The sequence below is a fragment of the Aestuariibius violaceus genome, assembly GCF_040779325.2.
GTDB lineage: Bacteria > Pseudomonadota > Alphaproteobacteria > Rhodobacterales > Rhodobacteraceae > Aestuariibius > Aestuariibius violaceus.
Genome location: NZ_JBFONT020000004.1, coordinates 1 through 53,917, shown reverse-complemented (window position 1 = coordinate 53,917; position 53,917 = coordinate 1). Strand labels below are relative to the sequence as shown.

Here is a 53,917-nt window from a genome sequence, read left to right as displayed (position 1 = left end):
AACCTCAAGGACCCGTCGCGAAACATCGATCGCAGGAGGCACGAATATACCGGGTGTTTTACGGGGCGGGGCAGGAAACTGCAGCTAACTCAAAAACTCGATCCTCGGGCCCGAGGGTAAGTCGCTGATCAACCGGCACGGTGACAGTGGTCGGCCCGTTCCTGGGGTAAGCTGAAAGGTCAATGCGCAGACCGTCGGCGATCGGGGCCGCGAAAATTGGCTGATCTCCACAGGTTTCTCCTGTGCCACAATAGCCTTCCTGCGTGCAGCAACCGTAGATAACGTACCCATCAGGTTGTCCCGACAGGCCTAGGCCCAACTCGAAAGTAAAACCTTCGCCGGCAGATGTTCCATTGGGGCTTTCAACGCTCTTTGTCAGCGCAAAAACCAAGTCTGCTATGGTTGTCTGGAGCCCGTCGGGCTCTGCGGTCGCGGCAAAGCAGGCCGATTGCTCATCTTCCAGCCCGGCGTAGAGCTTCGACAGGTCGTCATTGCCTCCCGCTCCGGCACCAGTGGCGAGGAAGGGCACCAGTATCAAAGCCTGTGGTTTCAAAACTCATCCTCCGATGTGCCGTGACGCGTCCAACTGGGCGTTTGCCGACCGTGCTCGTAATTCTCCACAAGAAGATAGACTGTTTCGAAGCCCATGGTCACCGTGGGATAGACGATGTTGTAAAACGGAATGATCTGCCTGTAGCCGACCACGATACACCCTGCCGATCCATTCGCGTTTGCGTCTTCGTGAAAAACGAAACCCGATCGTCCACCGAGACCTGTAGGCAGATGGATATTGGTGATTGCCCAGCCACCTGAGCCATAGTCCGCTGTCTCGTTCCAGTTATTGACGGCCACCCGATCACGATCGGCGAGATCTCTGTTATGGTGGGTGAACTTGCCACGACTGTCATACTCGACACGTCCGTCGTTGGGATCCGGATCTGAGGCGCGCCAATGATTGAAATCCAGCCGCCAGGATCCGTGAGGTGTGGGCCCGCGATTTGACGTATGTTCGTATTCTCGCGAATTATGATTGGGGATCCCAGCCATCGCATCCTCAGACAGGCGAAGCGTCACTTCTGTTGACGTCTTATTCCCGTTAATCCAGTTTAGAAACGTCGTATAATTTGCTGCCGCCGCCTCCAATGCAGGCCAGAGCTTTGGATTCACTTCGTAAAGCCGGATCACACTGCCATCGAAATGCAAGAAAACCGGACCTTGGCAGTTACAAGTTTGGTCTGGCGGTATGTCTTCTGCATTCGCCTCGGCCTCGGCCGCAGCTGATCCATCTTCCGGCCGCTGAATGACCTGTCCTTCACGGATCATGCCGGGATCCGTAATCTGCGGATTGGCTTCAAGTATATCGGCTAACGGCACGCTCCATTCGCGGGCCAGTGCACCCAGGCTGTCGCCTGCTTCGATCGTGTAATTGCTCATGAAACCAGGGCTCCGGCAGGGCCGCTAAAGGCTGCTTCAAACTGTTCTTCTATCAAACTCACTTTGCGGCTGTCGCGCAGGTCGGACCGCAGGATGCGGGCGACATGCCCATCTGGTCCGAAATCCTCGACATGCCGCCCCAGGAGAAGCTCCCAACGAACAAGACGGGCGACATCGGGGCCAGACGTCACACCATAGGCGCGCAGTTTCCGGATCGTTCCGATAGCTTGCTGAATAGCGTCTTCGGGGTCACGTCCAGCCAACGCGTCTGGATTGCGCGTGTGAAGCCCCCAAACCACATAGGACGCCCGGTCACGCAGGATTCCTTCATAAAGCGCATCCTTGTCACGACTGGAAAGGGGTGTCTGGGCGCGCGCTTTGACTGGGCTCCCCGACAGCGACTGTTCTGAAGCCAGGCAATGGTAAGCGTAACCGTAGACAGGCAGCAAATACTCGATGCGCTCGCCGCTTGCTGTCTGGAACCAGGTATGAGCTGCTTGTTTCGGATCTGCGACCCAGCGGAAGTATTCGAGCATGGGAGCAGCTTCCCAAAAACGAAGGAAGAATGCCTTGCCATCGTCATCCTTCCACCGGCTCAGTTTTCGGAAATGCGTTCGCATTTCGTCAAAGGACACTGGCCCGGTGACGTAAATCCCTGGCTTGCGATTCCAGAAATGCCAAGGTGCCTCTTTGCCCGGCACGTGAGTCCAAAGGTTGCGGGTCAGGGAGCTTCCGGGAAGAAGTTGGACGATCCAGGGCGCAACATCTGCCAGATTTCTTCCAACCTGTCCTTGAAACAGGCAAACCGCACGAAGCCCCTCGGCATCGCATAGGTCAGGAAGAGTGCCGTTGAACCGTCCATTGTCCAGTATGGCATAAGTTCCAATGGACTCGTCAGAAAAAAGGATCGGTTCTAACGGGATCGGCACCGATGCATCAGCGACAGCGTCGTTAAGTGGTGGCACAGGCCCGACTTGACGAAGCTCCAGCCCGGTGCTCTGCAGATTGACTAATGACATATCATGATGACTTCAACGAAAGCGACGTTCAGCTTGGATCAAAAATCGCCGGTCTGCAACGGTTTTGCTTGGCTGAAGCGAGGTAAGCGGAAAATAGTGTCCTCAGATTAAGCAGTCCATTTTGTACGTGTTTCGAACAATGATTTCCCTGAGATCCTCATTGATTCCGCCCGTTGCGGCCGCAATTCACCGCACGCCCCATTAACCCGGGTCAGTTGCGCCCGCCCCTCCGACGTGATGCCGACCAGATACCGACCGAATGCCGCATCCCCGTTTTCCCTCGTTAACCAGCAAATCCAGCCCGATTCGCCGCTCACGGCCGTTGCCGTCGAAAACCCCGCCGTCCGCACCGCTCAGACCCCGTTTACCTCTGTGGCGCTGCTGACAGGTCCGGTCAGCAGCCTGCGGCGTATTACCGGCATAATCTATGGAAATGGGGTGAAAACGCCCCATATGTGAGCTCCGCGACAGGGGGGAGAGGGACGGCCATGAACCTGCACACAACGGATTTCGACCGCGAGCCCACCCGGGAAGAGGCCGCGAATGCCCTTGCGCTGTTGCGCCACTGGGCCGGTGGCGTCACCCCGGAAGAGGTCGCGACGCTCGACCCCATGGTCTCCCGCCTGCTGCCGGGCCGGGAGGTGTCGAATTATCCAGCCCTCGCAAGAGCTTACCCCGACGCCTTCGTGGTTGATGAGGACTACAAGGCCTCCATGCCCGACCTGCAGAACGGCCCTGCGTCGCTGATCCGCGGCGCCAGGCAGCAGATCCAGCATGTCGGCATCTCGAACTTCCGCCTCCCCATCCGGTTCCACACCCGCGACAACGGCGACCTGACGCTCGAGACCTCCGTCACCGGCACCGTATCTTTGGATGCCGAGACGAAGGGCATCAACATGTCGCGTATCATGCGGACCTTCTACCGCCGCGCGGAAGAGACGTTCTCTTTCGAGGTGATCGAGGCGGCACTCGACGACTACAAGGCCGATCTCGAAAGCTTCGATGCCCGCATCCAGATGGCGTTTTCCTTCCCGATGAAGGTGCAAAGCCTCCGCTCCGGCCTTGAGGGCTACCAGTATTACAACATCGCGCTCGAGGTCGTGGATCGCGACGGAATTCGCAAGAAAATCATCCATTTGGACTATGTCTATTCCTCGACCTGCCCCTGTTCGCTCGAGCTTTCCGAACATGCCCGTCAGGTCCGCGGCCAGCTCGCCACCCCCCATTCGCAGCGGTCAGTCGCGCGCATCTCTGTCGAACTCGATCACGACGCGACCTGCCTCTGGTTCGAGGACCTCATCGAGCTCTACCGCCGCGCCGTTCCGACCGAGACCCAGGTGATGGTCAAGCGCGAGGACGAACAGGCCTTCGCTGAACTCAACGCCGCCAACCCGATCTTCGTCGAGGACGCGGCCCGGTCGTTCTGCGAACAGCTCCTCGCCGAGCCGCGCATCGGCGACTTCCGCGTGGTGGCGAGCCATCAGGAAAGTCTGCATTCCCACGACGCCGTTAGCGTCCTGACCGAAGGCGACACGTTCGATGCGGAAAGCCTCGATCCGAAGCTCTTCGACACGCTGATCCATCGGGGTTGACGCCGAGGCGTGGGGCTTCGTCCAGGTTAGTTTCGCAAAAACAAAGCGTTGCCAAGCGGACGCACCGTCATACTTGGCCAGCATGACGGATTATCTTCCGCTTTGGACGAAGGGCTATAGCGCAAAGTCTTTCGGTAGCGACGCGCTGGCGGGTGCGATCCTTGCGATCCTGCTGATCCCGCAGGCGATGGCCTATGCGCTGCTGGCGGGCCTGCCGCCGCAGATGGGCCTTTACACGGCAATCATCCCGCCACTCCTCTACGCGCTTCTGGGGCAAAGCGCCTTCGTCTCGGTCGGACCGGTCGCGCTCGCTTCGCTTCTCGTCGCCGACGCGATCGGGCAAAGCGATTTGCCCCCGCCCGAGGCCGCAGCGATCATCGCGATCGAAGTCGGTATCGTCCTGCTTCTGCTCGGTATTTTTCGCCTCGGGCGTCTGGTCAACTTCGTGAGCGAACCGGCGCTGCTGGGCTTCACCGCTGGCGCCGCGATCCTGATCGCGGTCAGCCAGATCCCCCCGTTTCTGGGCCTTGACGTCCCCCGTTCCGGAACCCTGCCGGGCGCCGTCCAGGCGCTCTGGTCGGCGGGCGCGATCCATCTGCCGACTGTCTTGATCGGGGCGGCCGTCCTCGCCTCTCTGCTGCTGGCAGACCGCTACTGCGCGGCGGGCCTTTGGCGCCTCGGCATCCGGCCTCCCTTCCGGCTCGCCCTCGTCAAGAGCGTCCCGCTTCTGGTCATCTCGGTTGCCGCCTTCGCCGCGCTCTATGCGCCCGACGTCGCGACGGTCGATGCGCCGGAAGGTCAGGTCTTCACGCTCACGCTCCCGCCCCTTGACCCTGCACCCTGGCTTTCCCTTCTGGGGTCGAGCGCGGTCATCGCCGTCATCGTATTCGTCACTGGAACGGCGGTCGCCAAGTCGCTCTCAAGCCGCCGCCGCAGACCGCTGGATACCGACAGAGAGGCGCTTGCCGTCGGCGCGGCCAACGTCGCCGCGGGCTTCACTGGCGGCTATGCCGCGGGCGTCAGCCTCAGCCGCTCGGCGCTCGTTTTCGATACCGGCGCCCGCTCGCCGCTCGCCACAGCCGTTGCGGGAGCCATCGTCGTCCCGGTCATGCTTTTCGGGGGACCGGCCCTTTCCATGCTGCCTGCAACGGCACTCGCTGCCCTTGTCATCAGTGCGGTCTTCGGCCTCGTGAAGGTGACCGAGATCAAGGCCGTCTGGCAGCACCGCAAGGTCGAGGGCGGGGTGATTGCGGTGGCGTTCCTCGCGACGATCCTGCTTGGCGTGCAATGGGGCCTCGTCGCAGGCGCGGCGGCCGGGGTCCTGACCTTCCTCTGGTTTTCCAGCCTGCCCCGCGTCACTCGCGTGGGCGCCGCCGATGGGGAGGATGACGTCTTCCGCTCGACCGATCGCGACGAGGTGACGGAGGATACGACGCCGGTCATCGTCATCCGCATCGACCGCTCGATCTATTTCGGCAATGTGGGCCACTGCGAAACGCAAATTCTGGATATCCTCGCGCAGGCGAAGGATGCCGAGTGTCTGGTCCTCGATATGCGCGCGGTCAACGAAGTCGATGCCAGCGGCGTTCGGATGATTAACCGTCTCTTCAACAATCTCGAGGAAAAGGACCTCAAGGTTGGGTTCGCGGCGTTGCACGAACCGGTCAAGGACGCGATCTGCAGTTCTGCCAAAGCGCGCATGGCCCCGCACTTCACGACCGTGAAGGAGGGGCTGGAGGAGATGCGCGCGCTTTGCGGCGCCGATCAGAGGTCGGGATAGATCGGGAACTTGGCGCAGAGCGCTTCGACCTCGGCTTTCACCTTGGCTTCGACTGTGCCGTTGCCGTCCGGGCCATTTGCGGCGAGGCCGTCGGTGACCTCGACGATCCAGCGGGCGATCTGGCGGAACTCGTCTTCCGCGAAGCCGCGGGTCGTCCCGGCGGGCGAGCCGAGGCGGATGCCCGATGTGACCATAGGCTTCTCTGGGTCGAAGGGGATGCCGTTCTTGTTGCAGGTGATGTTGGCGCGGCCCAGAGCCTCTTCCGTCGCGTTGCCCTTCACCCCCTTCGGGCGAAGGTCGACAAGCATCACATGGCAATCCGTGCCGCCCGTGACGATGTCCAGGCCGCCCTTCATCAGTTCTTCGGCCAACGCCTGGGCATTCTTGACCACCTGTTCCTGATAGAGCTTGAAGTTCGGCTGCAGCGCCTCACGAAAGGCCACGGCCTTGGCGGCGATGACATGCATCAGGGGACCGCCCTGGATGCCGGGGAAGATCGCCGAATTCACCTTTTTCGCGATTGCTTCGTCATCGGTCAGGATCATCCCGCCACGCGGGCCGCGCAGGGTTTTATGGGTCGTGGTCGTGACGACGTGGGCGTGCGGGAAGGGCGACGGATAGACGCCCGCGGCGATCAAACCCGCAAAATGTGCAACATCTGCAAGGAGATAGGCGCCAACCGTATCGGCAATCTCACGGATCCGCGCAAAGTCGATATGGCGCGGGATGGCCGAGCCCCCCGCGATGATCATCTTCGGCTGATGCTCCGCCGTCAGCGCGGCGATCTGATCGTAGTCGATCTGCGCATCCTCGCGCCGCACGCCATACTGGACTGCATTGAACCACTTGCCCGACTGGTTCGGCTTGGCGCCATGGGTCAGATGCCCGCCCGCATCGAGGCTCATCCCCAGGATCGTGTCGCCCGGCTGGAGCAGCGCCGTGAACACCCCCTGGTTCGCCTGGCTGCCCGAATTGGGCTGAACATTGGCGAAACCACACGCGAACAGCTCTTTCGCCCGCTCGATGGCCAGCGTCTCGGCAATGTCGACATAGTCACAACCGCCATAGTAGCGGCGGCCCGGATAGCCCTCCGCATACTTGTTGGTCATTACACCGCCCTGCGCCTCCATCACCGCGGCAGAGACGATGTTTTCCGAGGCGATCAGCTCGATCTCGGTCTGCTGGCGGTGCAGCTCCTTCTCCATTGCCTCGGCGATCTCGGGGTCGCGGGTGGCGAGTTTCTCGGAAAAGAAGCGGTCGTCGCGGTGCGGGGCGTTCATGGCAGCTCTCCTTCGGGCGCAAGGGATGGGGGTCTTTACGCCAGCGAGCGCGTCGGGAAAAGGCGGCAAAGCGCCGTTTTCCAGATGCTTGCGTTTCCGAAAGGCGCGGGCGACAGTCCATGGGAACCGACCCGTGACGAAAGGCGCCCATGGCCAGGAAGAAGATCGCGTTTCTGGCCAGCGAGGTCGACATCGCGCAAAAGGCGCGCCGCGAGCTGGCGGACCGCTATGGCGACGTCGACCTGGAAGATGCTGATGTGGTCGTTGCGCTGGGCGGGGATGGGTTCATGTTGCAAACACTGCACGGCACCCAGCATCTGGATATACCGACCTACGGGATGAACCGCGGGACGGTCGGTTTCCTGATGAACGAATATGCCGAAGATGATCTGCTCGACCGCCTTGCCGAGGCGGAAGAGGCCGTCATCCACCCCCTGCGGATGGTGGCCGAGACGGTAGGCGGCGAGCGCTGCGAGGCTCTTTCGATCAACGAGGTCAGCTTGCTGCGGTCCGGCCCACAGGCGGCCAAGCTGCGCATTCTCATCGACGGGAAGGAGCGGATGCCGGAGCTTGTCTGCGACGGTGCATTGGTGGCGACGCCTGCAGGATCTACCGCCTACAACTACTCCGCCCACGGTCCGATCTTGCCGATCGGTGCCGACGTGCTGGCCCTGACGGCGATGGCCGCCTTCAGACCCCGGCGATGGCGCGGAGCCTTGCTACCCATGGGCGCCGTCGTGCGGCTGGAGGTTTTGTCGCCCCGGAAACGCCCCGTCATGGCTGATGCTGACAGCAAGCGCTCCGTCCGCGACGTTGCATGGGCCGAGATCCGCAGCGAGCCTGCGATCACCCACCGCCTGCTTTTCGACCCGGGCCATGGCCTGGAAGAGCGGCTGATCCGGGAACAGTTCGTCTAGGGCCGGGTCGGTTCGTCAAAGACAGCGGCGACAGGGCGCCGAGCCTGCCAACACCCCTTGTCCGACCGCCCGGTATTTCCCATTTCGGTGGACGGCGCGGTCTCTCGGCTCTCGGACGGCCCTCGGCAACCAGAGCCGTCGGAGATCCGCGTGGATATCATCCTCATAGTTATCGGTTTCGCCGGCCTGATGCTTGGCGGCGACTGGCTGGTCTCTGGTGCGGTGGGCCTGGCCCGGCGTTGGGGCGTGTCGCCGATGGTGATCGGGCTGACCGTCGTCGGTTTCGGCACCTCGATGCCCGAACTCGTGACGTCGGTCCAGGCGGCCTTGGCTGGTTCACCTGGGATTGCGGTCGGCAACGTGGTGGGGTCGAATATCGCGAACATCCTACTGATCCTCGGCGCCGCCGCGGCTCTTGCGCCCGTCGCCGCGCCATGGCGGGGGATCCGGTGGGACGGCCTTGTCATGCTGGCGGTTTCAATTGGTGCCGCAGCGCTCATCCTGACCGAAGGGCTGGGGCGGCTCGCCGGATTGGGACTTGTGGCCACGCTCGCCGTCTATCTCTTCGCCACGGCCCGCCGAACGGATGGAAGTGTCGGAATCGCCTCCGAACCTTCGGCACCGGTCTGGAAGCTGGCTGCTGGATTTGTGCTTCTGATCGCCGGTGCGCGGGCCCTCGTGATCGGTGCGGTCGGTCTCGCGGGATCGCTGGGCGTGCCAGAGGCGGTGATCGGTCTGACGATCGTTGCGATCGGCACGTCGCTGCCCGAACTCACCGCCTCGATCATCGCCGCGCGGCGCGGTGCGGCTGACATGGCGATTGGCAACGTCGTCGGCTCGAACATCTTCAACATCCTGGGCGTCCTCGGCATCACCGCGCTGATCGCCCCGGTGGGCGGCGGTGGAGCGGTCGGTCTGCGCGACATAGCCGTCATGCTGGCCGCCGCAGGGGCGCTGCTGGCCCTGTCGGCTATGGTGGGCCGCATCAGCCGGGGTGCAGGAATAGCGATGATGGTGCTATATGCAGGCTATCTGGGCTGGCTCGCCGTCGCGGTATGATGCCGCGACCGCGTTGACCCCGCCGCGCTTGCGGCCTAGGACGCAAGGGAGGCAAGCGGAGAGGCATCATGGAAGAGTTGCTGCGGGATTATCTGCCGATCATGATTTTCCTGGGTCTGGCCATCGCGCTGGGACTGGTGCTGATCCTGGCAGCCGTCGTCCTCGCCGTGCGCAATCCGGACCCCGAAAAGGTCTCGGCCTACGAATGCGGCTTCAACGCCTTCGACGACGCGCGGATGAAGTTCGACGTGCGCTTCTACCTCGTCTCGATCCTCTTCATCATCTTCGACCTCGAGGTCGCGTTCCTCTTCCCCTGGGCGGCGGCGTTCGGCGACATCTCGATGGTCGCGTTCTGGTCGATGATGGTCTTCCTCGCGGTTCTGACGATCGGCTTCGCTTATGAGTGGAAGAAAGGCGCGCTCGAGTGGGAGTGATGGGGGAGGCCGCGCGGGCCTATCCCTGAAGCTATTTTTCTCATCTGCGAGACGTTTCTGTCAGGACTTTGCACCTAAGCCCGATGGCATCACGCCAAAATCAGATGTCCGACAGATAGTCGGCGGAGACGTAGCCCTTTATTTGCGGTGCGTCAGCAACCGATACTCGGCACCATAGTTGCCCGATCTCGGTCACGCAGTCGCGCACGTTAAGCTCCGTTCCGTCGGGCAGCCCCATGATGATGCGATATCCAAGACCGGGACCTGCCCGCAGCTTCAGCAACTCGTCCGGTCCCGTTCGCTCGACGACTGTGCGGCTGCCGATACCGGCGTCGCAGTTGGCGAGAAACAGGAAGGACGAAAGGATGCAAAGGGTCCTGCGCGACATCGTTTGACCTCGTTCGTTTTTCTTTCGGGGATAGACCGGGAACGGGGCAAAACCTAGGGGGCTGTCGATTGTGGACCGGAGGCCGTGGCAGGGTGGCTACGCAGCACTGCCTCGCCCTCATTCGGGACATGACCGGTGCAAGCTTCAAAGGAGGTTCTTTACTGCGCGCCGAGAGTGGACAGAATATGTGGTCCGAGCGGGGTCTCCGTTTCTCGTGCCAGCCAGAAAAGTGTCCATACCGCTGAGGCCATTGCGACGGCTTGCTGGCCGGCGTCGTCAAGGCTTTCCGGCCTTTCCCGGCCTTGCAGGTCCTCTATCTTCGCCAGCAGCTCCGACCGCCGTTCGGGGTATCCGTGACCGAAGAAACCTTTCGCTTCGACGTTCTGCGGGAGGTCTGCGACGGCCACTTGCAGGAAGTCGACGCTTCGTCGGACTTCGAAGTGAATGCAATCGATCGCTTGTGACGGCAGGGTGCGTGTGCTGCGTCCCACGCAGAGGTTTCCCATGCGTTCGAGACAGGTGGACTGAAGCGTGTTCCGGAACTGGTCGTCGGCATCCTCGACCGCATACATGCAAGCCACGTAGTTCGCGCTGCCCGTCTGGGATACGGTTCCGGGTGGCGTGGTGTCTTGTGCGTGAACGGGTAAAGCCGCCGCAGTGAAGGCCAGAATGAAGGCAATGCCGTTGTTCATGAGCCTTGTTTCTAACCTATGACTTCCAACCATCAATGGTGCGGTCCCCATTTTCGATCCAAGGCTGACGCGACCGGGCGACACGTTGACCCTTTTCGCGCACAGCATTAGGTGAGGCAGGTGGCCATCGAAAGGGTGCAGTATGAGCGTTATGACCGGGCCGAACACTGCCGGGTTCGATCGCGAGGTTTCGACGCAGACCTTGAACAAGGAGCTGCAGGACAAGGGGTTCCTGCTGACCTCGACCGAGGATGTGATCAACTGGGCGCGGACAGGGTCTCTGCACTGGATGACCTTCGGGCTGGCCTGTTGCGCGGTCGAGATGATGCATACCTCCATGCCGCGCTATGACCTTGAGCGGTTCGGGACGGCGCCCCGCGCTTCCCCCCGGCAATCGGACTTGATGATCGTGGCGGGCACGCTGACCAACAAGATGGCGCCCGCCCTACGTAAGGTCTACGATCAGATGCCCGAGCCGCGCTACGTGATCTCGATGGGGTCCTGCGCCAATGGTGGCGGCTATTACCATTACAGCTATTCCGTCGTGCGCGGCTGCGATCGGATCGTACCGGTCGATATCTACGTGCCCGGATGCCCGCCGACGGCGGAGGCACTATTGTACGGGATCCTGCAATTGCAGCGGAAGATCCGCCGAACCGGCACGATCGTTCGCTAGGGGAGAGATGAGTATGGCCGACGAGGTGATAGAAGCGCTGGAAGAGCTTGGCGCGCATATCGAGGTGAAGCGGCCCGATTGCGTGCTTTCGTGGGGCGTGTCCCATGGCGAGCTAACGGTCGATGTGGCGCTGTCCTCCCTACGCGGGCTGGTGGAGTTTCTGAAGACCGACAGCGCCTGCCAGTTCTCGACGCTGATCGACATCACGGCGGTCGACTATCCTGCGCGGGCCAAGCGGTTCGACGTGATCTATCATTTCCTGAGCATGTACCAGAACCAGCGTATCCGCCTGCGGGTGCAAGTGCGCGAGGAGGACATGGTGCCCTCGATCATCGAGGTGCATCCGTCGGCCAACTGGTTCGAACGCGAGGTCTTCGACATGTTCGGCCTGATATTTTCGGGCCATCCGGATCTGCGGCGGATCCTCACTGATTACGGTTTCCGCGGCTATCCGTTGCGCAAGGATTTCCCGACAACGGGCTATACCGAGGTCCGCTATGACGAGGGGCTCAAGCGCGTGGTCTATGAGCCGGTGAAACTGGTGCAGGAATACCGGCAGTTCGACTTCATGAGCCCATGGGAGGGTGCCGAATACATCCTGCCGGGCGACGAGAAGTCGGAGGCCAAGGGCTAGGCTCATTGTCTGGGCCGGTTCTTCTTTACGGGGTCGGAGCTGCGAAAGCGGGGACGTCCTGGCTCTACCGCTACCTTCATGACCGCGAAGATTGCTGCCTGCCGGCGATCAAGGAGCTTCATTACTGGAATACGTTCGATGCGAAGCCTCAGGCGAGGCAGGTCAAGACGTTCCGCCGCCAGATCGCACAGTTTCACGTACGGCGAGCCGATGCTCTGGCGGGGGGGCGGCCCTGGCAGGTCGCCAATCTCGACCGTCAGATCGACGAGATGGGGGAATTGATCGCGGTTCTCGAGGATCGTCGGTCGGATCACGGCCCCTACCGCGATTTCCTTATGGCGCAGTCGGGGGAGGCCAAGGTGGTCGCCGATATCACGCCAGCCTATGGCCTCTTACCGTCCGAAGGCTTGAAGGAGATGGCGCAGTCCGCCTCGGACGTGCGGTTCCTTTTGCTGCTTCGCGATCCTGTCGCGCGGCTCTGGAGCCATGCCCGGATGCTCGCCGAACGGCGCGGCGGCGACGAGCCATTGGAGGAGCGGGCAGAGCGCATCCTTAATCGGGTCATGCGCGGGGGAGAAACCCATATCGCAAACCGCGGTAACTACGCCGCGATCACCGCTCGGCTCGAAGCTGTCGTTCCGGAAGGGCGGCGACTGATCGTCTTTACCGAGGACATCTGGGATGGTCCGGGACGGGCTGCGATCTGCACCTTTCTGGGCCTGCCAGACCAGCCGGGACCGGACCGTCAGATCAACGTAGGACCTGCAGTCGAGATCCCCTCCGACAGACGCCGGGCGGTAGCGACTTTCCTCGCGCCACATTACAGGTGGGCCGAAGAGCGCTTCGGGCGGCTACCGGACGCATGGGCGCGGCATATGGAGATGGTGTAATGCTACTCTATCTGGTGATTTACGCGGTCCTTGTGATTCCGCCCTTCTGGATATTGCTGCCGCGCCACGGTATTCCACCCTACGCGGCAATCATGGCGATCTTTCCGATCCTCGCGGTCGGGTTGCTCTGGCTGATGGCGTTTTCGGACCGGTTGAACCTGAAAGGTAAGTGACGATGATGGATGGGGCGAAATTCGACGACGCGCTGACAGGCGAGCAGCAGATCCGGAATTTCAACATCAATTTCGGCCCGCAGCACCCGGCGGCCCACGGTGTGCTGCGTCTGGTGCTGGAACTCGATGGCGAGATCGTGGAGCGCTGCGATCCGCATATCGGCCTGCTTCACCGCGGGACTGAGAAGCTAATGGAGAGCCGGACCTATCTCCAGAACCTCCCTTATCTCGACCGACTCGATTACGTCGCGCCGATGAACCAGGAGCATGCCTTCTGCCTGGCGATCGAGCGGCTGACAGAAACCGAAGTGCCGCGCCGCGCGCAGCTTATCCGGGTCCTCTTCTGCGAGATCGGGCGTGTTTTGAGCCACATCCTGAACGTCACGACGCAGGCGATGGATGTAGGCGCGCTGACCCCGCCTCTGTGGGGGTTCGAAGAGCGCGAGAAGCTGATGGTCTTCTACGAGCGGGCCTGCGGCGCGCGGCTCCACGCGAATTACTTCCGCCCGGGCGGCGTTCATCAGGATCTGCCGCCCGAGCTGGTCGAGGATATCGACCAATGGGCCGACGAATTTCCGCAGGTGCTCGATGATATCGAGGGGCTTCTGACCGAGAATCGGATCTTCAAGCAGCGCAACGCCGATATCGGGATCGTGTCCGAGGAAGAGATCCTTGATTGGGGGTTCTCAGGCGTGATGGTGCGCGGCAGTGGCCTGGCCTGGGATCTGCGGCGGGCGCAGCCCTATGAGTGTTACGACGAGTTCGACTTCCAGATACCGGTCGGTAAGAACGGTGACTGCTACGATCGCTACCTTGTTCGGATGGCCGAGATGCGGGAATCTATCAAGATCATCAAGCAGGCCTGCGCCAAATTGCGCGAAACACCCGGCGATGTTCTGGCGCGTGGCAAGATGACCCCGCCGAAACGGGCCGAGATGAAGACGTCGATGGAAGCCCTGATCCATCACTTCAAGCTCTATACCGAAGGCTTCCGCGTGCCCGAGGGCGAGGTTTACGCCGCCGTCGAAGCACCGAAGGGAGAGTTTGGCGTGTTCCTTGTCGCTGACGGGACGAACCAGCCCTACCGCGTGAAGCTGCGGGCGCCCGGGTATCTGCACCTGCAGGCGATGGATCACATGTGCAAGGGGCACCAGTTGGCGGATGTCTCGGCCATCATTGGAACGCTCGACATCGTGTTCGGCGAAATCGATCGCTAGTTCGGGGTGACTATCACAATTGACCTTTGGATCGTGTTGGTTGGCGCGATCGCCGGGGCTGCCGCGGCTTGGGGCGCGCGCGGGAGGAACAAGCTCGTCAAGGCAGCCGCGATCGGGGCTATTGTAGCCCTTGTACTGGTCTTCATGCGGCGTTTCTTCTGAGCGATGAACAGGGTGGCAGTCCTCGTACTGTTGCTGACGGCGTGGTCCGGCATAGCCCTTGCGCAGGGCTTGCCCGAGACCGGGACGCGCACCGTCGGAGATCTGATTGCCCAAGGCGGCGTCGTCGAGGCAACCGGTGCGATGCAAGGATCGCCACTAATCTATATCCGGCTCGAGGGGGAAGCGCCGCAATTGTGGATCTGTCGCTTCGTCTATACCGACTTTGATGCCTTTGCCGATCCTTTGAGGTCTATCCCACCCTCCAATACCGGCACCGTTTGCACGGTCCTTCGTTAGTGGCTCGATGCGGACCGATCCCGCCTTTCTGTATCTATCGATGTTTGCCGAAGAGTTCCGCTATCTCGGGCTGCTGGTCTGATTCGTGCTGATGGGCTTGGTGTCAGGCGGCCTGATGCGCGTCATCCCGCAAGCCTGGCTTGGCGGAGTGCTTGCCATCGTCGCGGTCTCTGCGGTCTTTAATCTGACCTTGCTGATCCTCTTCGGATTTGCGGATACAGTCGCGGCATGGCGCGGCCTTTTGCATTGACGCAGAGGCACGATCGTAGCTTAGGGTGCGGCGTAATTATCTCTTTGGAAAGGCTCATTTAATGAAACGATTTGTTCTTGTACTGCCACTTCTGACCATCCCTGCAGTCACTCAGGCAGCGCCCAGCGAGAACGAGGTAATTGCCGCCGTCGATGCCGGTCTCAGAAAGACAGGTTGCTCGATCGATATCTCGGATCAGTCCGCCTCGGAACGGCGCCTGGCCGAGCTTATCGCCGCTGAGATCGGCGGCACGGCGGATAACTACCTCGATCGAAGCGGTCCGCTTCATGACATGGTGGATAACGCGGTCGAGACGATGATGGAAACGGGGCGTCTGACAGTAGATCTTGCGGCGGGCACGGCACGGTTGAGCGATTGCTGAGCGCTGAGAGCGCCATCACCTGTGCTTCCGTTGGTGAGCCTCTGACTTCGTTGTCCTTAGGTTGAGAACGCGCTTTGCGGGCGATGCCGATATCGTTCTGAACGGGGCCAGCGATAACCTCCAAGGATGTGATGCAACGGCGGAGCGGCTAATGCTGGAAACTCCTGCTCAGGCGGCTTAGGAGAGGGCGAAAGCGCCCTCTATCGGAAAGACCTGTGCCATGTTGCGACGCCTGCATCCCGAACAGCCGGAGAGTTTTGCCTTTACCGAGGCGAACCAGAAGTGGGCCGAGGCGCAGATCACCAAGTATCCGGAAGGGCGGCAAGCAAGCGCTGTGATCCCGCTTTTGTGGCGCGCGCAAGAGCAAGAGGGGTGGTTGACCCGGCCGGCGATGGAACACATCGCCGAGATGCTCGACATGGCCTACATGCGCGTGCTTGAGGTCGCGACTTTCTATTTCATGTTCCAGCTTCAGCCGGTGGGGTCGGTCGCACATATTCAAATCTGCGGCACGACATCCTGCATGATCTGCGGGGCTGAGGATCTGGTCGCGACCTGCAAGGATAAGATCGCGAAGCGGCCGCATCAACTGTCGGCGGATGGCAAGTTTTCGTGGGAAGAGGTCGAGTGCTTGGGGGCCTGCGCGAATGCGCCAATGGCGCAGATTGGTAAGGACTACTACGAGGATCTGACCGCTGAACGGCTGGGCGAGATCCTCGACCGAATGGCAGCGGGTGAGGTGCCGGTACCAGGGCCTCAGAATGGCCGCTTCACCTCGGAGCCTGCGGGCGGGCTGACCTCGCTTGAGGTGGCCGAGGGTGAGCGCGAGGCACGTAACGGATCGGTCGCGCTAGCGGTCGAGATCGGCGATACGATCAAGCGTATCGACGGGACCGAAGTACCCTTGGTGACGCCATGGACGCGAGGTGGCAGTGCGACCAAGTCACCGCCGCCTGTTCGGCGTCCTGAGCCGGAGGAGACGCCAGGCCCGAAGGTTGCGAAGGGCAAGGCCTCCGATGCGACAGGCGTGACGAAGCAGGCGGCAGAGGCGGCCAGTCAGGCCAAGCCTGAAGGCAAGTCGAACCCGGCGGGTCAGGCGGCCGATGACGAGACCCGTGCTGCGGCTGAGCGAGAACCAGAGCGACTGGACACTCCGCCGGGCGAGGCCGACGATTTGACGCGGATCAATGGTATCGGGCCGAAGCTAGCCGATTTGTTGAACGAGATGGGCTTTTACCATTATCGCCAGATCGCGGCTTGGGGCGATGAGGAGATCGCTTGGGTTGACGCAAGGTTAAAGTTCAAGGGCCGGATCACACGCGACGACTGGGTCGAGCAGGCCAAGGCCCTGAGCGAAACGTAACGCCCTTCTATCCGATCTTCGGAATGCCTGCCTGGCTCTCCAACGCCATGGACCTGTCCAAAAGTTAGTTTAGTGTTATGACGTGGGGGGCTGCCAAGAGCTGCGCGGGGTGCGCGGCCGGAAGACAAGGGAGGTCGGCACATGTCCGTTCAGACCGGAAAGCTGAGATGCCTGGCGGGATGCTGGGCTGTGGGGGGATTAATCGGTTTGGTCGCCATGGTTCTGCTGTTTATGCTGGGGGGGTTCTCCTCAGCGCAGGCTATCTTTACGGGCGGACTCTTGGCGATCGCCGTGGGATTGCTGTTGCAGTTGACGGTGTGTCGATCGATGCCGGAACCCGGCAACGTGATGATTCCGGGGACGCAGAGCACGGTTGCAGGCACCCATGCCGCGCCGGCTGCACCGGTCGCCGAAGCGCAGGCGGAGAGGCATCACCACGATGAGGTCGCCGTGTCGGAGGCTGAACAGCCTAGAGCAGAGGCGGTGGTCGAGGAGCCTCAGCATGAAGTCGCTGACGAGACAATTGTCGAGCCAGAGCCGGCCGTGGCTGACGTCGCGCCCGAGCCCGTGGTCGAGGAGGTTTCGCCTGCCGCTGCTGAGTCTCCGGCCAGTGCGTCCGCTGCAGCGAGCGCCGCGGCGAAGCCCCAAATGATGGAAGCCCCGCGTGACGGCGGGCCTGACGATCTGAAGAAGATCAAGGGGATTGGGCCGAAACTCGAAAAGATGCTGCATGGGATGGGAATCTATCACTTCGACCAGATCGCGGGCTGGCAGACGAACGAGCTTGCCTGGGTGGACGAAAACCTGGAGGGCTTCAAAGGCCGTGCGAGCCGGGACAATTGGGTCAGTCAGGCTGAGACCTTGGCCAGTGGTGGCGAGACCGCCTTCTCTGAGAAGGTCGACAAAGGCGACGTCTACTAGGGCTTGTGCATGACCTCGGACGGATCGGAAGGACGGCGCGCCGCATTGACAATCGCGGGCGTCGCGATTTTGTGGATCCTGATCACAATGACGGGCGGCTGGCTCGGCTGGAGCAACCGTGTCCGCGCTCTTTTCGATCTGTTTGCCCTAGCCGGTATGGGCTATGGACTATGGCTGACATGGCGCGCGACTCAGGCGCGGCGCAAGGATAGGGACTGAGGCATGCTCAAGGACGAGGACCGGATTTTCACCAATATCTATGGGATGAAGGACCGGTCGCTGAGGGGCGCGCAGGCCCGCGGGCATTGGGACGGCACGGCGGGCCTCATCGAGAGGGGCCGGGACTGGATCATCGAGGAGATGAAGTCGTCCGGCCTGAGGGGGCGCGGTGGCGCGGGGTTCCCAACAGGCCTGAAGTGGTCGTTCATGCCGAAGGAGTCCGATGGCCGGCCGGCCTACCTCGTAGTGAATGCCGACGAATCCGAACCCGGAACCTGTAAAGACCGGGAGATCATGCGCCATGATCCCCATACGCTGATCGAGGGCTGCCTCATCGCGTCCTTCGCGATGAACGCCCATGCCTGCTATATCTATATTCGTGGCGAGTATATCCGCGAGCGCGAAGCGCTGCAGATCGCCATCGACGAAGCCTACGATGCGGGGCTCGTCGGACCGAACGCGGCTGGTTCAGGCTGGGATTTTGACCTCTATCTCGTGCACGGAGCCGGGGCCTATATCTGCGGCGAGGAGACGGCACTGCTGGAGAGCCTCGAAGGCAAAAAAGGGATGCCGCGGATGAAACCGCCCTTTCCGGCAGGGGCGGGGCTCTATGGCTGCCCGACGACGGTGAATAACGTGGAGTCGATCGCCGTTGTGCCGACGATCCTGCGGCGCGGCGGGTCGTGGTTTGCGGGCTTCGGGCGGCCGAACAATGCGGGGACCAAGCTCTTCGCGATCTCGGGCCACGTGAACAATCCGTGTGTGGTCGAGGAGGAGATGTCGATCCCATTTCGGGAACTGATCGACAAGCATTGCGGCGGAATCCGCGGCGGTTGGGAGAACCTCAAGGCCGTGATCCCTGGAGGATCATCGGTACCTTTGCTGCCAGCCTCGACCATGGATGAGGCGATCATGGATTTCGACTGGCTGCGCGAGCATCAGTCGGGCCTTGGGACGGCAGCAGTTATCGTGATGGATCAGTCGACGGACATCATCAAGGCGATCTGGCGGCTCTCGGCCTTCTACAAGCACGAAAGCTGTGGTCAGTGCACGCCGTGCCGTGAAGGCGCCGGCTGGATGATGCGGGTCATGGACCGCCTGGTGAAGGGCGATGCAGCGGTCGAGGAGATCGACATGCTGCTGGAGGTCACCAAGCAGGTCGAGGGGCATACGATCTGCGCGCTCGGCGATGCGGCGGCTTGGCCGATCCAGGGCCTGATCCGGCATTTCCGGGACGAAATCGAAGACCGGATCCGCACGAAGCGGGTGCCCGTCGCCGCCGAGTAGACCAGACGCTAAGGCCCCTCCAAGAAGTCAGGACTATCGCATCCTTCGTTGTGATCCGACCGATCGGTCGGGCCGTACTCTCTATGAAGGCGTTTCAGAGACTGTAATTGGACGCACTAGCGAAACTAAACAAACCATTTCACTTTTTGCTCGACAAATGAACCGAACGGTTTAGTTTTATCCTTGTGGCGATATGAGGAGAATGGCAATGCGACTTGGACATGTCTTGGCATGGCTGGCGATGGGGCTGGCACCGATGGCAGCTCATGCGGAACGCGATCCGGGGCGCGCGATTGCAGAACTCTTCGCGACTCAGATGGATGCGGACCGGGACGGTGTGCTTGAGGATGGGGAGGTTATCGCCTTCAGCGAAGCGGTTTTTTCGTCGATGGACATTGATGGTAGCGGCGGCCTGACCTTCGAGGAGATGCGCGACTGGGAGCACGGGATGGCCGATCTCGCCACCTTCCGCCACCGCGAAGAGGCGTTCGATGCGTCGATCGGCATGGCTTTCGCCCTGTTCGATCGTGACCGTGACGGCCTGATTTCCCCGGCCGAATACAAGGCTGGCGTGAGGATCGCCGCCGGACTTGCAGACGGCGATAAGAACGGGACGTTGACGGTGAATGAGTATCTCGACGGTTTCATCTTCAACGTCGCCATGCGGACCGCGCTGGCGGGTTAGAGCCCAAGCTCGACAGGTAGCGGGGGTGTCTTAGTTCTCCTCCCCGGGGACGCGCGAAGGAGGATCGAAGATGGCTCTGAAACACTTGATAGCAGCCTTTTTGTCTATGTCGCTCGCGGTCCCCGCTGCGGCTCAGCCGGATGCCGGGCGGGCAGCGGCTGAGATTTTTGCACAAGAGATCGATGCCGATGGAGATGGCGTGATCTCGGACACGGAGTTGCAGGGGTTTGGCGACAGCGTCTTCGCCTCGATCGATCTCGATGGCGACGGCGCGATGTCGGAGGAAGAAATGCGGGACTGGCGCTTCGGGATGTCGGATTTGGCTGAGTTTCGGGAGCGAACACAGGCTTACGACACCGCTGTTGCGATGGCATTCGATATCTTCGATCGGGACAACGACTCGGCAGTTTCGCCGGATGAACATGCCGCGGCTATCCAGGCCTCTGCAGATTATGCGGATCTGGATGGCGACGGCGCGTTGTCAATCCCAGAGTATCTGGATGGCTTCATCTTCAACGTGGCCATGCGAAGCGCGCTTGTGCCATAAGAGCATTTTGTCGCTTTGGCCTGCGGAGATGCTTGCTGTGGGTCCGATGAGGAGCATTTGCGATGAAACAGCCTGACGGACATCACTTGGCCGAACTGAATGTCGGGCGGTTGATCGCCGATACCGACGATCCACGTGTGGCGGAGTTCATGGCCGCGCTGGACCGAGTCAATGGGCTCGGCAAGCGGATGCCGGGCTTTGTCTGGATGATGGAAGGCTCAGGCGAACCAGGGACGGGCAATACAGAGGCCAAGATCGGGGGCGACCCGCGCCATGTCGCCAATCTGACTGTCTGGGAAGATGTCGAAACGCTGGAGCAGTTCGTCTGGAACACGGTCCATCGCCAGTTCTACGAGCGGCGCCAGGAATGGTTCGAGGTTCTGGGTGAGATGCATTTCGTGATGTGGTGGGTGCCCGTCGGGCATCGGCCGACGCTCGATGAAGCGCTGGAACGCCTGGAAAGGCGCCGTTTGGACGGCGACAGCGACGAGGCTTTCGGTTGGGATTGGTTGCACGCTGCGCGGCTGCATCTGGTGCGGTCTTGCCGGGAAGCCGCCGAGTGATCGGCCCTGTTATTGAATAGCCGGACCGTTTCGCCCACCTCAGGGACTGTTTCGAGCAGCGAAGAGGGCTTTGGCATGCGATGGATCTGGGTGGCGCTTGTGGCTTTGATGGCGGCGCCGGTTGCGGCGAAACCACCGTTGAAGGACGTGGCGGAGGTGCGCGAGGGCATCATTGCCGTCGGCATCGCCTATGAGATCAGCGAGCGTTGTGACGACATCGATGCACGGCTGTTTCGCGGGATCTCTTACCTCAATCAACTGAAATCACGGGCGCGAGCCCTGGGTTACAGCGACGCGGAGATCGACGCCTATACTGATGACGAGGCTGAGAAAGACCGCTTGGAAGGTATCGCGCGGGCCCGCCTGGCCGAGCGCGGGGCGTCGCGGGACGACGAGGCAGGGCATTGCCGGGTCGGTCGGGATGAAATCGCTGCTAACACCGCGGTGGGTCAGCTTCTGCGGGCCCGCTAGGGCCACCCTGACGCGGCAAGAGGCCGCCGGTTTTGCGATGGAAATCCGCCATGCACGGGGTTAGGTAACGTTCGATACCGCAATCGACGGACGGAGGCCCCCTTGGCCGAGCTGCGCACCATCAACATCGACGGGCAGGATATCGAGGTCGATCCGGCCCTGACACTCATCCAAGCTTGTGAACTGGCGGGGGTCGAGATCCCGCGGTTCTGCTATCATGAACGGCTGTCAATCGCCGGGAACTGCCGGATGTGTCTGGTCGAGGTAGTGGGTGGCCCGCCGAAGCCAGCAGCCTCCTGCGCGATGCAGGTGCGCGACCTGCGGCCGGGGCCAGAAAGGCAGCCGCCGGTCATCAAGACCAACTCTCCCATGGTCAAGAAGGCGCGAGAGGGGGTGATGGAGTTTCTACTCATTAACCACCCTCTCGACTGCCCGATCTGCGATCAGGGCGGCGAATGTGATCTGCAGGATCAGGCGATGGCCTATGGCGTGGATTTCTCGCGCTACCGCGAGCCCAAGCGGGCGGCGGTGGACCTGGATCTTGGACCTCTCGTCGAAACGCACATGACGCGTTGCATCTCTTGCACCCGCTGCGTTCGGTTCACGACTGAGGTCGCCGGGATCACGCAGATGGGCCAGACGGGGCGTGGCGAGGACAGCGAAATCACATCCTATCTGGGCCAGACGCTCGACAGCGAGTTACAGGGGAACATCATCGACCTGTGCCCGGTGGGAGCGCTGGTGTCGAAGCCCTATGCGTTTACGGCGCGGCCCTGGGAGCTGACGAAGACCGAGTCGATCGATGTGATGGACGCTTTGGGCTCGTCTGTTCGGGTGGATACAAAGGGGCGCGAGGTCATGCGGTTCCTGCCGCGCAACCATGACGGCGTGAACGAGGAATGGATCAGCGACAAGACGCGGTTCGTCTGGGACGGGCTGCGGCGGCAGCGGCTCGACAAGCCGTACATCCGCGAGAACGGCAAGCTGCGGCCTGCGGGCTGGGGCGAGGTGTTGGCGCTGGCGACGGATAAGATCAAAGGTGCTGGAAAGCTCTCGGGACTGGTCGGGGATCTGGCGCCCGTTGAGGCCGCTTTCGCGTTGAAAGAGCTGATCGAAGAACAGGGCGGTGTTGTCGAGTGCCGGACGGATGGAGCAAAGCTGCCTGCCGGAAACCGGTCGGGGTATGTCGGGACGGCGCGGATCGAGGACGTCGATGATGCGCAGATGATCCTGCTGATCGGGACCAACCCCCGCGTTGAGGCGCCAGTCCTGAACGCGCGGATACGGAAGGCCTGGCTTAAGGGTGCGAAGGTCGCACTGATCGGCGAGGCGGTGGACCTGACTTACGATTACACCCATCTTGGCACGGGGCGAGAGGCGCTCGCCGAGCTCGCTGGCATGGATCATTCGGACAAGCATGATGTGCCAGGTGTGATGATTGTCGGCCAAGGAGCGTTGACCAGTGACGACGGGGCTGCTGTGCTTGCGACTGCTATGCGGGCGGCAGAGGCCGGGCAGTCAAAGTTCCTGACGCTCCACACCGCTGCTGCGCGTGTCGGCGCGATGGATATCGGCGCTGTCTGCGAAAGCGGGATCGATCAAGCGCTTGAGGCGGACGTAATCTACAACCTCGGCGCGGACGAGATTGATGTGCCCGAAGGGGCTTTCGTGATCTATCAGGGCAGCCATGGGGACCGGGGGGCGCATCGAGCGGATGTGATCCTGCCGGGGGCGGCCTATACGGAGGAGAACGGGCTCTTCGTGAACACCGAAGGGAGGCCTCAACTGGCTTTACGCGCATCGTTCCCACCTGGGGAGGCCAAGGAGAACTGGGCGATCCTGCGGGCGCTGTCGGGCGAGATGGGCGCGACCTTGCCTTACGATACGATGGCGCAGTTGCGACAGGCGCTAGTCAAGGCAGTGCCGCATCTGAAGATGGTCGATCAGGTGCCGGAGAATGAGTGGGTCGCTCTTGACGGCGGCACGATGGGCGATGGGGATTTCTTCCAAGCCATTTCGGACCACTACCTGACAAACCCGATCGCCCGTGCGTCGAAACTGATGGCCGAGCTAAGCCAGTCGGCGAAGGCGCGGCGGGAGGCCGCGCCGATCGCGGCGGAATAGGCCCGCGGCACATGTGCCGGAGTGGCCGGAAGAGGCTGGCATACGGCGGGAAGATGCTGTTTACAGCGACGTGCCGGGCGCACTCTCCGGCATGGGAACGACACGGGGTGTTCGCCGCACCGCCGCCAGAGCCCGCAAACGATATCGCGGGCAAGGGGAAAGACGTATGAGCGAGTTTTTCAGCACCAATGCGGGGATCGCCCTAATCATCTTGGGGCAGTGCCTGCTGCTGACGGTGCTTCTTCTGATGTCGCTTGCCGTGCTGCTGTACGCCGATCGCAAGATCTGGGCCGCGGTGCAGATGCGGAAGGGCCCGAACGTGGTGGGCGCCTTTGGGCTTCTGCAGAGCTTTGCCGATTTCTTCAAATACGCCCTGAAAGAGATCGTAGTGCCCGCGGGTGCGGACAAGACGGTGTTCTTTCTTGCGCCCATGATCGCCTTCACCCTGCCGCTGATCGCGTGGGCGGTGATCCCGTTCAACGATGGCTGGGCGATTGCCGACGTGAACGTGGCGATCCTTTATATCTTCGCGGTCTCCTCGCTGGAGGTCTATGGCGTGATCATGGGGGGATGGGCCTCGAATTCGAAGTATCCGTTCCTTGGGAGCCTCAGGTCCGCGGCGCAGATGATCTCCTACGAGGTGTCGATCGGGTTGATCCTGGTTGGTGTCATCATCTCAACCGGGTCACTGAACCTGACCGAGATCGTGCGGGCGCAGGATGGGGATTGGGGCCTTCTGAGCTGGTACTGGCTGCCGCACCTGCCGATGTTGTTCCTGTTCTTCATCTCGGCCTTGGCTGAGACGAACCGGCCGCCCTTCGACCTGCCGGAGGCCGAATCCGAACTCGTCGCGGGCTATCAGGTGGAGTACTCGTCGACGCCGTTCCTGCTCTTCATGATCGGGGAATACGCCACGATCGTGCTGATGACGGCGCTGATTACGCTGATCTTCTTCGGCGGCTGGCTGTCGCCGGTGCCTTTCCTGCCGGACGGCGTGTTCTGGATGGTCGCGAAGATGTTCGTGATCTTCTTCCTGATCTCGATGGTGAAGGCCATCGTGCCCCGCTACCGCTACGACCAACTGATGCGGCTGGGATGGAAGGTGTTCCTGCCGTTCTCATTGGCGTGGGTCGTGCTGGTGGCGTTCTTGGCGAAGTTCGAGCTGTTTGGCGGGGCCTATGCCCGCTGGGCGGTAGGTGGCTAATGGTGAGGGCGGGCGCACTTTCCCTGACCGGGCTACTGACCGTTCTAGCGCTCCCAACAAGCGCTCAACTGGGCGTTTATCGGCTTGAGGACTGTGGCTTTTACCAGATCGGAACCGAGTTTTGCAGCCCTGAGCAGGCGAGCGCGGCACTCGAGTGGATTGAACCGTCATGGGGCCTCCAGTTTTCGGAGAACGATCCGTTCGCGATCGTCACGATCCTTGGCTATCTCAAGCAGGGGATCGACAGCCGAATCGAGACGGGGCTTTGTGAGCCCGGCGAAGACTTGGCCTATGCGGTTACCGAAATCTGGGCGATGTATGTCGGCGACCTGCCCGAAGATGCGCCGACCAGCTATGAGATGGACTTTCTCATCGTGGATCGGTTCGTCAACAATGCGGTCGAGTATTTAGATAATGGCGACTGCGATAGGCCTTAGCGGAGACTGGATATGACGCAGATCGACTATACGCGTGCGGCCAAGTATTTTCTCTTGGCTGACTTTTTCTCGGCGATGAAGCTGGGGATGAAGTACTTCTTCCGCCCCAAGGCGACGGTGAACTACCCTCATGAAAAGGGGCCTTTGTCGCCGCGGTTCCGCGGTGAACATGCGCTACGGCGCTACCCGAATGGGGAAGAACGTTGCATCGCCTGCAAGCTCTGCGAGGCGATCTGCCCGGCGCAGGCGATCACGATCGATGCTGAGGCGCGGGAGGACGGGTCGCGGCGGACCACACGCTATGACATCGACATGACGAAGTGCATCTATTGCGGCTATTGCCAGGAGGCCTGCCCGGTCGATGCCATCGTCGAGGGGCCGAACTTCGAATACGCCACCGAGACGCGGGAAGAGCTGTTCTACGATAAGCAGAAGCTTCTCGAAAACGGTGAGCGGTGGGAGGCCGAGATCGCCCGCAACCTGGAAATCGACGCGCCGTATAGATGACTGATGAAGCACAACATGTCGCCGCGGGGCGGTCGCTTTCGGATACGGTCAATCCGGGTCTGAAAGACGTTCTGGCCGAACGGTATGACCATCTTGTCCCGGGATTTTCCGACTACGTGGTTGGGACAGCCTATGGGCAGATCTACAACCGGCCCGGGCTCGACCTGAAGACGCGGCAGCTGGCGACCGTTGCGGCGCTTGCGGCGATCGGCGGGCAGACAAGACCGCAACTTAAGGTGCATGTGGGCGCCTCTTTGAAAGCCGGCGCGACACGGACGGAGGTGACCGAGGTCATCCTACAGATGTCGCTCTATGGTGGCTTCCCGGCGATGGTGAACGCATTGAATGCGGCTATGGAGGTTTTCGCGGAGGAAGACGCGGTATGACCGACAATCCCTTCGAAGTCATGATGCGGATGGGTCAGGATTGGGCGAAGCAGTTCAATCCGGCCCTTGAGTCCTTCACGCCGAAGGGGTTCGAGGCGCTGTGGCCGACCATGCCCAAGGAGCTCATGGAGACGTTCATGGGCAAGACCTTCAATCCGGAGGGGCTTGACGCCAAGACGCGGCTGCTGTTGACCCTCGGCGCGTTGACGATGCTCGGGGCACAGGCCGAGGCGCAGATCCGGATGACGGTGCGCCACGCGATCGAGGCGGGCGCAACACGCCAGGAAGTGGCCGAAACTATCGCCCAGATGGGTGCATTCGGCGGCATCCCGGCGATGACCAAGGCCATGGAACTGGCGCAAGAGGCGATGGAGGACGGAGAGAGCGAATGACACCAGCCGTGATCGCCTTTTACTGCTTCGCCATCTCGACCATTGCGGGCGGACTTTTCACCGTCATCTCGCGCAACCCGGTCCATTCGGTGTTGTGGCTGATCCTCGCATTTCTCTCGTCGGCGGGCCTCTTCGTGCTGCTCGGGGCCGAGTTCGTCGCGATGCTGCTGATCATCGTCTATGTAGGCGCGGTGGCGGTGCTGTTCCTTTTCGTCGTCATGATGCTGGACGTGGATTTCGCCGAGCTGAAGGCGGAGATGGCGAAGTATCTGCCGCTGGGGCTGTTGATCGGGGTGATCGTGCTGATGCAGTTGGCGATCGCTTTGGGGGCCTGGCAGTTTTCCGAAGGAGCGGAGGATCGCGTCGTGGCGCCTGCGCTTGAGGCGCCGGACAATGTCGCAGGGATCGGTCTGATCCTGTATGACCGCTACATCCTGGCATTCCAGCTCTCGGGGCTGATCCTGCTGGTCGCGATGGTCGGGGCGATCGTGCTGACCCTGCGCCACCGTCAGGACATCAAGCGTCAGGACGTGCTGGCCCAGATGTACCGCGACCCGGAGAAGGCGCTGGAGATGAAAGACGTGAAGCCGGGGCAGGGCCTGTGAGAACTCTCCTCGGCTTCCTCGCATTCTTGTTCCTAGCGGATGTCCTGGCTGGAGGCTGGAGTTTGCCACATGGTGCAATGCCCTATTCATTCGGCACCAGCATTCACGGCATCCACTTTATAACCTGCGAAGGACGGCAAGCGGCTAGCGAAGGGATGGTTTTCTGTTGATCGGCCTTGAACACTACCTCACCGTCGCGGCGGCGTTGTTCGTCATCGGGATCTTCGGGCTCTTTCTGAACCGGAAGAACGTGATCATCCTGCTGATGTCGATCGAGCTGATGTTGCTCGCCGTGAATATCAACTTCGTGGCGTTCTCGGCGGCACTGAACGATCTGGTGGGGCAGGTCTTTACCTTGTTCGTTCTGACGGTCGCGGCGGCGGAGGCGGCCATCGGGCTTGCCATTCTCGTCTGTTTCTTCCGGAACCGCGGGACCATCGACGTCGAAGACGTCAACGTGATGAAGGGCTGATTTCATGGAGACGATCATCCTTTTCGCGCCTCTCGTGGGCGCGCTCATCGCGGGGTTCGGCTGGCGCCTGATTGGGGAAACGGCGGCGCAGTGGACGGCGACGCTATTGTTGTTCCTGGCCGCGCTGCTCAGCTGGATCGTCTTCTTCACCTTCGATGGCACAACCCAGCAGATCCAAATTATGCGCTGGATCGAAAGCGGGACGCTGGCGACGGACTGGGCCATCCGGCTGGACCGGTTGACGGCGATCATGCTGATCGTGATCACGACGGTCTCGGCGCTCGTCCACCTCTATTCCTTCGGCTACATGGCCCATGACGACAACTTCCGCGAAGGCGAGCACTATAAGGCGCGCTTCTTTGCCTACCTGTCGTTCTTCACCTTCGCGATGCTGATGCTGGTGACGGCAGACAACCTCGTCCAGATGTTCTTCGGCTGGGAGGGCGTGGGCCTCGCCTCCTACCTCTTGATCGGGTTCTACTATCGAAAGCCAAGCGCCAATGCGGCCGCGATCAAGGCCTTCGTCGTCAACCGGGTTGGCGATTTCGGCTTCATGCTGGGGATCCTCGCGCTGTTCTTCCTGGTGGACTCGATCCGCTTCGACGACATCTTCGCCGCAGCGCCTGAAATCGCCGAGACGCAGATGACCTTCCTCTGGCGGCAGTGGAATGCGGCCGAGGTTGTGGCCCTTCTGCTGTTCATCGGCGCGATGGGGAAATCGGCGCAGCTGTTCCTTCACACCTGGCTGCCGGACGCGATGGAAGGGCCGACGCCCGTTTCTGCCTTGATCCATGCGGCAACGATGGTGACGGCGGGCGTGTTCCTCGTCTGCCGGATGTCGCCGATCATGGAATTCGCGCCCTACGCCACGGGCTTCATCGTTTTCATCGGCGCAATGACCGCATTTTTCGCGGCGACGGTGGGCCTTGTCCAGAACGACATCAAGCGCGTGATCGCATATTCGACATGTTCGCAGCTTGGCTACATGTTCGTGGCTGCGGGTGTCGGTGTCTATTCAGTCGCAATGTTCCACCTGTTCACCCATGCCTTCTTCAAGGCGATGCTGTTCCTTGGTGCGGGGTCTGTCATCCACGGGATGCATCACGAACAGGATATGCGGAATTATGGTGGGCTGCGAAAGAAGCTGCCCTATACGTTCTGGGCGATGATGATCGGAACGCTGGCGATCACCGGCGTGGGCATTCCGCTGACCCATATCGGCTTCGCCGGGTTCCTGTCGAAGGATGCGGTGATCGAAAGTGCGTGGGCGGGCAGTGACGGGTTCGCCTTCTGGGCGCTGGTGATCGCTGCGGCATTCACGAGCTTTTACTCCTGGCGGCTGATGTTCCTGACCTTCTGGGGCGAACCGCGGGGCGATCGGCATACCCATGAGCACGCCCATGAAAGCCCGATGACGATGATCGCGCCTCTAGGCATCCTGTCGCTTGGTGCCGTGTTTGCCGGAATGATCTGGTATGACAGCTTCTTTGGCGAGACGGGTGATGTAGCCGAGTTCTTTGCCATCCCTGTCGCTGAAGCATCCGCGGAGGGATACGGAGACGACAGCCACGGCGATGAAGGCCACAGCGACGACACGGCGGTTCATAGCGATGACAGCCACGGCGAAGAGGGGGCATACGGCGACGATCATCATGTGACCCTAGCGGGCGTGCCAGGACAGGGGGCGATCTACGTGGCCCCGGAGAACACAGTGCTCGACGATGCTCATTATGCGCCGACCTGGGTGAAGGTCTCGCCGTTTGTCGCGATGTTGCTGGGGCTCGGGCTTGCCTGGCTGATGTATATCCGCCGTCCTGAGCTGCCTGGAAAGGTGGCCGAGGCCAACGGGATCCTCTACCGGTTCCTGTTGAATAAGTGGTACTTCGATGAGATCTACGACGCGATCTTCGTGCGACCCGCGCTTGGCATCGGGCGGAGCTTCTGGAAGGGCGGGGACGGCCGCGTGATCGATGGCGGGATCAACGGCCTTGCCATGGGCATTGTGCCGTTCTTCACCCGCCTCGCGAACCGAGGGCAATCGGGATACCTTTTCCACTATGCCTTCGCGATGGTGCTGGGGCTGGCTGTCCTGCTGACCTGGGTCAGCCTGACGGGAGGCAACTGATGGACAACCTCCTGTCGCTTATCACCTTCATGCCGCTGATCGCGGCAATGATCCTCGCGCTGTTCCTGCGCGGCGACGATGCCGAGGCGCAGCGGAATGCCAAGTGGGTGGCGATGGCCGTGACGGTGGCCACATTCCTTGTCTCGCTCTTCGTTATCTTCCAGTTCGATCCCAACAATACCGGCTTCCAGATGGTGGAGGAGGCCGAGTGGGTCTTTGGCCTCACCTACAAGATGGGCGTCGACGGGATCAGCGTCCTGTTCGTGATGCTGACGACGTTCCTGATGCCGCTCGTCATCTGGTCTGCCTGGGACGTCACGCACCGGACGAAGGAGTACATGATCGCCTTCCTCGTGCTCGAGACGCTGATGCTGGGCGTCTTTTGTGCGCTTGATCTGGTGCTGTTCTACCTGTTCTTCGAGGCCGGGTTGATCCCGATGTTCCTGATAATCGGGATCTGGGGCGGGAAGGACCGCATCTATGCGTCCTTCAAGTTCTTCCTCTACACCTTCCTCGGGTCGGTCCTGATGCTGGTCGCAATGATCGCGATGTACGCTCAGGCGGGGACAACGGATATCCCGACGCTTCTGTCGCACGAGTTCTCGTCCGATCCGATGCGGATCCTCGGCTTCACGGTGATCGGTGGGGCGCAGACGCTGATGTGGATCGCCTTCTTCGCGTCCTTCGCGGTGAAGATGCCAATGTGGCCGGTCCATACCTGGTTGCCGGATGCCCACGTGCAGGCGCCAACGGCGGGGTCGGTGGTGCTGGCTGCGATCCTTCTGAAGATGGGAGGCTATGGCTTCCTTCGGTTCTCTCTGCCGATGTTCCCGGTGGCCAGCGACCTGATGGCGCCGTTCGTCCTGTGGATCAGCGCAATTGCGATCGTCTACACCTCGCTTGTGGCGCTGGTGCAGGAGGATATGAAAAAGCTGATCGCCTATTCCTCGGTCGCCCATATGGGGTTCGTGACGATGGGGATCTTCGCGGCGAACCAGCAGGGGATCGACGGGGCGATCTTTCAGATGCTGAGCCACGGCTTCATCTCTGGCGCGCTCTTCCTCTGTGTTGGTGTGATTTACGACCGGATGCATACGCGCGATATCGATGCCTATGGGGGCCTCGTGAACCGGATGCCGGCCTATGCGCTGATCTTCATGCTGTTCACGATGGCCAATGTCGGCCTGCCGGGAACGAGCGGGTTCGTGGGTGAGTTCCTGACCCTCATCGGTGTATTCCAGGTGAATACCTGGGTCGCGCTTGTTGCGGCGACCGGCGTGATCTTTTCGGCGGCTTATGCGCTATGGCTATACCGGAGGGTCGTCCTGGGCGATCTGATCAAGGAGAGCCTGCGGTCGATCACTGACATGACGAGGCGGGAGAAGTTCATCTTCGCGCCGCTGGTCGTGATGACGCTGCTGTTGGGGGTCTATCCGGCGCTGGTAACGGATATCATCGGGCCGAGCGTTGAGGCCCTGGTGGGCAACTACGAGGAAGCTGTGCTGCGGTTCGAGACCGCCACGCAGTTCGCCGAGAGCGGGAGTGTGTCGCAATGATCGGTGAAGATATCCAGATCGTTCTGCCAGAGCTCTTGCTGGCCTGTTTTGCCATGCTCGGGCTGATCGTGTGCGTCTATGGCGGCAAGGATCGATGGGCGCCGATGATGCTGTGGGCAACCTGTGCGGTCTTCGCGATCATGGCGTTCTGGATTGCCTCGATGGGCGGGCCCCCGCGGGAGGCGTTCTTCGGCAGTTTCATCGATGACAGCTTTGCGCGCTTTGCCAAGGTCGTGATCCTGCTCAGTGCGGCGGCGGTGCTGCTGATGAGCGAAGGATACATGGCGCGCAGGGATCTCTTGCGGTTTGAGTATCCGCTGCTGGTCGCGCTAGCCGCTGTCGGCATGATGGTCATGGTTTCGGCAAACGACCTGATCACGCTCTATATGGGGCTTGAGCTGCAGTCGCTGTCGCTCTACGTCGTCGCCGCCTTGCGACGGGACAGCGTGAAGTCGACCGAAGCCGGGCTGAAATACTTTGTCCTCGGCGCATTGTCGTCGGGCCTGCTGCTCTACGGCGCGTCGCTGACCTACGGCTATGCGGGCACGACCGAGTTCGCCGGCATCATCGAGGCGGCGCAGGGCGAGGTGTCGATCGGACTGCTGTTCGGGCTGGTGTTCCTGATCGCAGGTTTCGCCTTCAAGGTCTCAGCCGCGCCGTTCCATATGTGGACGCCGGACGTCTACGAGGGCTCACCCACGCCGGTGACGGCGTTCTTCGCAACCGCACCGAAGGTTGCCGCGATGGCGCTTTTCGCGCGCGTCGTTCACGACGCCTTTGGCGGGATCGTCGGTGACTGGCAGCAGATTGTGGCGTTCCTGAGTGTCGTATCGATGTTCCTGGGCGCTGTCGCGGCGATTGGGCAGACCAATATCAAGCGGCTGATGGCCTATTCCTCGATCGCGCATATGGGGTTCGCTCTGATGGGATTGGCGGCGGGCACGGCCTTCGGTGTGCAGGCGATGCTGGTCTACATGGTGATCTATGTTGTGATGAACATAGGCACCTTCGCCTTCATCCTGTCGATGGAGAAGGATGGAATGCCTGTGACGGATATCGCAGCGCTCAAGAGCTATTCCGACAAGGAGCCGCTCAAGGCGCTGGCGATGCTGATCCTGATGTTCTCGCTCGCCGGGGTGCCGCCGCTTCTGGGGTTTTTCGGCAAGTTCTACGTGCTGCGCGCGGCCTATGACGGCGGGCTGGCCTGGCTTGCTATTGCGGGTGTTCTGGCGAGCGTAATCGGCGCGTTCTATTATCTGCGTATCGTCTACTACATGTATTTCGGGGAAGAGCGCGACGCGCTTGACCGCGGGACACCGCCGGTTCTGTGGGGGTTCCTCGTTGCGTCGGCGGCCGTGATGGTCTTTGGGGTTATCAACTTCTTCGGGATCGACCCGCTGGCGCTCGCCGCGGCGGAATCGCTTGTCAACTGACCGCCTTCTTTGGCCGGAAGGGGTCGGCCGGATCGTCCTTGACGAGGTCGACAGCACCATGGCGGAAGCCGCCCGGCGGGCACGGGAGCTGGAGCGGGCAACATGGATCTTCGCCCGGCGCCAGACGGCGGCCAGAGGGCGTCGCGGGCGGCACTGGCAGCATCCAAAGGGGAACTTCGCGGCCACCTATATCAGCCGCCCCGGATGCACACCGGCAGAGGCGGCCCTGCGGTCCTTCATGGCGGCCAATGCGCTGTTCGAGACGCTGGCGCTTTATGTCGACCGGGATGCACTTGGGTTGAAATGGCCGAATGACGTACTGCTGAATGAAGGGAAGATTGCCGGAATCCTTCTGGAAAGCAGCGGAGCAGGGCGATTCATCGACTGGCTGGCGGTAGGGATCGGGGTGAACCTTCTCGAGACGCCACCCGACGACGGCGGTGATTTTCGGCCCGTGAGCCTTCTTGGCGAAGGCGGGGAGCGGGTGGCGCCGGAAGTGTTTCTTGATGCCTTGGCGACAAATTATGCCACGGAGGAAGCGCTCATTGCCGAGATGGGTTTTGCCCCGATCCGCGAAAGCTGGCTGCGCAAGGCCGCGCGGCTGGGCGAAGTGATCACAGCGCGGACGGCGCATGGCGAAGTGACGGGCACGTTCGAGACTGTGGACCCGAACGGCGGCCTCGTCCTGGGCACGCCGAAGGGGCATGAGATCATCGCTGCGGCGGACGTTTATTTCTAAGGGGTTCCGATGCTTCTGGCGATCGACTGCGGCAATACCAATACGGTTTTTTCGATCTGGGACGGAGAGCAGTTCCTGGCGACTTGGCGCGCGTCGACAGAGTGGCAACGGACGGCGGACCAGTATTATGTCTGGCTCTCGACACTGATGAACCTGCATAAGCTGGATGTACAGATCGACGAGGTGATTGTGTCCTCCACCGTGCCGCGGGTGGTCTTCAATCTCCGCGTCCTGGCGGACCGGTACTTCAACACCCGGCCCCTCGTCGTGGGAAGACCAGATTGCGCCCTGCCGGTCGAGCCGAGGGTGGACGAAGGTACGACGATTGGGCCGGACCGGCTGGTTAATACGGCTGGCGCCTTCGACCGACATGGTGGTGATCTCGTCGTCGTCGATTTTGGCACGGCCACGACCTTCGACGTGGTTGCTCATGACGGTGCCTATGTGGGCGGCGTGATCGCGCCGGGGGTGAACCTGAGTCTTGAGGCCCTGCACAATGCCGCCGCGGCGCTGCCGCACGTCGACATCAGCAAGCCGCAGAAGGTGATCGGCACCAATACCGTCGCCTGCATGCAGTCCGGTGTTTTTTGGGGCTATATCGGCCTTGTCAAAGAGATCTGCGCGCGGATCAAGGGTGAGTATGGGCGCGGGATGCAGGTGATCTCGACCGGAGGCCTTGCGCCTTTGTTCCAGCAGTCCGAGGCGCTATTTGATGCCTTTGAGGACGATCTGACGATGCACGGTCTGACCGTGATCCACAACTATAACAAGGGTTTGTGAATGAGCGCCGAGCGACTGATCTACCTCCCCCTCGGAGGCGCGGGGGAGATCGGAATGAATTGTTACGTCTATGGTTATGGGGCTCCCGATGAGGAGCGGCTGATCGTCGTGGATCTGGGCGTGACCTTTCCCGACATGGATACGACGCCGGGCGTGGATCTGATCTTTGCCGATATCTCGTGGTTAGAGGCGCGGAAGGACCGGATCGAGGCGATCTTCATCACGCACGCCCATGAGGACCATGTGGGGGCCGTCGGGCTGACCTGGGAGCGGTTAGGCGCGCCGATCTATACGCGGGCGTTTACCGGGAACATCGCGCGGCGGAAGATGGAGGAGCGCGGCGCGCCTGAGACCGCAGTGCGCGTGGTGCAGCCATGGCCGGAGGTGGTGACTGCTGGACCACTCAAGGTCGGCTTCGCGCCGATTTCCCATTCGATTCCAGAAAGCTCGGGGCTGGTGATTGACTCTCCGGCAGGGCGGGTCGTGCATACGGGTGACTTCAAGATCGACGAAACGCCGGTTCTCGGCGAGGCATTTGATCACGACCTCTGGCGGGAGATCGGGAAGGATGGGGTTCGGGCGCTGGTCTGCGACTCGACGAATGTGTTCTCCCGGAACGCCGGACGTTCGGAAGCGGTCTTGCGGCCTGAGATCGAAAAGCTGATCGCGAGCCATGACGGGATGGTGGTGGCGACGACCTTTGCGTCGAACGTCGCCCGGCTCAAAACCCTTGCCGAAGCTGGCGTTGCCGCGGGCCGGTCCGTCTGCCTTTTGGGGCGCGCGATGCGGCGGATGGTCGAAGCCGCGGTGGAAGAGGGGATCCTCACGGATTTCCCTTCGGTCGTGTCGCCTGAGGAGGCGGTCGACATCCCACGGGCCAATCTGATGCTGCTGGCAACCGGCAGCCAGGGGGAGCGGCGGGCGGCCTCGGCCCAGCTCGCAAACGGGAAGTATCAGGGGCTGGAGCTGAAAGAGGGGGACCTGTTCCTCTTCTCCTCCAAGACCATTCCGGGCAATGAGAAAGGCGTGATCCGCGTGATGAACGCCCTGTCCGAGAAGGGCGTCGATGTGGTGGACGAAAGCGACGGGCTCTACCACGTTTCGGGCCATGCCAACCGGCCCGATCTGCAGGCAATGCACGAGATGCTCAGCCCCCAGATCCTCGTGCCTATGCATGGCGAACACCGACACCTGCGCGAGCATGTGAAGCTCGCCGGGGAACGGGGCATCGCCGGGGTCGTGGCGGTCAACGGGATGATGATCTCGCTGTCCGGGAACCGGCCGGAAGTGGTGGAATTTATCGAGTCCGGTCGGACTTACCTCGACGGGTCGGTGCAGATCGGGGCGTTGGACGGGATTGTGCGGGACCGGATCCGGATGGCCTTGAACGGGCATGTGACCGTAACGCTGATCGTCGATGAGGAAGGCGAGGTGTTGGGCGAACCGTGGTGTGAACTGAAGGGGCTTTCAGAGCTCGGCCGGTCAAACGCGCCTCTGGTCGATGTCCTGGAAGAGGATCTGAGTCAGGCGATCGGCCGGGCTGATCGCAGTGTCATCGGGAATGATGACAAGTTGGAAGAGCTTCTGCGGCGGGTCGTCCGGCAGAGCGCAAGCGATGAAATCGGGCGGAAGCCCGAAGTGACGGCAGTGATTTCGCGGCTGTCTTGACGGGCGGCTCATCGGTCCTTGCGGACCTCTTCGCGAAGAGCCCGGTGACCGGCGATCAGCGGGTCGCGGCAGCTGCGATATCGGTGAGGATGGCGTCGAGCTCCATCGCGAGGTCAGACAGGTCGGGGCCGGCCTCTTCCATGTAGGGCGCAAAGACGGTTGAGGCGGTCTTGTAGGACAGGGTGCCGGTGCCGTCGCTGTCTTCGGTGAGGTAGAGGCGGAGGGGCGCTTCTATGCCCGCGGGGATGCTGGCTGCAAGCATCCGGCGGGCGTAGTCGTTGCGGTAGATGCCGATCACGCGGTTGCCGGGGATGTTGATCCCCTGGCTCTGGGCTCCGCTCGAGGCACTGGCCTGTGTGATGATGTTGATCGGGGCATCGGAGATGGCGGCGCGCGTGTCCTCGACCAGTTCCGCAAAGGGTTTTCCGGTGTTGAAGACCTCCCAGCCGTCGCGCGGGGTCATGCTATCGGCAAGTGCGGGCGAGGCCAGGACGACAAGAAGGGCTGTCAGGCGCATCGGGTCGGCTCCAATGGCAATCTTCTTGGAATTCAGTCCTGCTTTAGCCAGCAGACGCCATCCGCTCCTCAAAGCTCTTTGCGATGAAGGCCGGTAGGTCACCGCCCCAGCCGACGGTCTGCTCTTCCTTCGGCTTGCTTCTTTGAGGCGCGGGCCCGGGTTTCGCTTCGGTCTCTTCGGGCTTGCGGCGCGACCTGGAGCGGGAGCGCTTGGGCTTGGCTTCTTCCTGCACCGCAGGTTCTTCCGCAGTAGGCTTGGCGCTGCTGCCACCGAGCGGGTTAGCGAGGCGCGGAACCGGCTGTTCGATCAGCTTCTCGATATCCTCGAGGTTCTTCTCGTCGCGGGGCACGCAGATCATCATCGTCGTGCCCGTCTTCCCTGCGCGGCCCGTCCGGCCGATGCGGTGGACGTAATCTTCGGCGTGGCTGGGGACATCGTAGTTGAAAACGTGGCTCACATCGGGGATGTCGAGGCCGCGGGCGGCGACGTCGGAGGCAACCAGGAAGCGCAATGATCCGTCGCGGAAGCCGTCGAGGGTGCGTGTCCGGTGCGACTGTTCGAGGTCACCATGGATGGCCGCGGCGTCGAGACCGTACTTCTTCATCGACTTGGCGACGATATCGACATCGACCTTGCGGTTGCAGAAGATGATCGCGTTCTTGCAGGCCTCGCCTTCGGAAGAGATCAACTCTCTGAGAAGCTTGCGCTTTTCGCTGCCTTCCCGGTCCTTGCGCGACGCTTTGAACATCACGACGCCCTGGGTGATCGTCTCTGACGTCGTGGCGGCGCGGGCGACTTCGATCTTGGCCGGATTGGCAAGGAAGGTGTTGGTGATCCGCTCGATCTCGGGCGCCATGGTGGCGGAGAAGAAGAGCGTCTGGCGGGTGAAGGGGGTGAGGCCGAAGATGCGTTCGATATCGGGGATGAAGCCCATGTCGAGCATCCGGTCTGCTTCGTCCACGACCATGATCTGCACGCCCGTCAGAAGGAGCTTGCCCCGCTCGAAATGATCGAGCAGGCGGCCCGGCGTCGCGATCAGAACGTCGACGCCGCGGTCGATCAGCGCATCCTGCTCTTTGAAGCTGACGCCACCGATGAGAAGCGCCTTGGTCAGCTTTGTGTGCTGGGCATAGACGTCAAAGTTTTCAGCGACTTGCGCGGCCAGTTCCCGTGTGGGGGCAAGCACCAGGCTACGCGGCATGCGCGCCCGGGCGCGACCCCGTTTCAGCATGGTGATCATCGGCAGCGTGAAGCTCGCCGTTTTGCCGGTGCCGGTCTGGGCGATGCCGAGGACGTCGCGCCCTTCGAGCGCGGGAGGTATGGCGCCTGCCTGGATCGGGGTGGGTTCGGTGTAGCCAGCGGCGTCGATGGCTTTCAGGACCTTGGGGTCCAGCTTGAGATCGGAGAATTTGGTCATGGGGCCCTTTCAGTGATGCGGCACGATCATGGCCGCTGTCACTTGCGCGGCCCATCTGGACGGATTTCCAGATGTTCGACTTGAGTGGCAGGTAGGGGACTTTCCGCGAAAGGTCAAGAAATACGGGGAGTTGGAGACGTCACGTCGCGGATGCGTGAAGTCCAGCTTGGCCAGAGCGTCATCCGAGGAGCCAGAAGATGAGGATGACGGCCGGAATCACCAGCGCATATCCTGCCAGAACCACGACGCCGTTTCCGGTGGTGAGACCGAGCCCGAAGAGCAGGATCGGCAGGGCAAGTGTCGCGGGGAGGCCCGGAATGAAGCCGATCGTCACCATGATCGACCCAGACAGTAGGATACCGGCGCCGCCCGTGATCAAGACGATGCGGTTTTGCGTCAGCCGCTGCAGGCGGTGGCCGAACAGCCGATCCGTTCGTTCAGCAAGGGGGCGGATCTTCGCGATGATCTTGCCGATCGTGCTGACGGGGAGGTGCCGCTTGGTCACGTAGTACGGCAGCCAGATGCCCTTCTTCCCGCGGAAAAGCTGCCAGCCCACGATGATCAGGGCGGCCCCGACGACACCGGGCATGCCGGGGATCATGCCGACGGGCAGGATCAAAAACATGCTCAAGATCAACAGGATAGGACCGAAGCCGCGTTCGCCGAGCCCTGCGAGGATATCGCCGATCTTGACCGTTTCCTGTCCCTTGGCTGTCTGTTCAAGACTGGCGAGGACGCTTTCGATCTCGTTCGCCATGGGCGTTTTGGACGGCAGGCCCCCTAGCCGCGCGGGCCGACCTCCCACACTGCGTCGACAAGGCGGACAGCCTGGTAGGTATCGGTCGATTCCTCGAATTCGAGGCGTCCGCTGACTGTGAGTTCAGAGAATTCCGGCAGGTCCGGGAGGGGGCGTTTGACATGAACCTCGAGCGTCGGGCCGTAGCCGCCCGAGCCGCAGAAGGGGCAATCTTCCGGGGCGGGCACGAGGAGGAACTGGCTCTGATAGCCCTGAGGCAGGACGGGGACGAAATAGCCTGTGATTTCAAAGCTGTTGGCTTGGGCCTTGAGCTCTTCCGGGTAGGTCTTGTGGGCCTCGAAGGTGGTTGCGGTGATGACCTCTTTGATCTCGATCCGGGCAAGCAGGTCCCAGCCGGTTTCGGCGGCGGCGGGGGCGGCCAGGCTAGTGAGCGTGGCCAGCGTGAGGATGTTGCGTCGCGCCTTGTTCAAGAACGTCCACATGAAGCTCGATTTCCTCTTCTCCGAAGATCAGGGTCACGTCGATTTCACCGTCCTCTTCGAGAGGGGCGGCAAGATCATTCAGGACAAGATAGACGGATTCGGGCGTGAGGTCGAAGGTCGTTCCTGCGGCGATTTCAAGTTCCGGCAGCGTCATCGGATCTGCCCCGGCGGTGAGGGGAATGCCCGTGATTTCAATGGCTTCTGCCGCCTCGCTTTCGGCGCCGGTCAGGATGACGGCGCTGTCGCGGGTGTTCTCGATCTCGAGATAGACCGGGGCGGGGCCACGATCTGTCGCAGTCGTCCAGCCGTGGATAAGGCGCAGGCCCTCTGCCTCGGACAGGTGATCGGCGTGGTCGTGATCATGATTGTGATCATCTTCGGCGGCCAGCGGTGTTGCGAGGAGAATGGCGAGAAGGAAAGGTCTGAGCATCGCGTTCATCTTTGTTAAGGAAATGTTATGTTATAACATCTACGCGTTAACGCAATGAATGGGCGAAGACAAATCTGTTCGTCTGGCGAACGATTGCTGACGTGTGTTTTCAAGACCTCTTAGGACGCATGACACCGAATTTGCCATGGCCCGGTTAACGGGTGGTGAAGGCTCCGTTCAGACCATCATCTCTTTCGTCGCGGTGAGGCGGATGTCGGGGTAGTCGCGTTCGACGCGGTCGATGTCCCATTGCAGGCGGGTGAGGTAGACGGTGTCGCCGTCATTGTCGTGGGCGATGTGCTGTTTGTTGGCGTTCGTGAAGGTGTCGACCGCCTGCTTATCGCCGCTGACCCAGCGGGCGGAGGTGAACTGGGACTGTTCGAAGCGGACGGGGAGGCCGTATTCAAGCTCGATCCGGGAGGCCAGCACCTCGAACTGGAGCTGGCCGACGACGCCGACGATGAAGCCGGAGCCGATGGAGGGTTTGAAGACCTTGGCCGCGCCTTCCTCGGCGAATTGCATCAGGGCCTTTTCGAGGTGCTTGGCCTTCATCGGGTCGCCTGCGCGGACGCCCTGGAGAAGCTCGGGGGCGAAGCTGGGAATCCCTGTGACCTTAAGGACTTCGCCTTCCGTCAGGGTGTCGCCGATGCGGAGCTGGCCGTGGTTGGGGATGCCGATGATGTCGCCCGCCCAAGCCTCTTCCGCGAGTTCGCGGTCGGAGGCGAGGAAGAGGACGGGGTTCGAGACGGTCATCGGTTTCTTATCGCGGACATGGGTCAGCTTCATGCCACGATGGAAGTGGCCCGAGGCGAGGCGGAGGAAGGCGACGCGGTCGCGGTGCTTGGGGTCCATGTTGGCCTGGACCTTGAAGACGAAGCCCGAGACCTTTGATTCCTCGGGCGAAATCTGGCGCGGCTCGGCCGATTGGGGCTGCGGTTCGGGGCCGTAGGTGCCGATGCCGTCCATCAGCTCTTTCACCCCGAAGGAGTTGATGGCGGAGCCGAACCAGATGGGCGTCAGCGTGCCTTCGAGGAGCGCCTTGTGGTCGAGGGGCGGGAGGAGTTCGCGCGCCATCTCGATCTCTTCCAGGAAGGTGTCCAAGAGGTCGGCGGGCACGTGTTCCTTGAGCTGGGGATCGTCCAGGCCCTTGATTTCAATGGATTCCGCGACCTTGTTCCGGTCGGCGCGGTCCATCAGTTCCAGCCGGTCGCGCAGGATGTCGTAGCAGCCGATGAAGTCGCGGCCGCGGCCGATGGGCCAGCTGGCGGGGGTGACGTCGATGGCGAGGTTTTCCTGGATCTCGTCGATGATGTCGAACGTGTCGCGGCTTTCCCGATCCATCTTGTTGCAGAAGGTCAGGATCGGCAGGTCGCGCAGGCGGCAGACCTCGAACAGCTTCTGGGTCTGGCTTTCGACGCCCTTGGCGCCGTCGATGACCATGACCGCCGCGTCGACGGCGGTGAGTGTGCGGTAGGTGTCTTCGGAAAAGTCCGAGTGGCCGGGCGTGTCGACGAGGTTGAAGCGGAAGTCCTTGAAATCGAAGGACATTGCCGAGGCGGAGACAGAGATGCCCCGGTCCTTTTCCATCTGCATGAAGTCCGACCGGGTGCGCCGCGCCTCGCCCTTGGCGCGAACCTGGCCCGCCATCTGGATGGCACCGCCATAGAGCAGGAACTTCTCGGTCAGCGTCGTCTTGCCGGCATCGGGGTGCGAGATAATCGCGAAGGTCCGGCGGCGGGCGATCTCGGGTGGCAATTCGGGGCGGTTGTCCAGCATGGCGGCGATATAGGGGGGGCTTGAGGAAAGGGCAATTCGGGGTGTCGGATACCTGTCGGCACTCTGTCGGACTTCTGTCGGACAACTTGCCTGTTTTTCGGGCATCTGGTGTGCGATTGAGAATCACTCGCATTTCTGACTGACAATGAAGATCTGTCAGCTTGAGTCGTTGCCGGATTGAGGACAAACGGGGCGCAGGAAAGTCTTTGGATTTCATGACCCCTCCGCACGGCGGTTTCAGGAGCGTTGCAGCAGCGTGCGGCGCAACGGCGGATGTCTTTGGACTGTGACGCGAGGTGTGTCAGACTGACGCAACCCAACAGGTGGAGGATACGTCATGGGGATCATGGAGATCGGAAACGAGCTGGTCAAAGGCTGCCGCGAGGGGCGCGAGATGGAGAACCTCGACAGGCTCTATGCGGCGGATGCCGTATCTGTCGAAGCGGCGGATATGCAGGGGATGGGGCGCGAGGCGCCGGGCCTTGAGGCGATCCGCGGCAAGCACCAGTGGTGGGAGAGCAATTTCGAGGTGATCGAGCCCAGGGTGGAGGGGCCGTATCCGCATGGAGAGGACCGCTTTGCGGTGATGTTCGGCGGTAAGTTTCGGAACAAGGAGTCCGGCGAGATTTCGGACATGAACGAGATCGCCGTCTATCACGTGAAGAACGACAAGATCGTGCGGGAGGAGTTCTTCTACCCCACGGAGGCATGACGCCGCATCGCCAGTCCGTTCCTTGATCGCAGGGCTGCCGCAGGGTAAGGCCCGCGGCACCAGATGAGGGGATGACAGGATGAAACGTGCCGTGGTTTTGCTGGGCCTCGGCCTGGTTCTGCTCGCCGGGTGCGGCGGGCCGGATTATGCGACCCAGTGCCTTTTGGCGGACCCGCAGCCGGGGACGTATCTTTACCCCGCGGGCGGCAACGTGCCCGTCGTCGTGCCCGCCGAGGGCGGCACGATGGAAGGGGCAGAGGCGATCAACGCCTGTATCGAGGACCGCGCGCGCGCGGACGGGCGTCTTTAGGATCTTGACCCTAGTCGCCGTTCTTCGGCGGCCGGGCGACCAGGAGGTCGCAGGGCGGCGCGCGCATCAGATCGTTGGCGAGACTGCCGAGGAAGGCAGGCATTGACCCCACGCGCCCATGGGCGCCGACCGCGATCAGGTCGATATCGGCCTGCTGCACCTTGCCGAGGATCGCGGGGAGGGTACCGCCCGCGATGACGTCGACCGGCTGGAGCTGGGGCGGCAGGTCTTCGTCGGAGATCCAGGCCTTGGCGCTGGCGTCGGCCTCGTTCCGGAACGCGCCTTCGAGCTCGTGCAAGGCGCCGGGAGAGCGCGCCATCCGGCCGCTATAGGGGACGTGGATGGTGTGGATCGGGTGGATCGCAGCCTCGGGCGCGAGGTCGTGGGCGAGGCCGATCGCAGCGGTCGAGGCGGGCGAGAAATCGGTGGGCGCGAGGATGTGGCGATAGGCGCCTTCCGGGCGTTCGACAGCCACCAGCACGGGCGCGGAGGAGAGCCGTGCGATGCGCTGCATCGTTGTCTCGCGCATGTCGTCGAAGAAGCGGCGGGGCCGATGGAGGCCGACGATGACGAGCGCCGGGCGGCGTTGGGCGATTTCGTCGATCATCAGGTCGGTCGGGTGGCCTTCACGCAGGACCGGGGTACAGGGCACACCGCCGGTCGCCGCTGCAATGCGGTCGAGCGCCTCTTGCGACTTGCCGCGGATCTCGGCGCGGATCGTCTCGGGCGTGGCGTCGTCGAGCACGTGCAGAACCTCGATCCCAGCGCCCATTGTGCTGGCAAGCTGGACGGCCCGGCCGAAGGCGTGGTCGGAGCGTTCAGAGAGATCGCTTGCGACGAGAAGGAGGGGCTTGGCATCGGGGGGCATGGTCGTCTCCGCGCTGGCTTCGGCTTCCGACATATCTCCGGGACCGGTGTGCCGCAAGAACGGCCCGATTGTTGCCGCCGGGCCGGTGGGTTAGGAGAGACCGGCACGACAGGGAGGATGCGGCATGGATCTGGGGATTGCGGGCAAGCGGGCGCTGGTCTGCGCATCGTCGAAAGGGCTGGGGCGGGGCTGCGCCGAGGCGTTGGCTGCGTCGGGCTGCGACCTGGTGATCAATGCGCGATCGGCCGGGCCGCTGGAGGATGCGGCGGAGGCGCTGCGCGCCCATGGTGGGACGGTGACGGCCGTGGCCGCGGATGTGACGAGCGAGGCGGGCCGCGCCGAGGTGCTGGAGGCGGCCGGGGCCGTCGATATCCTGGTCACCAATGCGGGCGGGCCGCCGCCGGGGATGTGGACCGACTGGGATCGGGATGACTTTATCGCGGCATTGGATGCCAACATGCTGACGCCGGTCGCCCTGATGACCGCCTTGCTGCCGGGGATGATGGAGCGGGGCTGGGGGCGGGTCGTCAACATCACCTCACAATCGGTGAAGGCGCCGATCCCGCAGCTGGGCCTATCGAATGCGGCGCGGACCGGGCTGACGGGGTTTGTCGCCGGGACGGCCCGGCAGGTGGCCGGCAAGGGGGTGACGATCAACAACCTGCTGCCGGGGATCCATGCGACGGACCGGGCGGATGCGTTGGATCTGGGCGTAGTGAAGGCGCAGGGGATCACGCTGGACGAAGCGCGGGCGCAGCGGGCAGCGACGATCCCCGCGGGGCGGTATGGCACGGCGGAGGAGTTCGGGGCGGCCTGTGCATTCCTCTGTTCGGTCCATGCGGGGTTCATCGTGGGGCAGAACATCCTGCTGGATGGCGGGGCGGTGAACGCGACGCTCTAAGACCGGTGCGGCTTGCGCCGCGCGCGATGCTTTTGCGCTCAGGCCGCGCGGGCCTTCAAGGGGACGCTGTCCCCTTGAAAATCCCCTGAAGTATTTCCGGCAAGATGAGGATGGGTTGCGGGTTTTCCGCCCGCCCTCTATCTGACGTTTTCGGTCGGGTAACGGAGAGTGCGGTTGGTGGAGCGGCCACGGCTGGAAGCGGACGGATTAGTGCGCGCCTTTGACGGGCGGCGGGTCGTCGATGACGTGTCGCTGTCGGTGGGCGCGGGGCAGATCCTGTGTCTGCTGGGACCGTCCGGCTGCGGGAAGTCGACGACGCTGAGGATGATCGCGGGGGTCGAGCATCCGGATGCGGGCGCGATCCGGGTGGACGGGAGAACCGTTTGCAACGGCATCGACTGGGTGCCGCCGGAGGCGCGGTCGGTCGGGCTGATGTTTCAGGACTTCGCCTTGTTTCCCCATCTGGATGTGGCCGGCAACGTGGCGTTCGGGTTGTCGGGGACGAAGGCCGACAAGCGGGCGCGGGTGGAAGAGCTGCTTGAGCGGGTCGAGATGTCCGATCACATCGCCTCGTGGCCCCATGAGCTGTCGGGCGGGGAGCAGCAGCGGGTGGCACTGGCGCGCGCGCTGGCGCCGCGGCCCCATGTGATGCTGATGGACGAGCCGTTTTCCGGTCTGGACAACCGCCTGCGGGACGAGATCCGGGACCATACGCTGGACCTTCTGAAGGAGGAGGGGACGGCGGTGGTGCTGGTCACCCACGAGCCGGATGAGGCGATGCGCATGGCCGACGAGATCGCGCTGATGCGGGAGGGGCGGATCGTGCAGCGGGGGGCGCCCTACAACATCTACAATGCGCCGATGGACCGGGCGGCGGCGGCGTTTTTCAGCGATATCAACGTGATCGAGGGTCGGGTCGAGGGCGCGCTGACCGAGACCGCGTTCGGGCAGTTCCTGGCGCCGGGCGTGCCCGATGGAACGGTCGTCGATATCGTGATCCGGCCGCAGCATCTGAAGATCGATTTCGACCGCCAGGGGCGGGGGCCGCTGCCCACGCCTGTCGAGGGGACGCCCGCCCGAGGAATCGTTGAGCGGGCGCGGTTCATGGGCGGCGAGAGCCTGGTCGAGTTCCGGATGGAGTTCGACGGATCGAAGCTGGTCGCGTCGGTCCCGCAGGTTTTCTTGCCGGAGGCAGGCACGCCCCTGTGGCTGATGATCCGGCGGGACCGGTGTTTCGTGTTTCCGCGGGTCGGCTAGGTAAGGGCGCGGGCGGCGAAGTCCGACGCGGTTTCGAGCGGGATGTTGAGCGCCTGTGCCTCGGGGTCCTTTGTCGCCATGAAGTCGGGGTTTTCCGCGAGGGCCTTGTAGAGGGTCGCGATGCGGTCGCCTGCCGGGGCGCCGAGGGCGTCGTTCATGGCACTTGCGAAGACCTCGATCGGGAGCTGCTGGTACGTCACGCCCTTTCCGATCGCCTGAGCGAGGGCGGGGCCGGGCAGCGGTTCAGCGCCGCCGATGCGGAGCTGGCCCGTCAGGCCATTTTCGGTGGCGGCGACAATGTAGGCCGCGAGGTCGCGGTGGGAGAGCCAGGCGATGGGCGCCTCTGCCGGAGCCGGGTAGGCGAGGGTTCCGTTTGCGATGCCGTCGCGGAGCACGGGCATCATCAGGTTGTCGAGATAGACGGTCGGCTCAACCGTCAGGGTTCGGGCGCCGCTTTCGGAGACGCTGGCCCGGGCCTGCCGCATGTCGTCGAAGAGCGGGCCTGTTCCGTTCGGAGGGATCCGGCCGGCGAGGTTGAGGATGTAGGCGGGGATACCGGCCATTCGGACGGCTGCGGCCATGGCCTCGGCAAAGTCGGTCATGGCGCCGGGGCGGTGGTCCTGGGGCAGGGTGGCGACGACGAGGTCGCTGCCTTCCATCGCCTTCGCCAGACCCTCGGCCGACTGATCCGGGTGCGTGGCGCGGCTGAGGCGGCGGGTGGTCCAGCCGGCAGCCTCGAAGGCGGCGGCGATGGCCGATTGCTGGGTGCCGGTTGCGGCGGGCAGGGTGACGGTGCGGGGCATATCTCTCTCCATCATTGTGTGGTTGGGAGAGGGATGGCAGAGTGGATGCGACTGCGTAAGTACGCACTATTTTGTAAGGTAGTATCAAAATGGATACCAAAGAGCGTATCTGCCAGACGGAGACCTGCCCTGTGACGCGGACGGTTCAGGTGATGGGCGGGCGGTGGAAGCCGATCGTTCTTTATTACCTCGCCGGGCGGCCCCGGCGGTTCAACGAGTTGCGCCGCCTGATCCCGGAGGTCACCCAGCGGATGCTGACCCAGCATTTGCGGCAGCTTGAGGCGGATGGGGTCGTGCACCGGGACGTCAAGGCGCAGGTGCCGCCCCACGTGGAGTATTCGCTGACGGAGATGGGCCGGTCGCTGATGCCGATCCTGGAGGGGATGGCGGAATGGGGCGAGGCTCATCCCGGGTCGGAGGCGGCGAGGCGCGCCTCGTAGTCCTCGATTGTCTTGCCCGGTTCGGGGGCGAAATGTTCTGACAGCGGCTGGAGGGTTTGGATCCGGTCGGGGCGGAAGACGCGGAAGTCATCGCGCAGTTCGCACCAGCAGGTCACGGTCCAGACGCGGCCCCAATATTCCAGTTGCAGGGGGCGGATGGTGCGGGTCGTGGTCGCGCTGTCCGTTCTGTAGGTGAGGCGGAGCTTCTGGCGGGCGCGGATCCCGGTGCGGAGCTGGGGCATGTGTGTGAAGCCCTTGGCGGCGTCGGCAAAGGGGTAGATGGCGAAGCCCCAGCCGGTGGCCGGGGCTTTGCGGGTTTCGGGGAGCACCGCGTCGATCTTGGCCGCGAGGGTCCGGGCGGCGCGCTGAAGGTCCTTGTCGGCGGCCTCTTCCACGACGGCCATGCCGAGATGCAGCGCCTCGAGTTCGGTGGGCGTCAGGTTGAGCGGCGGCAGGGTGATTGCTGCCGTCATGCGGTAGCCGACGCCGCGTTCGCCTTCGACGGGGATGCCGGAGGCCATGAGCGTTTCCATGTCGCGGTAGATCGTGCGGAGGGAGACCTCGACCCGCTCGGCCAGATCGCGGGCGCGGTGGAGGCGCCCGTCGCGCAGGATCGTCACCAGATCGAAGAGACGGTCGGTGCGGCGCATGGGCCCGCGGTTGCCGGCCGTCAGACCATCTGCCAGCGGACGTGTTCGTGGCGCATGTCGACGCTGCCGGGGGCGATGGCCTTGATGAAGGTCTGGGTCGAGGGATGGCTGCCGATCGTGGCGGCGGCCGCCTTGGCGTCGTCCATCGAGGCCCAGAGGACATAGTCGGTCCAGGTGCCGTCCTCACCTTGCGTCAGGGTGCGGGCGAGGAAACCTGGCGCGGCCTCGACGAAGGCACGGGTTTCGGCGGCGGCTTCGGTGAAGGCGTCCGGGCTGACGTCGTCGGTGATGCGGAAGGTGACGATTTCGGCGACGGCGCTAGGTGATGAGGTCATGGAGGAGCCTTTCGGTGGAGTGATTCGCGGTGTGTGGTTCCTCGATAGCGACCCCCAACTGCCACAGACCTGTCAGTTGGATGCAGGACGGGACGGATCGGGGCGATTTGGCGCGGCGCGGGGGGATTGTGACCGGCTTCGGCCTTCCCTCCGGGCCGGTGAGCGCGTATCTACGGCACTCGGGATATCTTGCGGGCTATAGACGGTATGTCGCCGAGGGGAGACGCTGATGATAGGTGAGATCTACGCGACCGCCGCACCATTGGTTTGGCTAGGGCTTTGTGCCTTGGTTGGTTTCTACGCGCAGCGGGATGAGCGAAGTGGGCCTCTCTGGTTCTTCATTTCGCTGTTATTCACGCCGATCCTCGCGGGGATCATACTTACGGTTCTGCAGGAGCAGGCGGCACGGAGCCGCGGCATCAAATAACCTTTGACGGACATCTGAGGTAATCGAAGGAACAAAGAAATGCTCAACAATATCGGCCTTCCTGGCCTTCTGCTCATCGCGGTGGTCGTGCTGGTGCTTTTCGGGCGCGGCAAGATCAGCTCGCTGATGGGTGAGGTCGGCAAGGGGATAACGGCGTTCAAGAAGGGCGTGTCGGACGGCAACAAGGAGATCGACGATGCCTCCTCGACCGCCGCGCGCGATGTGACCCCGGCGGAAGAGGCAGAGACGGCCGACGCCGACAAGCGGAACGTCTAAGCCTTGTTCGACATCGGGGGAACGGAGCTCCTCCTGATCGCCATCGTGGCGCTGATCGTGGTGGGGCCGAAGGACCTGCCGGGGATGTTCCGGACGGTCGGTCAGTTCATGGGCAAGGCCCGGCGGATGGCGCGCGAGTTCTCGAACGCGATGAACGCGGCGGCTGACGAGGCGGGGGTGAAGGACGTGACCGAGACGTTCCGGGCGGCGACCAATCCGTCGAAATTCGGGATGGACAAGGTGAAGGAGGCGACCGACCTGGCGATGGGGCCGGAGACGCAGGCGCTGAGCGAGAAGCGCAAGGAACAGGCCGAGGCGATCCGCAAGAAATCCGCTGAGATGGCCGAGGCGCGGCTGGCGAAGGAGGCGGAACTGGCCGAGGGCGCGCGTGCGCCGAACGCGCCTTTGCCTGAAGGGGAGGTTCCCGCGCCCGCGGTCGAGCCCGCGCCGGTCAGGAAGGACGAGGCATGAGCCAAGCCGAAGACGATATCGAGGACAGCGCCGCCCCGCTGATCGAACATCTGGCGGAGCTGAGGACGCGGCTGATCCGGTCGGTCATGGCGTTTCTCGTGGGTATGGTGCTGTGTTTCACGGTGGCCGAGCCGATCCTGAATTTCCTGGCCGCGCCGATCGCGGATGTCCTGCTGGCCCGGGGGGAGGATCCGCGGCTGATCTTTACGGCGCCGCAGGAGAAGTTCTTCGTTTTGATCCGTATTTCCTTCATCGGCGGCTTCGCTTTGGCATTTCCTGTGATCGCGCATCAGATGTGGCGGTTCGTGGCGCCCGGGCTCTACCGGTCAGAGAAGAACGCGTTTCTGCCTTTCGTCATCGCCTCGCCGGTGCTGTTCCTTCTGGGGGCGTCCTTTGCCCATTACGTGGTCACGCCTCTGGCGATGAATTTCTTCATCGGGTTTTCCGATGCGATCCCGGCTTTGACGGCGATCCTGGCCGGTGAGACGCCGGTGGGCGAGATCGAGAACGAGGATCTGCGAACGGTCTTTCTGGGCTCGGTGCGCGAGTCGCTGGACCTGACGCTGAAGTTCATCTTCGCGTTCGGTCTGTGTTTCCAGCTGCCGGTGCTGCTGACGCTGATGGGCAAGGCCGGTCTGGTGAGCGCCGAGGGGCTGCGCGGTGTTCGCAAATATGCGGTCGTCGGTATCCTTGTCATGGCCGCGTTGGTGACGCCGCCGGATGTGATCACGCAGGTCATCCTCTTCGTCGTGGTTTACGGCCTCTACGAGGTGTCGATCCAGCTGGTTCGCTGGGTGGAATATGAGCGTATGAAGCGTCTGAAGGCCGACGGGCTTTGGGAGGACGAGCTGGAGGAGGAGGCGTGACGCGCGCCATCACCTGGCCCGGGGACGAGGTAGCCGGGCCGTTGGAGCGGATCGCAGAGGCGCTGGAGCGGATCAGCCCGGCGCCGGTGGTCGCGCCGGCCTTCGAGGCCGAGGCGTTCGTCTGGCATGTGGAGCCGGACCGGCTGGAACCCGTTGCGGAGGTCAACCGGGTCGCGCTTGACCTGCTTGTTGGGATCGACCGGGCGCGGGATACGTTGTTCGGCAACACGGAGCGCTTTGCGAAGGGATTGCCCGCGAACAACGCGCTGCTTTGGGGCGCGCGGGGGATGGGGAAATCCTCGCTCGTCAAGGCGGTGCATGGGCGGTTGGCCGGGACGGGGCTGAAGCTGGTCGAGGTGCATCGGGAGGATCTGCCGTCGATCGGGCGGTGTCTGGCGATGCTGCGCGGGCGGGCGGAGCGGTTCGTGCTGTTCTGCGACGATCTGAGCTTCTCCCAGGACGATGCGCATTACAAATCGCTGAAGGCGGTGCTGGATGGCGGCATCGAGGGGCGACCCGAGAATGTGGTGCTGTATGCGACGTCGAACCGGCGGCATCTGATGCCGCGGGACATGATCGAGAACGAGCGCGGCTCGGCCATCAACCCGTCCGAGGCGGTGGAGGAGAAGGTCTCGCTCTCCGACCGGTTCGGGCTGTGGCTGGGATTTCATGCCTGCGATCAGGACGCGTATCTGGAGATGATCCGCGGCTATTGCGATGCCTACGGGGTGGAGATTTCCGACGAGGATCTGCGGGCCGAGGCGATCGAGTGGCAGGCGACCCGGGGCAGCCGGTCGGGGCGCGTCGCATGGCAGTTCTTTACCGATCTGGCGGGGCGGCGGGGCGTGCGGCTTTCCAGCTAGACGGTGTCTGGCCCGTGACGCGGGCGAATTCCCGATTGAAATTGGACTTGGTGTTGAAGCCGCTTTCGAACATCGCGGTGGTCACGCTGTCGCCTGCGGTGAGCCGCTCGCAGGCATGGGCGATGCGGCGGGCGTTGATGTAGCGCGACACGTTCTGTCCGGTACTACGGTTGATCGCGGCGGAGAGCGTCTTGACCGGTACGCCAAGGCGGCGGGCGAGGCGGGACAGCGTAAGGTCGGGGTCGAGGTAGAGGCGATCGGCGGTCATCAGGCTTTCGAGCCGGTCGAGCAGATCAGCGTCGTCGCGGGACGGATCCTGCGGCGGCTCTGCGCTGTCGGGCGTTGTCAACGTGTCGGACAGGCTGAGCGTGCCGATGGCCAGCAGTGCCAGCGACGAGAAGGTGCCGAAGATCCAAGGGACGAGGTCGGCGCGGTCTGTTGCGATCGCCGCTGCAATCAGGCCATCGCCGACGGCCGAGCCGAAGAGCGCCGCGGCGATCGCGATCCAGATGCGGCGCGGGATCGTGCCGCCGTCGAGCCGGGTGCGGGGCAACGTCTCGGGCGTTGTCCACAGGGCGATGAGGATCGCGGCGCTGTAGCCTGCGAAGAGGCTGCTCACGACGATGTCGAGCGTCGCCGGGGCGAAGAGCAGGCAGAAGGCGGTGAAGAGCGGCCCGGCCGCGTGAAGCGCATCGGATCGCCGGGGCGCGCGGCGGGCGGCGGATTGGAAGGCGATCCAGGCGAGCGGCGGGATTGCCGTTGCCGTGACCGGCTGCAGGGGGCGAAGCGCGGTCAGGCCGTAATGCTGGACAAGTGAGACAGTGAGGCCCTGGAGCGCGCAGGCAGCGAGGAGGGCAGGCATCAGGGCGGGCTTTTCCTCTGCGCGTGCGAGGCGGAGCGCGAGTGCTGCGAGGATCAGTGACACCACAAGCGGCAGGGGAAGAGTGGGGATCTGGCTGTCCATGGCCTTTGGGTAGGACGAAAACCGGATCCGCACGACCTGGAACCGGTTTTAGGTCTCCGGAACGGCACGGGTCGCAGCAGGAATGATGCATCGACACATACGGAGGATGCGATGCGACAGGTGATTATGGCGGCTTTGATCGGCTTGGCTGGCGCGGCCGGGGCCGAGGAGATTGCGGGTTATGACAGGCTGACGGTTCATGCCGCGCACCGGCCCGCGCCGGTGGCGGGTTCGGTCTGGTATCCGGTGGGGATACCGACCTACCGCGGCCGGGTGGGGGACGGGCCGGTCTTTCAGGGCACGTCCGCCTATGTCGGGGCGGCGATCGCCGAGGGACGGCATCCGCTGGTGCTGATCTCTCACGGTTCTGGCGGGAACATGGACGGGCTGGGATGGCTGTCGTCCGAACTGGCCTTGCGCGGTGCGGTCGTTCTGGCGGTGAACCATCCGGGCAGCACGTCGGGCGATTCCTCGCCCCGGCGCAGCGTGCGGTTGGACGAGCGTGCGGCGGATCTGTCGGCTGCGCTTGACCAGGTGCTGGCGGATCCGGCCTTTGCGCCGTTCGTCGATCCGGAGCGGGTGGCGGTTCTGGGGTTCTCGCTTGGCGGGGCCACGGCGCTGAACCTGGGTGGGGTGCGCTTCGACGGGGCGGCCTATGGCGCGTTCTGCGAAGCGCGCGGGGGCGAGGATTGCATCTTCCTCCGCAAGGGCGGGGTGGATCTTGCGGCGCTGCCGGAGGGGTTTTCGGCCGGGATGCGGGACGTCCGGATAGGACGGGTGATCGCGGTTGACCCGGCCTTTACCTATGTTGCCACGCCCGGGAGCGTTGCCGGGGTCGAGGTGCCGGTGATGCTGATGAACCTTGGGGAGGACGCCCGGTCTGCGACGGCGGATATGAGCACCGAGGGGAGCGGGCTTGCCGAAGAGCTGGATGACGTCACCTATGAGGTCGTGAGCCCGGCGAGCCATATGACCTTTCTGGCCCGGTGCACCCCGGCTGGGGTCGCGATCCTGGCGGAGGAGCAGGATGATCCCGTCTGCACCGATCCGGCCGGGGTGGATCGCGCGGAGGTCCACGACGAGATCGTCGACCGGGTCGCGGCATTTCTTGGTCTGTGACGCGGGGCGCGGGGCGGTCTGACGCGCCCCGCCTTCCGCATCGGTCTTGTCTCGGGAGAGGCCTTCGGAAAGGATTGCGGCATCCCTTGCCACGTCTTCGGAGATCCTGATGCGCAAGATCGTCATCTATTTGCTGTCGCTGGCATTTGTCCTTGTCGGGGCGGCCGTGGCCTATTTCGGCGACGGCTATCTCGATGCCCGATCCGATGGCGATGCCTTTCGGGAGCGGGCCGATGCGCTGATTGCCGGGGGGCTTGGCGCCGCGGGTCTGGGAGAGGGCCGGGCGGAGATGCTTCTGGCCGTTCAGGATCCGGGATTTGCCGACCACGCCGGGGTCGATCTGACGACACCGGGGGCGGGGATCACGACGATGACGCAGTCGCTGGCCAAGCGGCTTGGGTTCGACGCCTTCCGGCCCGGTGTCGGGAAGATCCGGCAAACGGGCTTTGCGATGGGCCTTGAGCGGGAGCTGTCGAAGGAGCAGATTTTTGCGCTTTTTCTCGATACCGTCGAGATGGGGCGCGGACCGGACGGCTGGATGACGGGATTTTACGGGGCGAGCGAGGCGGTCTATGGGGCCTCGGTGGCAGACATCGCCGACGGACAGTTCCTGTCGCTTGTCGCCGTGATGATCGCGCCCGGGGTCTATCATCTGCGTGCCGAGGATGCAGAGCTTGGCATTCGCGTGGATCGGATTGCGCGGATGCTGGAGGGTGCCTGCGCGCCATTGGGGCCGTCGGATGTGTGGCTGGACGGGTGTGCATAGCCCGATCTGGGGCGGGATGATGCGCGAGTGAAGAGGGCAGCGCCCGCCCCGTGGGGGGGGCGGGTCGCGCGCTGCCCGGCGGTGCCGCCGGGCGGGACAAATATTTGGCGGTTTGCAGGGTGTCTGACTGTTCCGACGGGGTGAACCCCGCCCTACCAGCAGCTTCTGGTGTCATCCCCGGCTTGACCGGGGGTCTCTTTGGGGCGGGAGATCCTCGGGTCGAGCCCGAGGATGACGTGGCTCGGAAGATCGGCCCGGTCTCAGGGCAGGAAATCCTCCGGGTCGACGCTTTCGAGGCCGCGGCGGACTTCGAAATGGAGGAAGGGCGGGTCGCTGGCGCGGACGCGGGCGATGGACTGGCCGCGGGTGACGGTGTCGCCGCGGGAGACGCTGAGCCCGTCGATATTCGTGTAGACCGTCAGCAGGTCGTTCGCGTGGCGGATGACGAGGATCGTCACGCCGTTCGTATCCTGCGTGACGGCCGCGACCTGACCGGCGCCTGCGGCACGGACGGCGGTGCCGGCCGGCACGCCGATATCGATGCCTTCGTTCCGGCCCGGCGCGTAGGCGCGGATGATCCGGCCTTCGACGGGGCGGATGAAGGTCGAGCTGGGCTCTGCGGTGCGCTGGTCGCCGAGTTGCGGCGAGGCGGGTGTATTGGCGGCCGGCTGGGCCGTGGGTGCTGTGACTTCCGGGGCCTCATCGGGCAGTGGGCGGGTAGAGCTGGGTGGGGCCGGGGTCAGGGAGGGA

Annotated in this window: 64 protein-coding genes; 46 read left to right on the top strand and 18 right to left on the bottom strand. The window is 62.9% G+C overall.

Translation table 11 applies throughout. From position 1 onward, the window contains the following. Positions 1 to 58 precede the first annotated feature (58 nt). From AADZ90_RS14140 to AADZ90_RS14130, 3 genes are read right to left on the bottom strand one after another with little or no spacing between them, the layout of a single operon-like run. Positions 59 to 553 (bottom strand): hypothetical protein, encoded by a 495-nt coding sequence (locus AADZ90_RS14140; protein WP_367310878.1) that lies wholly within the window; start codon positions 551 to 553, stop codon positions 59 to 61. Next, a complete protein-coding gene (locus AADZ90_RS14135) occupies positions 550 to 1,434 on the bottom strand; it encodes a LysM peptidoglycan-binding domain-containing protein (protein WP_367310879.1) in 885 nt (294 codons plus the stop codon). Before AADZ90_RS14135 ends, AADZ90_RS14140 begins: the two co-directional genes overlap by 4 nt. Continuing rightward, the gene (locus AADZ90_RS14130) at positions 1,431 to 2,453 is read right to left on the bottom strand and encodes a DUF4123 domain-containing protein (protein ID WP_367310880.1); all 1,023 of its coding nucleotides are present in this window, start codon (positions 2,451 to 2,453) and stop codon (positions 1,431 to 1,433) included. Before AADZ90_RS14130 ends, AADZ90_RS14135 begins: the two co-directional genes overlap by 4 nt. 488 nt (positions 2,454 to 2,941) lie before the next feature. Here AADZ90_RS14130 and folE2 point away from each other — a divergent pair, with 488 nt between their 5' ends. Both folE2 and AADZ90_RS14120 read left to right on the top strand, forming a co-directional pair. Next, positions 2,942 to 4,045, top strand: a complete 1,104-nt coding sequence (folE2, locus tag AADZ90_RS14125; RefSeq protein WP_367310881.1) for a GTP cyclohydrolase FolE2 — start codon at positions 2,942 to 2,944, stop codon at positions 4,043 to 4,045. An 82-nt stretch (positions 4,046 to 4,127) separates the two neighbouring features. Further along, positions 4,128 to 5,825, top strand: coding sequence for a SulP family inorganic anion transporter (locus tag AADZ90_RS14120; protein ID WP_367310882.1), 1,698 nt, complete (start codon positions 4,128 to 4,130; stop codon positions 5,823 to 5,825). On the opposite strand, the gene glyA is transcribed toward AADZ90_RS14120, so the two are convergent. Next, positions 5,810 to 7,105: a serine hydroxymethyltransferase gene (gene glyA, locus AADZ90_RS14115; RefSeq protein ID WP_367310883.1), complete on the bottom strand. Its 1,296-nt coding sequence runs from the start codon at positions 7,103 to 7,105 to the stop codon at positions 5,810 to 5,812. The genes AADZ90_RS14120 and glyA overlap by 16 nt on opposite strands. A 149-nt stretch (positions 7,106 to 7,254) precedes the next feature. Here glyA and AADZ90_RS14110 point away from each other — a divergent pair, with 149 nt between their 5' ends. From AADZ90_RS14110 to AADZ90_RS14100, 3 genes are all read left to right on the top strand, one after another. Beyond that, entirely contained in the window at positions 7,255 to 8,022 is a 768-nt protein-coding gene (locus tag AADZ90_RS14110) for an NAD kinase (protein WP_367310884.1), read from the top strand. Positions 8,023 to 8,172: 150 nt separating this feature from the next. Next, positions 8,173 to 9,081, top strand: a complete 909-nt coding sequence (locus AADZ90_RS14105; protein ID WP_367310885.1) for a calcium/sodium antiporter — start codon at positions 8,173 to 8,175, stop codon at positions 9,079 to 9,081. A gap of 68 nt (positions 9,082 to 9,149) precedes the next feature. Beyond that, positions 9,150 to 9,515 (top strand): NADH-quinone oxidoreductase subunit A, encoded by a 366-nt coding sequence (locus AADZ90_RS14100; RefSeq protein WP_367310886.1) that lies wholly within the window; start codon positions 9,150 to 9,152, stop codon positions 9,513 to 9,515. A gap of 100 nt (positions 9,516 to 9,615) precedes the next feature. Here the strand turns inward: AADZ90_RS14100 and AADZ90_RS14095 are convergent, their stop codons facing one another. Continuing rightward, positions 9,616 to 9,903: an SH3 domain-containing protein gene (locus AADZ90_RS14095; RefSeq protein WP_367310887.1), complete on the bottom strand. Its 288-nt coding sequence runs from the start codon at positions 9,901 to 9,903 to the stop codon at positions 9,616 to 9,618. Between the two features lie 158 nt (positions 9,904 to 10,061). Further along, on the bottom strand, positions 10,062 to 10,595 hold the full coding sequence (locus AADZ90_RS14090; RefSeq protein WP_367310888.1) for a hypothetical protein: 534 nt from the start codon (positions 10,593 to 10,595) through the stop codon (positions 10,062 to 10,064). Positions 10,596 to 10,737: 142 nt separating this feature from the next. Here AADZ90_RS14090 and AADZ90_RS14085 point away from each other — a divergent pair, with 142 nt between their 5' ends. The 30 genes from AADZ90_RS14085 (at position 10,738) to AADZ90_RS13940 (ending at position 35,760) form a co-directional block, all read left to right on the top strand. Then, positions 10,738 to 11,271 (top strand): NuoB/complex I 20 kDa subunit family protein, encoded by a 534-nt coding sequence (locus AADZ90_RS14085; protein WP_367310889.1) that lies wholly within the window; start codon positions 10,738 to 10,740, stop codon positions 11,269 to 11,271. A 25-nt stretch (positions 11,272 to 11,296) separates the two neighbouring features. Continuing rightward, the gene (locus AADZ90_RS14080) at positions 11,297 to 11,905 is read left to right on the top strand and encodes an NADH-quinone oxidoreductase subunit C (protein WP_367310952.1); all 609 of its coding nucleotides are present in this window, start codon (positions 11,297 to 11,299) and stop codon (positions 11,903 to 11,905) included. Between the two features lie 5 nt (positions 11,906 to 11,910). Next, positions 11,911 to 12,795 (top strand): sulfotransferase family protein, encoded by an 885-nt coding sequence (locus tag AADZ90_RS14075; RefSeq protein ID WP_367310890.1) that lies wholly within the window; start codon positions 11,911 to 11,913, stop codon positions 12,793 to 12,795. Further along, positions 12,795 to 12,968, top strand: a complete 174-nt coding sequence (locus AADZ90_RS14070; RefSeq protein ID WP_367310891.1) for a hypothetical protein — start codon at positions 12,795 to 12,797, stop codon at positions 12,966 to 12,968. The genes AADZ90_RS14075 and AADZ90_RS14070 overlap by 1 nt, the downstream gene beginning before the upstream one ends. Before the next feature lie 5 nt (positions 12,969 to 12,973). Beyond that, positions 12,974 to 14,185: an NADH-quinone oxidoreductase subunit D gene (locus tag AADZ90_RS14065; protein WP_367310892.1), complete on the top strand. Its 1,212-nt coding sequence runs from the start codon at positions 12,974 to 12,976 to the stop codon at positions 14,183 to 14,185. A gap of 174 nt (positions 14,186 to 14,359) precedes the next feature. Then, on the top strand, positions 14,360 to 14,644 hold the full coding sequence (locus tag AADZ90_RS14060; protein WP_411997048.1) for a hypothetical protein: 285 nt from the start codon (positions 14,360 to 14,362) through the stop codon (positions 14,642 to 14,644). 91 nt (positions 14,645 to 14,735) lie between these two features. Beyond that, positions 14,736 to 14,894 carry a hypothetical protein gene (locus AADZ90_RS14055; protein ID WP_411997047.1) on the top strand — a complete coding sequence of 53 codons (159 nt, stop codon included), beginning with the start codon at positions 14,736 to 14,738 and terminating at the stop codon, positions 14,892 to 14,894. A gap of 61 nt (positions 14,895 to 14,955) precedes the next feature. Further along, complete coding sequence (locus tag AADZ90_RS14050; RefSeq protein ID WP_367310895.1) at positions 14,956 to 15,276, top strand: hypothetical protein; 321 nt, start codon at positions 14,956 to 14,958, stop codon at positions 15,274 to 15,276. A 220-nt stretch (positions 15,277 to 15,496) separates the two neighbouring features. Beyond that, on the top strand, positions 15,497 to 16,639 hold the full coding sequence (locus tag AADZ90_RS14045; protein WP_367310896.1) for an NADH-quinone oxidoreductase subunit E: 1,143 nt from the start codon (positions 15,497 to 15,499) through the stop codon (positions 16,637 to 16,639). A gap of 141 nt (positions 16,640 to 16,780) precedes the next feature. Further along, the gene (locus tag AADZ90_RS14040; RefSeq protein ID WP_367310897.1) at positions 16,781 to 17,560 is read left to right on the top strand and encodes a helix-hairpin-helix domain-containing protein; all 780 of its coding nucleotides are present in this window, start codon (positions 16,781 to 16,783) and stop codon (positions 17,558 to 17,560) included. 9 nt (positions 17,561 to 17,569) lie between these two features. Next, a complete protein-coding gene (locus AADZ90_RS14035) occupies positions 17,570 to 17,779 on the top strand; it encodes a DUF5337 family protein (RefSeq protein WP_367310898.1) in 210 nt (69 codons plus the stop codon). Between the two features lie 3 nt (positions 17,780 to 17,782). Further along, positions 17,783 to 19,066, top strand: a complete 1,284-nt coding sequence (gene nuoF / locus AADZ90_RS14030; RefSeq protein ID WP_367310899.1) for an NADH-quinone oxidoreductase subunit NuoF — start codon at positions 17,783 to 17,785, stop codon at positions 19,064 to 19,066. A 208-nt stretch (positions 19,067 to 19,274) separates the two neighbouring features. Next, complete coding sequence (locus tag AADZ90_RS14025; RefSeq protein ID WP_367310900.1) at positions 19,275 to 19,751, top strand: EF-hand domain-containing protein; 477 nt, start codon at positions 19,275 to 19,277, stop codon at positions 19,749 to 19,751. 70 nt (positions 19,752 to 19,821) lie between these two features. Next, positions 19,822 to 20,298 carry an EF-hand domain-containing protein gene (locus tag AADZ90_RS14020; RefSeq protein ID WP_411997046.1) on the top strand — a complete coding sequence of 159 codons (477 nt, stop codon included), beginning with the start codon at positions 19,822 to 19,824 and terminating at the stop codon, positions 20,296 to 20,298. Between the two features lie 62 nt (positions 20,299 to 20,360). Then, positions 20,361 to 20,861, top strand: coding sequence for a DUF3291 domain-containing protein (locus tag AADZ90_RS14015; protein WP_367310902.1), 501 nt, complete (start codon positions 20,361 to 20,363; stop codon positions 20,859 to 20,861). Positions 20,862 to 20,936: 75 nt separating this feature from the next. Beyond that, the gene (locus AADZ90_RS14010) at positions 20,937 to 21,332 is read left to right on the top strand and encodes a DUF5333 domain-containing protein (RefSeq protein WP_367310903.1); all 396 of its coding nucleotides are present in this window, start codon (positions 20,937 to 20,939) and stop codon (positions 21,330 to 21,332) included. Between the two features lie 102 nt (positions 21,333 to 21,434). Beyond that, entirely contained in the window at positions 21,435 to 23,456 is a 2,022-nt protein-coding gene (nuoG, locus tag AADZ90_RS14005) for an NADH-quinone oxidoreductase subunit NuoG (RefSeq protein ID WP_367310904.1), read from the top strand. A 166-nt stretch (positions 23,457 to 23,622) separates the two neighbouring features. Continuing rightward, the gene (nuoH, locus tag AADZ90_RS14000) at positions 23,623 to 24,660 is read left to right on the top strand and encodes an NADH-quinone oxidoreductase subunit NuoH (RefSeq protein WP_367310905.1); all 1,038 of its coding nucleotides are present in this window, start codon (positions 23,623 to 23,625) and stop codon (positions 24,658 to 24,660) included. A 2-nt stretch (positions 24,661 to 24,662) separates the two neighbouring features. Then, entirely contained in the window at positions 24,663 to 25,097 is a 435-nt protein-coding gene (locus AADZ90_RS13995; RefSeq protein ID WP_367310906.1) for a hypothetical protein, read from the top strand. Between the two features lie 12 nt (positions 25,098 to 25,109). Beyond that, a complete protein-coding gene (gene nuoI, locus AADZ90_RS13990; RefSeq protein ID WP_367310907.1) occupies positions 25,110 to 25,604 on the top strand; it encodes an NADH-quinone oxidoreductase subunit NuoI in 495 nt (164 codons plus the stop codon). After that, entirely contained in the window at positions 25,601 to 25,990 is a 390-nt protein-coding gene (locus tag AADZ90_RS13985) for a carboxymuconolactone decarboxylase family protein (protein ID WP_367310908.1), read from the top strand. The genes nuoI and AADZ90_RS13985 overlap by 4 nt, the downstream gene beginning before the upstream one ends. Beyond that, the gene (locus AADZ90_RS13980; RefSeq protein WP_367310909.1) at positions 25,987 to 26,382 is read left to right on the top strand and encodes a carboxymuconolactone decarboxylase family protein; all 396 of its coding nucleotides are present in this window, start codon (positions 25,987 to 25,989) and stop codon (positions 26,380 to 26,382) included. Before AADZ90_RS13985 ends, AADZ90_RS13980 begins: the two co-directional genes overlap by 4 nt. After that, positions 26,379 to 26,987 carry an NADH-quinone oxidoreductase subunit J gene (locus AADZ90_RS13975; protein ID WP_367310910.1) on the top strand — a complete coding sequence of 203 codons (609 nt, stop codon included), beginning with the start codon at positions 26,379 to 26,381 and terminating at the stop codon, positions 26,985 to 26,987. Before AADZ90_RS13980 ends, AADZ90_RS13975 begins: the two co-directional genes overlap by 4 nt. Before the next feature lie 166 nt (positions 26,988 to 27,153). Then, positions 27,154 to 27,459: an NADH-quinone oxidoreductase subunit NuoK gene (nuoK, locus tag AADZ90_RS13970; protein ID WP_367310911.1), complete on the top strand. Its 306-nt coding sequence runs from the start codon at positions 27,154 to 27,156 to the stop codon at positions 27,457 to 27,459. 4 nt (positions 27,460 to 27,463) lie between these two features. Continuing rightward, entirely contained in the window at positions 27,464 to 29,584 is a 2,121-nt protein-coding gene (gene nuoL, locus AADZ90_RS13965) for an NADH-quinone oxidoreductase subunit L (RefSeq protein WP_367310912.1), read from the top strand. After that, positions 29,584 to 31,140 (top strand): NADH-quinone oxidoreductase subunit M, encoded by a 1,557-nt coding sequence (locus AADZ90_RS13960; RefSeq protein ID WP_367310913.1) that lies wholly within the window; start codon positions 29,584 to 29,586, stop codon positions 31,138 to 31,140. The genes nuoL and AADZ90_RS13960 overlap by 1 nt, the downstream gene beginning before the upstream one ends. Further along, the gene (gene nuoN, locus AADZ90_RS13955) at positions 31,137 to 32,573 is read left to right on the top strand and encodes an NADH-quinone oxidoreductase subunit NuoN (protein WP_367310914.1); all 1,437 of its coding nucleotides are present in this window, start codon (positions 31,137 to 31,139) and stop codon (positions 32,571 to 32,573) included. Before AADZ90_RS13960 ends, nuoN begins: the two co-directional genes overlap by 4 nt. Next, entirely contained in the window at positions 32,563 to 33,312 is a 750-nt protein-coding gene (locus AADZ90_RS13950; protein WP_367310915.1) for a biotin--[acetyl-CoA-carboxylase] ligase, read from the top strand. The genes nuoN and AADZ90_RS13950 overlap by 11 nt, the downstream gene beginning before the upstream one ends. Before the next feature lie 9 nt (positions 33,313 to 33,321). Beyond that, positions 33,322 to 34,092, top strand: a complete 771-nt coding sequence (locus AADZ90_RS13945; RefSeq protein WP_367310916.1) for a type III pantothenate kinase — start codon at positions 33,322 to 33,324, stop codon at positions 34,090 to 34,092. Continuing rightward, a complete protein-coding gene (locus AADZ90_RS13940) occupies positions 34,093 to 35,760 on the top strand; it encodes a ribonuclease J (RefSeq protein WP_367310917.1) in 1,668 nt (555 codons plus the stop codon). A 55-nt stretch (positions 35,761 to 35,815) separates the two neighbouring features. Here AADZ90_RS13940 and AADZ90_RS13935 read toward each other — a convergent pair whose 3' ends face one another. The 6 genes from AADZ90_RS13935 to AADZ90_RS13910 form a co-directional block, all read right to left on the bottom strand. Then, a complete protein-coding gene (locus AADZ90_RS13935) occupies positions 35,816 to 36,277 on the bottom strand; it encodes a DUF302 domain-containing protein (protein WP_367310918.1) in 462 nt (153 codons plus the stop codon). A 43-nt stretch (positions 36,278 to 36,320) separates the two neighbouring features. Then, the gene (locus tag AADZ90_RS13930) at positions 36,321 to 37,694 is read right to left on the bottom strand and encodes a DEAD/DEAH box helicase (RefSeq protein ID WP_367310919.1); all 1,374 of its coding nucleotides are present in this window, start codon (positions 37,692 to 37,694) and stop codon (positions 36,321 to 36,323) included. A gap of 178 nt (positions 37,695 to 37,872) precedes the next feature. After that, positions 37,873 to 38,451, bottom strand: a complete 579-nt coding sequence (locus AADZ90_RS13925) for an exopolysaccharide biosynthesis protein (protein WP_367310920.1) — start codon at positions 38,449 to 38,451, stop codon at positions 37,873 to 37,875. Between the two features lie 23 nt (positions 38,452 to 38,474). Then, complete coding sequence (locus tag AADZ90_RS13920) at positions 38,475 to 38,933, bottom strand: hypothetical protein (protein ID WP_411997045.1); 459 nt, start codon at positions 38,931 to 38,933, stop codon at positions 38,475 to 38,477. Next, entirely contained in the window at positions 38,875 to 39,363 is a 489-nt protein-coding gene (locus AADZ90_RS13915; RefSeq protein WP_367310922.1) for a copper chaperone PCu(A)C domain-containing protein, read from the bottom strand. The genes AADZ90_RS13920 and AADZ90_RS13915 overlap by 59 nt, the downstream gene beginning before the upstream one ends. Positions 39,364 to 39,540: 177 nt before the next feature. Next, on the bottom strand, positions 39,541 to 41,139 hold the full coding sequence (locus AADZ90_RS13910; RefSeq protein ID WP_367310923.1) for a peptide chain release factor 3: 1,599 nt from the start codon (positions 41,137 to 41,139) through the stop codon (positions 39,541 to 39,543). Positions 41,140 to 41,476: 337 nt separating this feature from the next. Between AADZ90_RS13910 and AADZ90_RS13905 the strand changes: the two genes are divergently transcribed. Both AADZ90_RS13905 and AADZ90_RS13900 read left to right on the top strand, forming a co-directional pair. Beyond that, on the top strand, positions 41,477 to 41,851 hold the full coding sequence (locus AADZ90_RS13905) for a SnoaL-like domain-containing protein (protein ID WP_367310924.1): 375 nt from the start codon (positions 41,477 to 41,479) through the stop codon (positions 41,849 to 41,851). A gap of 79 nt (positions 41,852 to 41,930) precedes the next feature. Continuing rightward, the gene (locus AADZ90_RS13900) at positions 41,931 to 42,161 is read left to right on the top strand and encodes a hypothetical protein (protein ID WP_367310925.1); all 231 of its coding nucleotides are present in this window, start codon (positions 41,931 to 41,933) and stop codon (positions 42,159 to 42,161) included. Between the two features lie 10 nt (positions 42,162 to 42,171). On the opposite strand, the gene AADZ90_RS13895 is transcribed toward AADZ90_RS13900, so the two are convergent. Beyond that, positions 42,172 to 43,029, bottom strand: a complete 858-nt coding sequence (locus AADZ90_RS13895) for a universal stress protein (protein ID WP_367310926.1) — start codon at positions 43,027 to 43,029, stop codon at positions 42,172 to 42,174. A 124-nt stretch (positions 43,030 to 43,153) separates the two neighbouring features. Between AADZ90_RS13895 and AADZ90_RS13890 the strand changes: the two genes are divergently transcribed. Both AADZ90_RS13890 and AADZ90_RS13885 read left to right on the top strand, forming a co-directional pair. After that, positions 43,154 to 43,930: an SDR family oxidoreductase gene (locus AADZ90_RS13890; protein WP_367310927.1), complete on the top strand. Its 777-nt coding sequence runs from the start codon at positions 43,154 to 43,156 to the stop codon at positions 43,928 to 43,930. A 174-nt stretch (positions 43,931 to 44,104) separates the two neighbouring features. After that, entirely contained in the window at positions 44,105 to 45,187 is a 1,083-nt protein-coding gene (locus AADZ90_RS13885; RefSeq protein WP_411997044.1) for an ABC transporter ATP-binding protein, read from the top strand. Here AADZ90_RS13885 and AADZ90_RS13880 read toward each other — a convergent pair. Then, entirely contained in the window at positions 45,184 to 45,990 is an 807-nt protein-coding gene (locus AADZ90_RS13880) for an NmrA family NAD(P)-binding protein (protein WP_367310928.1), read from the bottom strand. The genes AADZ90_RS13885 and AADZ90_RS13880 overlap by 4 nt on opposite strands. A gap of 89 nt (positions 45,991 to 46,079) precedes the next feature. On the opposite strand from AADZ90_RS13880, the gene AADZ90_RS13875 reads away from it, so the two are divergent. Further along, complete coding sequence (locus tag AADZ90_RS13875; RefSeq protein WP_367310930.1) at positions 46,080 to 46,430, top strand: winged helix-turn-helix transcriptional regulator; 351 nt, start codon at positions 46,080 to 46,082, stop codon at positions 46,428 to 46,430. On the opposite strand, the gene AADZ90_RS13870 is transcribed toward AADZ90_RS13875, so the two are convergent. Both AADZ90_RS13870 and AADZ90_RS13865 read right to left on the bottom strand, forming a co-directional pair. Next, complete coding sequence (locus tag AADZ90_RS13870; RefSeq protein ID WP_367310931.1) at positions 46,394 to 47,080, bottom strand: helix-turn-helix transcriptional regulator; 687 nt, start codon at positions 47,078 to 47,080, stop codon at positions 46,394 to 46,396. The genes AADZ90_RS13875 and AADZ90_RS13870 overlap by 37 nt on opposite strands. A 20-nt stretch (positions 47,081 to 47,100) precedes the next feature. Further along, the gene (locus AADZ90_RS13865) at positions 47,101 to 47,415 is read right to left on the bottom strand and encodes an antibiotic biosynthesis monooxygenase family protein (RefSeq protein ID WP_367310932.1); all 315 of its coding nucleotides are present in this window, start codon (positions 47,413 to 47,415) and stop codon (positions 47,101 to 47,103) included. Positions 47,416 to 47,881: 466 nt separating this feature from the next. On the opposite strand from AADZ90_RS13865, the gene AADZ90_RS13860 reads away from it, so the two are divergent. The 4 genes from AADZ90_RS13860 to AADZ90_RS13845 are packed head-to-tail and all read left to right on the top strand — an operon-like array spanning position 47,882 to position 50,318. Beyond that, positions 47,882 to 48,118, top strand: a complete 237-nt coding sequence (locus AADZ90_RS13860) for a twin-arginine translocase TatA/TatE family subunit (protein WP_367310933.1) — start codon at positions 47,882 to 47,884, stop codon at positions 48,116 to 48,118. Positions 48,119 to 48,121: 3 nt separating this feature from the next. Further along, the gene (gene tatB / locus AADZ90_RS13855; protein ID WP_367310934.1) at positions 48,122 to 48,589 is read left to right on the top strand and encodes a Sec-independent protein translocase protein TatB; all 468 of its coding nucleotides are present in this window, start codon (positions 48,122 to 48,124) and stop codon (positions 48,587 to 48,589) included. Continuing rightward, a complete protein-coding gene (tatC, locus tag AADZ90_RS13850) occupies positions 48,586 to 49,455 on the top strand; it encodes a twin-arginine translocase subunit TatC (protein WP_367310935.1) in 870 nt (289 codons plus the stop codon). Before tatB ends, tatC begins: the two co-directional genes overlap by 4 nt. Then, positions 49,452 to 50,318, top strand: coding sequence for an ATP-binding protein (locus AADZ90_RS13845; protein ID WP_367310936.1), 867 nt, complete (start codon positions 49,452 to 49,454; stop codon positions 50,316 to 50,318). The genes tatC and AADZ90_RS13845 overlap by 4 nt, the downstream gene beginning before the upstream one ends. On the opposite strand, the gene AADZ90_RS13840 is transcribed toward AADZ90_RS13845, so the two are convergent. Continuing rightward, positions 50,275 to 51,282, bottom strand: a complete 1,008-nt coding sequence (locus AADZ90_RS13840) for a helix-turn-helix domain-containing protein (protein ID WP_367310937.1) — start codon at positions 51,280 to 51,282, stop codon at positions 50,275 to 50,277. The genes AADZ90_RS13845 and AADZ90_RS13840 overlap by 44 nt on opposite strands. A 111-nt stretch (positions 51,283 to 51,393) precedes the next feature. Here AADZ90_RS13840 and AADZ90_RS13835 point away from each other — a divergent pair, with 111 nt between their 5' ends. Together AADZ90_RS13835 and AADZ90_RS13830 are read left to right on the top strand one after the other, a co-directional pair. After that, positions 51,394 to 52,401: an alpha/beta hydrolase family protein gene (locus AADZ90_RS13835; RefSeq protein WP_367310938.1), complete on the top strand. Its 1,008-nt coding sequence runs from the start codon at positions 51,394 to 51,396 to the stop codon at positions 52,399 to 52,401. Positions 52,402 to 52,510: 109 nt separating this feature from the next. Further along, positions 52,511 to 53,167: a transglycosylase domain-containing protein gene (locus AADZ90_RS13830; protein ID WP_367310939.1), complete on the top strand. Its 657-nt coding sequence runs from the start codon at positions 52,511 to 52,513 to the stop codon at positions 53,165 to 53,167. A 260-nt stretch (positions 53,168 to 53,427) separates the two neighbouring features. Here the strand turns inward: AADZ90_RS13830 and AADZ90_RS13825 are convergent. After that, on the bottom strand, positions 53,428 to 53,917 hold a 490-nt coding region (locus AADZ90_RS13825; RefSeq protein ID WP_411997043.1), incomplete at its 5' end, for a peptidoglycan DD-metalloendopeptidase family protein.

Coding starts and splice junctions, on each gene's coding strand:
- AADZ90_RS14055 (WP_411997047.1), top strand. CDS start 14,736: ATGGGCTTGGTGTCAGGCGGCCTGATGCGCGTCATCCCGCAAGCCTGG.
- AADZ90_RS14040 (WP_367310897.1), top strand. CDS start 16,781: ATGTCCGTTCAGACCGGAAAGCTGAGATGCCTGGCGGGATGCTGGGCT.
- nuoN (WP_367310914.1), top strand. CDS start 31,137: ATGATCGGTGAAGATATCCAGATCGTTCTGCCAGAGCTCTTGCTGGCC.
- AADZ90_RS13900 (WP_367310925.1), top strand. CDS start 41,931: ATGAAACGTGCCGTGGTTTTGCTGGGCCTCGGCCTGGTTCTGCTCGCC.
- AADZ90_RS13875 (WP_367310930.1), top strand. CDS start 46,080: ATGGATACCAAAGAGCGTATCTGCCAGACGGAGACCTGCCCTGTGACG.
- AADZ90_RS13895 (WP_367310926.1), bottom strand. CDS start 43,029: ATGCCCCCCGATGCCAAGCCCCTCCTTCTCGTCGCAAGCGATCTCTCT.
- AADZ90_RS13865 (WP_367310932.1), bottom strand. CDS start 47,415: ATGACCTCATCACCTAGCGCCGTCGCCGAAATCGTCACCTTCCGCATC.
- AADZ90_RS13915 (WP_367310922.1), bottom strand. CDS start 39,363: ATGCTCAGACCTTTCCTTCTCGCCATTCTCCTCGCAACACCGCTGGCC.
- AADZ90_RS13940 (WP_367310917.1), top strand. CDS start 34,093: ATGAGCGCCGAGCGACTGATCTACCTCCCCCTCGGAGGCGCGGGGGAG.
- AADZ90_RS13935 (WP_367310918.1), bottom strand. CDS start 36,277: ATGCGCCTGACAGCCCTTCTTGTCGTCCTGGCCTCGCCCGCACTTGCC.
- folE2 (WP_367310881.1), top strand. CDS start 2,942: ATGAACCTGCACACAACGGATTTCGACCGCGAGCCCACCCGGGAAGAG.
- AADZ90_RS13920 (WP_411997045.1), bottom strand. CDS start 38,933: ATGTGGACGTTCTTGAACAAGGCGCGACGCAACATCCTCACGCTGGCC.
- tatC (WP_367310935.1), top strand. CDS start 48,586: ATGAGCCAAGCCGAAGACGATATCGAGGACAGCGCCGCCCCGCTGATC.
- AADZ90_RS14050 (WP_367310895.1), top strand. CDS start 14,956: ATGAAACGATTTGTTCTTGTACTGCCACTTCTGACCATCCCTGCAGTC.
- AADZ90_RS14085 (WP_367310889.1), top strand. CDS start 10,738: ATGAGCGTTATGACCGGGCCGAACACTGCCGGGTTCGATCGCGAGGTT.
- AADZ90_RS14110 (WP_367310884.1), top strand. CDS start 7,255: ATGGCCAGGAAGAAGATCGCGTTTCTGGCCAGCGAGGTCGACATCGCG.
- AADZ90_RS13905 (WP_367310924.1), top strand. CDS start 41,477: ATGGGGATCATGGAGATCGGAAACGAGCTGGTCAAAGGCTGCCGCGAG.
- AADZ90_RS14015 (WP_367310902.1), top strand. CDS start 20,361: ATGAAACAGCCTGACGGACATCACTTGGCCGAACTGAATGTCGGGCGG.
- AADZ90_RS14100 (WP_367310886.1), top strand. CDS start 9,150: ATGGAAGAGTTGCTGCGGGATTATCTGCCGATCATGATTTTCCTGGGT.
- AADZ90_RS14135 (WP_367310879.1), bottom strand. CDS start 1,434: ATGAGCAATTACACGATCGAAGCAGGCGACAGCCTGGGTGCACTGGCC.
- AADZ90_RS13975 (WP_367310910.1), top strand. CDS start 26,379: ATGACACCAGCCGTGATCGCCTTTTACTGCTTCGCCATCTCGACCATT.
- AADZ90_RS13945 (WP_367310916.1), top strand. CDS start 33,322: ATGCTTCTGGCGATCGACTGCGGCAATACCAATACGGTTTTTTCGATC.
- AADZ90_RS13960 (WP_367310913.1), top strand. CDS start 29,584: ATGGACAACCTCCTGTCGCTTATCACCTTCATGCCGCTGATCGCGGCA.
- AADZ90_RS13830 (WP_367310939.1), top strand. CDS start 52,511: ATGCGCAAGATCGTCATCTATTTGCTGTCGCTGGCATTTGTCCTTGTC.
- AADZ90_RS14090 (WP_367310888.1), bottom strand. CDS start 10,595: ATGAACAACGGCATTGCCTTCATTCTGGCCTTCACTGCGGCGGCTTTA.
- AADZ90_RS13890 (WP_367310927.1), top strand. CDS start 43,154: ATGGATCTGGGGATTGCGGGCAAGCGGGCGCTGGTCTGCGCATCGTCG.
- AADZ90_RS13860 (WP_367310933.1), top strand. CDS start 47,882: ATGCTCAACAATATCGGCCTTCCTGGCCTTCTGCTCATCGCGGTGGTC.
- AADZ90_RS14020 (WP_411997046.1), top strand. CDS start 19,822: ATGGCTCTGAAACACTTGATAGCAGCCTTTTTGTCTATGTCGCTCGCG.
- AADZ90_RS14010 (WP_367310903.1), top strand. CDS start 20,937: ATGCGATGGATCTGGGTGGCGCTTGTGGCTTTGATGGCGGCGCCGGTT.
- AADZ90_RS14130 (WP_367310880.1), bottom strand. CDS start 2,453: ATGTCATTAGTCAATCTGCAGAGCACCGGGCTGGAGCTTCGTCAAGTC.
- AADZ90_RS14095 (WP_367310887.1), bottom strand. CDS start 9,903: ATGTCGCGCAGGACCCTTTGCATCCTTTCGTCCTTCCTGTTTCTCGCC.
- AADZ90_RS14045 (WP_367310896.1), top strand. CDS start 15,497: ATGTTGCGACGCCTGCATCCCGAACAGCCGGAGAGTTTTGCCTTTACC.
- AADZ90_RS13980 (WP_367310909.1), top strand. CDS start 25,987: ATGACCGACAATCCCTTCGAAGTCATGATGCGGATGGGTCAGGATTGG.
- nuoH (WP_367310905.1), top strand. CDS start 23,623: ATGAGCGAGTTTTTCAGCACCAATGCGGGGATCGCCCTAATCATCTTG.
- AADZ90_RS14025 (WP_367310900.1), top strand. CDS start 19,275: ATGCGACTTGGACATGTCTTGGCATGGCTGGCGATGGGGCTGGCACCG.
- AADZ90_RS13870 (WP_367310931.1), bottom strand. CDS start 47,080: ATGCGCCGCACCGACCGTCTCTTCGATCTGGTGACGATCCTGCGCGAC.
- AADZ90_RS14120 (WP_367310882.1), top strand. CDS start 4,128: ATGACGGATTATCTTCCGCTTTGGACGAAGGGCTATAGCGCAAAGTCT.
- AADZ90_RS13835 (WP_367310938.1), top strand. CDS start 51,394: ATGCGACAGGTGATTATGGCGGCTTTGATCGGCTTGGCTGGCGCGGCC.
- AADZ90_RS14070 (WP_367310891.1), top strand. CDS start 12,795: ATGCTACTCTATCTGGTGATTTACGCGGTCCTTGTGATTCCGCCCTTC.
- AADZ90_RS13985 (WP_367310908.1), top strand. CDS start 25,601: ATGACTGATGAAGCACAACATGTCGCCGCGGGGCGGTCGCTTTCGGAT.
- AADZ90_RS13840 (WP_367310937.1), bottom strand. CDS start 51,282: ATGGACAGCCAGATCCCCACTCTTCCCCTGCCGCTTGTGGTGTCACTG.
- AADZ90_RS13910 (WP_367310923.1), bottom strand. CDS start 41,139: ATGCTGGACAACCGCCCCGAATTGCCACCCGAGATCGCCCGCCGCCGG.
- glyA (WP_367310883.1), bottom strand. CDS start 7,105: ATGAACGCCCCGCACCGCGACGACCGCTTCTTTTCCGAGAAACTCGCC.
- AADZ90_RS13925 (WP_367310920.1), bottom strand. CDS start 38,451: ATGGCGAACGAGATCGAAAGCGTCCTCGCCAGTCTTGAACAGACAGCC.
- AADZ90_RS13930 (WP_367310919.1), bottom strand. CDS start 37,694: ATGACCAAATTCTCCGATCTCAAGCTGGACCCCAAGGTCCTGAAAGCC.
- nuoF (WP_367310899.1), top strand. CDS start 17,783: ATGCTCAAGGACGAGGACCGGATTTTCACCAATATCTATGGGATGAAG.
- nuoI (WP_367310907.1), top strand. CDS start 25,110: ATGACGCAGATCGACTATACGCGTGCGGCCAAGTATTTTCTCTTGGCT.
- AADZ90_RS13880 (WP_367310928.1), bottom strand. CDS start 45,990: ATGCCCCGCACCGTCACCCTGCCCGCCGCAACCGGCACCCAGCAATCG.
- AADZ90_RS14065 (WP_367310892.1), top strand. CDS start 12,974: ATGGATGGGGCGAAATTCGACGACGCGCTGACAGGCGAGCAGCAGATC.
- AADZ90_RS14035 (WP_367310898.1), top strand. CDS start 17,570: ATGACCTCGGACGGATCGGAAGGACGGCGCGCCGCATTGACAATCGCG.
- nuoL (WP_367310912.1), top strand. CDS start 27,464: ATGGAGACGATCATCCTTTTCGCGCCTCTCGTGGGCGCGCTCATCGCG.